The sequence below is a fragment of the Pseudomonas sp. 1 genome (assembly GCF_056626735.1).
In genome coordinates this window covers 1-55,752 of the sequence record NZ_JBWXMQ010000025.1, presented here as the reverse complement: position 1 = coordinate 55,752, position 55,752 = coordinate 1, and the positions used below count along the sequence as shown (strand labels likewise).

Here is a 55,752-nt window from a genome sequence, read left to right as displayed (position 1 = left end):
GGGGCATGCTCGAGGATCAGCTGGAACTCGGTCTCCAGGTGCTCTGCCAGTTGCGACAGACAGATGAAGTCGGTGCCGATGCGGATCAACTTGCCGTGACGTTGCAGCAGCTCGAAGCGCGGCGTAGGCAGCCCGCAGTCACACATGCCGGGGAGCCAGCGACCGCTGTCACCGACGTCGTAGCGCTGAACGTCCTGGCCTTCGCGCTCAATGGAGGTAAACACCAGGCGCCCGGTTTCATTACCGGTCACCGCACGATCCGACTCGAAATCGACGATCTCCAGGTGCTGGATATCGCTCATCAGATGGAACACCCCATCGCCGGTGGCCGGGCAGGCATGGCCGAGCGGTCCGGCGTCGACGCTGCCGTAAATGGCCGAGCGGATCAGCCTGACGCCGCAGCTGCGCATCAGGGCGAGGCTTTGTTCACCGGGATGTTCGCCGCCGAGGAAGACTTTTTCGATCCCGCCATAGGTACGCAGTCGTGCCTGCTCGTTGAGGAACAGACGGTGCAGGGTGCTGGGCATGCCGACCAGTACGGTGACGCGCTGATCGATGATGACCTGCGCGATCTCGCGGTAATCGTCATCGGCCGGAGCCCCCATCGGCAGGTGCGTGGCACCCAGCAGTTCCAGCACCTTGGAGAAACTGAAGAAACCGCCATACAGCCCCCCACTGAAGAACAGGTTCATTACCCGGTCGCAACTCGGGTCGAGCCCCGCCGCGAACAACCCGTCAGCGCTGGCGCGCATCTGTCGATCGAAATCGCGGTAGCTGTAACCGGCCAGCGCCGGGGTGCCGCTGCTGCCACCCGAGCGGAAATACAAGCGGGCCGCCGGATGGATAGGACGGCTGACGAAGGTCTCCTTGCTCATGATCGGCAGATTGGCCACGCGGGGTGGCGCCGGCAGCGGATCGAGCGTGGCGCAGGTCGTCAGTGCCGTCGTCGACAGGCTGACCGACACGCGCCGGCTCAAGCGTTGCAGGGCATACACGCCGTCGTGGGGCTCGCCTTCGTAACCATCGTGAATCGCCTGCACCGGGGTAATCCGTGTGACGCCGGCGGCAATCAGCGTCCGGGCCAGTCCGGCCATTTCGTGATCGGCACACATCAGTCCGGCGCTTTGCAATACGTTTCGCCAAGGCAGTAGCGCCTCGGTGACCCGCGGACGTGGCACAGGCTTGAGCAGCAGACTGCGAAACAGCGGCGAGGGGCCCAGTTGCCGGTCGTGGTTCCAGATGACGCGCCAGTCCGGCGCCTGCCAGACCTGTCCGCTGGCCCCGCCAAAGCTCTGAGCCAGTCGCGCCATCGCGGTTCGGGTGGTGATTTGCGAAGCCTCCTGAATTGAAGGTTGCAAGGCCGGCCAGTGTCGGGATCGACGTTCGAATGCCTCGGCCATGCCATTGCCGATCGAGCGCAAGACGTTCTCGTCGTCACTGTCCACCAGCAGCCATTGCGGACTGGAACAAGCCTGCTGGTCGAGGCGGCAGACTTCATCGGCCACGGCGTCCAGCGCTTGTGGCGAGACCGCTGCCGGTGTCAGGTAGATGAAACTGATGCGGTGGCCCCAGTCGATCCAGCGACATCCAGGCGCGAGTTGCTGGCGGATGGCTTGCAGCGCGGACTCGCCGCCCCACGCCGACACTCCGTTGGCCTGTTGGCACAATTCACCGATCCGGGCCGTGCTGGCCGGAACGACTGCAACATGCCCGGCGATCTGGCCGGTGGCATCGCACTGCGCCAATCCATGCAGCAATTGCGCGGTCATCCCCTGATCGCTGCTGCTGGGCCGCAACCAGTTGACGTTGCCGGCCAGCAGTCCCTCGATCACCGCGCAGAACGCCAGCAACGGCGAGTTGCCGGGAGTGATGTGGACCACCAGGCCCAGCGGACTCCAGCGTTCAAAGCGCGGCTGGCGATAATCGAGGCGACGCAGGCTGGCCGGTTGTGCGCCGAGTTCGCGCTCAAGCTTGCAGCGCAGCGCAGCGGGTTGGCAGAACTCGATCAGTAACTGACGTTGTTCAGCGTCGAGCGGAAAGGGCAGATCCGGGTCTTGCAGGCGTCTGGCAAAGGTAGCCGCCGTGTTAAGGACCGTCGCCGTGTCCAGCGGCGTGACCAGCCGTTGTGGCAAGTCCGGATAAAGCTTTTCCAATGCGAGGTCGAAGGTGTAGTCGTCGTGAAGTTGTCCGTTGATCAGGTACATATCAGTGCTTCCCCAGCAGTTCAGACGCGGCCATGGCGCAGCTTCGGCCGGCGGTGGTGGCCGCCCGGCCATGCAGTTCGAACCAGTCCACTGGCAGCCCGCAGCCGCAACTGTCGCCGGAATGCAGGGTGGCGAGGTCACTCATGACCACCGCGTGCGCCGGACTCGATGAAATGTAAGGCGAGACAAAACTCAGCAAGCCTTGACGGCCATACGGCAGCAGCGAGAAGTCGGCGGGATCACGTACCAAGACCTTCGAATAGACCGGTACGTGGAAGTGGTGGTCAGCGCACTCGAGGTACGGCACTGCATGCTCGACCGCGCCGTAACCGTCACGGCAGCGGGACACCTCGATGCCCAATTGGCGGTGGATCCGCTCGTACAGTTGCCGGCGGGGAATCTCTTGCGCCGCCTGGGTTTTCCAGCCGCCGCCAAACAGCGCCAGCGAACCTTCTGCCAGTTGCAGATCGGCCACCCCGGTGGCCTGCATGCGTTGCAGGGTCTGCCAGAGAAATGCGGGGAAACCGAAGATTCGTACCGGCAAGCCTTCCTCGGCGAAGGACTGCAAGGCGGCGATTACGCCAAAGCTGTCGAATTCATGGCCGTTGCCCGTACGGCGCAGTGCATAGGCCACGCGGTTGACGGGGGCGAAGCGGCACAGGAACTGATCGGTGAAGGACGTTCCCAGGCTGATGCGTCCTTCGGGTTCATAGCTCAGCAGCAGGTAGTTGCACGGCGTGTCCGGGGTGGCCCAGGCATAGTGCCGGAAGATTCGTTCGACCATGTTCTGGGCTGCGCTCAGGCTGCGTTCGTCATATCGCATGCGGCTTTTCTCGCCGCTGGTGCCGGAGGAGGTGAGCTCCCGAGCGTCCGCTGCGGTGGAGCTGAGCAAAGCCTGGCGCTTGAAGTAACTGGCGAAAACCGGCGGGAGTCGCGACCAGTCATCGAGGTGATCCAGATCGCCCACGGTCAGGCCATTGGCGTTCAGCCAGTGTTCGTAGCCGGGTGTGTGCTGGCAGTGAAACCGGCTGATCTCGGCCATGGCCTGGCTGAACAGTCCGTCCGGCACGGAATCCGGGCAATAGGGTTGCGTCAACGCGCAGAGCGCGTCGCTGTGGGGGAGGTGGTTCATCAGGCGTCCTTTTCTTTATGTTGAAGAGGCGGAGTCTGTCGGGGCATGTGGCAGAAACCGGTACAGCAAAGGCAGGCTGAGCAAACCGCCCAGCGCCGCCAGAATGGCGAAGGATTCCAGACGGTTGCCGCCGCCGGTGGCAGCAATCAGCGAGCCACCGACACCCATCACGGCAATCGAAATCATGCCGATCGCAGCGGAGACCAGTCCTTTGCTGTCATCGCTGGAAAACAGAGCCAGCCGGTACAGCGCGGCGTTGCTCATGCCAAGCCCGACGGCATACAGCGCAAGACCGGTCATCAATCCGGCAAGGGAAAGGCCGGTCAGTGCGGTGGCTATCAAGGTCAGCAACCCCAGGCAGAACGGCCAGAGCGCCAGACGAATCAATTGCGGCAGATCCCGCGAACTGAGCAGTCTGTCGAGGATCAGATTGCCGACGATCACCGCCGAGAACACCGGAATTTGCCACAGCGCATATTCGCGGGTCGTCAGGCCCAGCAACTGAACCAGCAACAGCGGCGCGAGACCGATCCAGGCAATCAGCGGCAGGCTCATCAGACCCAGGGTAAGGCAGATGCCGACGAACCGGTGATTGCGCAGCAGCGCCACGTAACGGGTCCTGATCTGGCGGAAGGAGAAGGGGATCGGCGCTTGTTGACCGCCATCGTGGCGGACAACGCCGATCGTCTCCGGCATGCAGGTATACAGTCCGATCCAGGTCAGTGTCGCGATCAGGCCCAGGCCGAGAAACAGCTCGCGCCAGCTCAGCCACTCCAGCAGCAGACTGCCGAGCAGCGGACCGAGCAGGGGCGAAAGCAGGGCGACGTTGCCCAGCAGTGCCATCAGTCGCACGGCATCGGCCTCGCAGAAGACTTCCTGAAGGGCGGGATAACTGACCGCCACGACAAATCCCAGGCCCATGCCTTGCAACAGTCGCAGGGCGTTGAACACTTCGATGCCGGGCGTGGCGACGGCCGCCGCACAGGTCATGCCGAACAGCGCACAACCGGCGAGCAACAGCGGGCGCCGGCCAAACCGGTCGGACAAAGGCCCGATCAGCCATTGCAGGCAGACGCCGCCGATCAGATAGAGATTGAACGCATTGGGAATGTGAGCCGCATCGGCTTCCAGATCCCGGGTGACGGTCAGCATGGCCGGCATGACCATGTCGCTGGCCATGTAGGTCAGCCATTCGAACAGCGTGATGGCGAGACAGAAGCCGAGCGCCTGGAGTGGCGGGAGGGGAATGAGAGTTCGTTGCATGCGCTTTCACGATCGTCGAGAGGTAGCGCAAGAGTAGGGAGGAGCGGGGAATGTCCCTAAGCCATTGGTGTGACGGTATATGACGAGGTTGTGCGTAATGTTACGGAGGGCAGCATTCCTACTTGAGGAGGCGAAGACTCCTATACCGGTAATCGCCGATCCATAAAAAACGCCCACATTCCTGCGGGCAATTCTCCTGACGCTTAAATCCGTTGTTGCATTTGAACGGATGGACGCTGGCATCCTTTCCGCGAGATTGACTTAACGATGGTAGTAATAGCCCGGGCCAGGCGCGTAGTGGCGATGATCGCCATGCCAGCCGCCGTGGGGAAAGATGATGCAGCCGCTCAGGGCGAGCAGTGCAAGGACAGGAATCAGCCAGGTGATTCGACGCAGCATTTCAAAGATCCTCATGGTTGACGCCGCTTGAAGCCAAAGCTCTTCATCGGCTGTAACATGAGACCCCGTTAACGGCGGCGCATCCCCGTCAAACGGTATGCGCATGGCATCAACGCCGATACAAACCCGATACATTCCAACGGTTCAGGAACCTGTAATGACCCATAAGCAACGCTTGATATATTCGATTCTGATCGCTGTCGCCGTACTGCTGATCATGCTCGGCCTGTCCTGGCTGCAAAACGCCGGCAAGCTCAGCGAGCAAACGTTCCAGTACATCGCCATCGGTGTGGCGGTAGTGGTCGTGGTGATCAACGGCGTGATGCGCCGCAAGGTCAAGCCCTGACGGCGTCTGCCGCGTGCATCAATCGCTGTTGAGCACGGCGGCAGCCTGGGGATGGAGGCTGTAGCTCTTGTCGTCGTTGAACGTGATCACGCCTTCGGCGCACAGGCGCTTGAGTACTTCGCGCACGCTGAGAAAGGACAACGGAATGTCCAGATCCAGCAGTTGGCTATGCACGCCACGCACACCCAGGCGACGGTCGTCCTCGGCGGCGACCAGCAAGGTGTCGATGACTTTGAGGCGAATCAGGCTGGTGCGCAGGCCGAAGCTTTTAAGCAGCAAACGGATGCGTTCATTGCCGTGACGCTCGACCCGTTGCCCGAATACGTCGGCGTGCGAACCCATGGGCGCTCCTTTGGGGGTCTGGCTACCTTCCGATGGTAGTGGCGGGTTGTACATGCGATTACTCCTTTCAGAGCCTGATCAGGAAAGGTTTCTTGTGCTCTCTCTAAACAAGACGTTTCAGCTCGACAAATCATGAAGCGAAAAATGTAGAAATTTTGTCGTCGTTTCGTCTTTTCCCCGTGATCACGGCGCCAAACGGGTGTGTGACCGACTAAATTTTTTTCCGCGGCTTCGTTTTCTGAACAGGCTCATTGCGCGTGACGCGTGGGTGATTTCAGAGCGAGCCGGGCCCGACGTGTTCACGGTGGCGGGTGGTTCGCTCTTCGGCATTTCGATCAGGAGCGAGCGTGACTATTTCCAGGCAATTCACCGGACTGACCCTTGCCGGCCTGTTTCTCGGGCTGAGTCTGTCGGCGCAGGCGTTCAGCCCTTCCGCTTCCGGGCAGGCCGGCGCCGATATCCGTCGCACAGGTTATGGCGTACCGCACATCCGCGCGGAAAACGAACGCGGACTCGGTTTCGGCATCGGTTATGCCTATGCGCAGGACAACCTGTGCCTGCTGGCCAACGAGATCGTGACGGTCAACGGCGAGCGGTCACGGTACTTCGGGCCGGAGCAACTGACGGTCGAGGAGCGCGAGAACCGCGTCAGCGATCTGTTCTTCCAATGGCTCAACACACCCCAGGCAGTGAATGCCTTCTGGCAGGCGCAGCCGGTCGAAGTGCGTGATCTGGTGGAAGGTTATGCCGCCGGCTACAACCGTTATCTGGCCGAGCGCCGCCAGCAGGGGCTGCCGCAACAGTGCCAGGGTGAATGGGTGCGCGATATCGCCGCCGAAGACCTCGTGAAGCTGACCCGGCGTCTGCTGGTCGAGGGCGGTGTCGGGCAGTTCGCCGAAGCTTTGGCGGGTGCAACACCGCCGCAGTCCACAGCGCAGATCGAAAACGATGCACGGGCTTACCAACTGGCGGACACGCGGCTGCAACGCTTCGCCCTGGACCGCGGCAGCAACGCCGTGGCGGTGGGCAGCGAGCGCTCGTTCAATGGTCGCGGGATGCTGCTGGCCAACCCGCATTTCCCGTGGGTCGGCGGCATGCGTTTTTATCAGATGCACCTGACCATCCCCGGCAAACTGGATGTGATGGGCGCGGCGCTGCCGGGCTTGCCGATGATCAACATCGGCTTCAACCAGCACCTGGCCTGGACCCACACCGTCGACTCGTCCAAACACTTCACCCTGTATCGCCTGCAACTCGATCCGAAGGACCCGACCCGTTACCTGCTCGATGGCCAATCGTTGCCGCTGAACAAGCGGACGGTGACGGTGCAGGTCAAGCAGGCGGACGGGCAGGTGACGCCGGTATCGCGCGATATCTACAGTTCGCAGTTCGGCCCGATCGTGCAGTGGCCGGGCAGGCTCGACTGGGACAACGAGTACGCCTACAGCCTGCGCGATGCCAACCTCGAAAATGACCGGGTGCTGAAGCAGTGGTACGCCATGAACCGCGCCGGCAATCTCAGGGATCTGCAGGATTCGGTGCACACGATCCAGGGCATCCCGTGGGTCAACACGCTGGCCGTGGATGACAAGGGCCAGACGCTGTACATGAACCTGTCGGTGGTGCCGAACGTCAGTGCCGACAAACTGGCCAAGTGCAGCGACCCGCGCATCGGCCTGCAAATGATCGTGCTCGACGGCTCCAACAGCGCCTGCGCCTGGGACATCGACCCGCAAGCCGCGCAAAAGGGCATTTACGCCTCCAGCCAGTTGCCGCAGCTGTTGCGCAAGGACTTCGTCCAGCACTCCAACGACTCGGCCTGGCTGGCCAACCCGGCGCAACCGCTGACCGGTTTCTCGCCGCTGATCAGTCAGGAAGGGCAGCCTCTGGGCCTGCGCTCGCGCTTTGCGCTGGATCGTCTGGCGACGCTGGACAAGAAAGGCCCGCTGTCGGTGCAGGACCTGCAACACATGGTGATGGACGATCAGGTGTTCCTGGCAACTCAGGTGATGCCGGATCTGTTCAAGTTCTGTGCCTCGCAGTCTGAGGCGGCGTTGAAATCGGTGTGCAGCAGTCTGAAAGCGTGGGACGGGCGGGCGAATCTGGACTCGGGCATCGGCCTGGTGCATTTCCAGAGCATCATGCAAGCGATGCAGGAATCGCCGCAGGCCTGGCGCGTGGCGTTCGATCCGAAGGACGCGCAGCACACACCGCGCGGGCTGGCCGTCGAAAATCCCGACGTGGCCAAGGCGTTGCGCGAGGCCATGCTGGCGTCGGCCGAGTCGGCGACCAAAATGGGTCTGACCGAGAAAACCCGTTGGGGCGACGTGCAGGTGGTCAGCAGTGGTAGCCAGCAAACCCCGATTCACGGTGGCCCGGGCACGCTGGGCATCTACAACGCCATCCAGAGCGTGCCCCGTGAAGACGGCAAGCTGGAAGTGGTCAGTGGCACCAGTTATCTGCAAGTCGTGACGTTCGATGACAAGGGGCCGCATGCCCAGGGCCTGCTCGCGTTCTCGCTGTCCAGCGATCCGGCATCGAAATACGCCCGTGACCAGACCGAGGCGTTCTCGAAGAAACAGTGGAGCGTGTTGCCGTTCACCGAACAGCAGATCAAGGCCGATCCGCAGTATCAGGTACAGACCGTACGCGATGATCTGGAAAAAGCAGGGAAAGTCGCGGCGCAGTAGTCAGCCGTCCGAGGGACTGACACCGTAAAAGCAGAAGGCCGCTCCCTCACGGGAACGGCCTTCAGTTTTTTCGTGGTTGTTGCGGCATCGGATTGATCACCGGGTTGCCTTCCTTGTTGCGGGTCAGGAACACCGGCAACACCTTTGGCATCGAGCTGGCGAAACTGTTCAGCTCCTTGATGTTGTAAATGCCGCCCACCCGGATCGCGCCGGTTGCGCTGTCGGCGAGCATCAAGGGTTTGTCCAGGTAGCGGTTGATCATCGGCAGCGCTTCGTTCAGCGACAGGTTGTCGAGAATCAGTTTGCCGCTGCGCCAGGCCAGAGAAGTGTCATTGGCATAGGTCTGGCTGATTTGCGGCGTGAAGTCGCCGTGCCTGTAGCGGGCCTGCATGGAAGGGCCGAGGCGCAAGCCATCGCCCGACAGTTGAGTATTGCTGGTGACCAGTACGGAACCCTCGATCAGGTTCACCTTCACCTGATCTTCGTACATCCAGACGTTGAAACGGGTGCCGGTGACGCGGATCTTGCCTTCTGCGGCCCTGACGATGAACGGATGGCTCAGGTCATGGCTGACTTCGAAGAAGGCTTCACCCTTTTTCAGGGTGACGCGACGCTCGTCCTTGTAATTGCTGTAGGTCAGCTCGGTGTTGAGGTTCAGCTCGACCTGACTGCCGTCAGCCAGCGTGACATGGCGCACATTATCGGTGGCAGCGAAGTGTTGATAGCTGTCGGGCAGCCAACCCAGATTCCATCCGGTCCAGGCCGCCAGCGGCAGCGCCAGAGCGCAAACGGCGGCGGCTACTGCGTATTGGCGCCACGTCCGGGCCGGCGCAGTCTTCGGTACAACCACCGCAGGCTCGGGGCGCGGCAAATGCTCGGCGACATCCCAGATCTCCAGCATCGCCTCATACTCGAATGCGTGAAGCGGATGTGCATCGCGCCACTGTTCGAACGCCTGCCACTCTTCAGCGGTGCAGTCGACGGCGTGCAGACGCATGCACCAATGCGCGGCGGCATCGGTGATGGCATCGTATTCGGCTTCCGAGAGGGTGTTCTGGGTCATTGACTCTTCCTGATTTCGCGCATTCTAACCTTGAGGGGAAGGCGCCGAGAACAACCGTCATGGCATTTACCCATCAAACGTTGAACTTTTTTCCGCTCAGGCGCCCCAAAAACCAGGACGTCCCATGAACCCTATCCATGAATGGAGTGAAAAAATGATCAAAAGAACCTTGGCCGCTTTCGTCGCCACCGCCAGTCTCCTGAGTGCAGGCGCGGCGCTGGCCGACCGTCCGGGCGCTGGATGGATCACTATCGAAAAGGCTATCGAAATCGTTAAAACCAAGGCCGGTTATGTCGAGGTCTACGAGATCGAGGCCGACAACAACGGCTATTGGAAAGGGGAAGGGCGCAAGGCGGACGGCGTGGTGTACGAGTTCCGTATCGATGGCGCGTCGGGCAATGTCTTGCGTGATCAGAAAGACTGATCCTGAGGCCGTTGCCGGAATGCGCAGGTGATGAGCCTGCGCATTTTTTTTGGATCAAGGGGACGGCACAACCTCCAGCTGCCGGCCGACTTCGCAGATCAGCTGCGCTATCGAATCGGCGTTGTGCAAGATGACACCGACGCGGGCATCTGAAGACTGCCGATCCAGGAACGCATCGCGCGCCTCGCTCATGGTGGCGCTGCCTGTCTGCCTGAAAATCTCCGCCGCCGTGGTCTGTTTCTCCGCAATTCTGTCCAGGTCGATCCAGGCCGCTTGATTCGGGCTCCACTCTGCAAACAGTTGTGCACGGGGCGTGGCCAGTGACAGCGCGGTTCTTCGTTCGTCCTGCAGATGATTGAGCAATCTTTCACCGTCGGGGGTAGCGGAAGATATCAGGTCACAGAAAGGCTCACGCGCCCTGACCGTCGCGATGTCCCACGCATTGCTCAGTTGATGGGCCAACTCATGTATCAGGGTTGCGGCTTGTGCATGGCCGTCAATATCAAAACCAGATGCAGTGACGGGAACATAGTCCCCCAGATCCTGATTGAAAAAATGCTGGGTGAAATGGACTTTGTTCTTCAGGTCGCCATCGAGGACAAACGCAATCACGTCGTGAAACCATCTGGTTGAGCCGACGATGAAGCGGTCAGTGTTGAGCAGGTCGTCTGCCGGATCTACCAGAGCCTTGCAGATGGGCAGGATCGCGGCGTTTATCCTGGACAGGATCTGCGTCGTGACGCGTGGGACATCAAAGAACTCCATGAGAAACCGGTTGACCCGCCCACCGGGCACGACGTTGATGTCCAGAATGGCCAGATTGTGCAGGCAGTTGAATGCGTAATCCCGCGCCACCGCCACTGCATGTCCCAGTATCCGGGCTTTTTCAGGGTATCTTCGACTGATCTCTTCCATGCCGTGCGCTTCGATGTTGAGCATCATGCGGCGCAGGTGCGTGTACTTATTGTGCACGATCATTCTGGAATAGGCCTTGCCGTAATGAACGGTCTGACCCTCGGTGATCCGGACTGTCCGTGAGTCGGTCTTGCGCAGCAATGGGCCGCGAACGTCATCCTTTGCCAATTGCCAGTCCGCTCCGTTTTTGACGACCCGGTATACCTTGCCGTCCACTGCGGCATAGCTACGGTTGTTGGATGTCTTCTGGTACACGCCCTGAGTCGCGCTGTAGGTCAGATCCTTGAGTGCGACGTCCATTGCTTCGAAAGGCTGCAGGAGGGTGCGTTGAGGTGAAGTCGTTTCGATTTCCGACAGATTCGGAGCCACAGGCTTTTCGATCTTCTGCGTGCCGGAGGCGATCGTCTGCTGACCGACATCGGCGCCAACCGCCTGTTCAGCGGGCGTTTCGGACAGCATCCCGACGGTCACCATTTGTTCGGCGCCATCGATAAACGACTTCAGCGCCTTCTTCCAGTGATGATTCTGCAAGGACTCGGCCGAATCCTTGAAGGCATCGTAGGCTTGCCAGAGAAAGCGTCCGCAGGCGAGTTTGCCCGGCAGCACGTCCGCGACCTGTCGGATGCCGTCGCTGAACAGGGCTTTGGCGTTTTCCCAGTCAGACTGCCCGTCGCTGTCGTTCTGCGAGTCGAGCATCTGTTTCAACAGATCGAGATTGTCCTGATACAGACGTTCCAGCAGGTTGCCGGCAATCGGGCGGTAGTCCAGCGTCATTTCGCTGATCTGTCCCAGGGTGCTGGCAAACAGACCGCGGAAAATCGCTCGCTGGGGTTGCGGCAGGCGACGAAGCAGCAGGTTTTGCAGCAAACCCGGCATGTTCAGCGCGCTGATCAGACTTTCTTCATCGGGAAATTCGTGAAAGGCCTGCTCGGTGTAGGGGCTGTAAAGCAGCCGAGGCCCCTTGTGCCCGGTGCCGGGGGCCAACACATACAGTCCGCATGCTTCGACTGCAGCGGCGCCGACTGTCTTTATCAGCGACAGCGGGCACACTATGGCTTGTGCACCGGACACGGCAGCACGGGCGATGGCATCTGGCATGTCCAGGGCCTGGCGGATGTAACTGAATGCCGTTTCTGACAAATGCTGCTGCAGTTTCAGCGCGTGAGCATGCTGCAACAACTGCCAGGGCAATTGACGGAAGAAAGTCTGCTGCCGCGCGAGGCCGGCAGTCGTATTCGTCGCCAGTGCCTGCCTGACCTTTTCGCTGTAGGTGTCAGGAATCTCGAGCGATAGCAGCAGTTGCGTCACTGCACTTTGATCGAGCCCCTTGGGCAACGCGTTGGCGGTTGTCGATGCCACCTTGAAACCGGTGCCTTGGGCGATATTGATGTGATTGAGGGCAAACTCGAGAAGATTGCGGGCCGGTCCGGCCAGGGCCAGGTTCGGCGTTATCCGGATGTGGCGAGGGTTGAGCCCGGTATCCGGGAATCGCCCTTCGAGCAATGACGTCAACGTCTTTTCGACATGGCTGACCAGAGTCGGCACACCGCTCAGGTAATCCTTGTCGTCGACGACGCTCTGGCGCCACTGCTCCAGGAGTTCGACGTGCAGTTTCTGTTCGGCGAGCGACGCCATGCCGAGCCAGGCAGGATAAGTTTGCCGGGAGACGATTGCCCGGGCATGAGCCGTTGCGAGCTTCAGGTTGGTGTGAAAAGTCGACTCACCCAGCGTTGTCAGCGCCTTGTCGCGCTTTGCCGGATCCTTCACGCGGGTGCGCACCTGCTCGCAGCGCCCGAGAAAATGCTCGGTCGCCGATTGCATGCGGTTATGCAGCACGTTGTGTTCGATGAACTGAAAAGGCCCCAGGGTATAACGCTGATGCAGCTGAAACTGTGCAGGCAGAATATTTTCCAGCAGCGACAGGCGTTGCACCTTGTGCAGCAAGCGTTGCTCGAGCTTTTGCCGGGCAATTGCAACGGAGTCGAATACTTCAAGCCCGAGTGCAGGTGTCCACAACACTGCACGACCGGAGTGCTGGACGTCGAGACCGCCACGCTCGGTCATCAGCAGGCAGTGGGCGAGTGGCAGCAGCTTCTGCTGGTCGCCAGACCGTAGGGTGAGCCCATAGGCGTCGGGGCGAAAACCCTGCAGCGCCTGGCGTTGCGCGCGGGTCGGCTGGTCTGGATTGCACACGGCATCGACGATCGCCCGTACCGAGGCTGGCAGTGTGCCGTTCAATGCTCGCAGCCGGGCTTCGCCAGTTACCCCGATAGACCAGGCATGCGCCAGGGTTGCCTTCAGGTTTTCGAGAAACGACCGCTGAGCCTCCTGAGTGGCCATGGGTTGGGTCTTGAGTGTCTGGCGAAGCGGCGCTTCAACGCTGCTGAACGTCTTGATCGCGGCGCGCGCCTTTTCCGCCAGAACCATGGACGGCTGTTGATTGCCTGAAAGTACCGGGTGCGTGCTCCAGCGTCCTGCGCTGTCGAGCTCGAGCAAACGCGCATGAATCATCGAGCGGATGTCCAGGCTCTTATCGAACAGGGCGTGCAGATTCACCGCGCCATCGCTGTGGCGAAACACTTGCAGGGCGTATTCGATGTTTTGCCGCTGCTTGGTGATGATCCATTCGAAGAGGATCTTGAAGACTTCTCCGACGATCCGCTCTCCCGATACCTGCGGCTGGTCGAAACCGAGAAACCGGTTGCGCTCTTCCAGGCTGAGCAGGCCGTAAAGCTCGTCTTCATGGCCCTTGGCAATGAACTTGCTCTGCAACGTCTGTTTCAGGTCGTTGTAATCGGCGAGCACTTGCAGACCCTGCACCGGGGTGTAAAGAAAGGCCTGGCTGGCGCTGATCATCAGCGACCCCGCCAGTTCGACGTAATTGGCTTCGTGCTCCCAAAGACGCACGGTTTCGGTGACGGGGCGCTGCGGGCCTTGTGCATCGTGCGACATCAACTGATGCAGTGCGCTGAACTGAGTTGCATCGAGAATGCCGTTTTCGCGTTTTCTCATCCATTCGCTGAGCGCCTGGTCCTCCAGAACGTTGGCGAAGAACGCGCGTCGCGTCGAACCGTCGGCAGAAGCCGCGTCCCAATAGTGTTCCAGCTGCCGGAAAAGCAGCGCCGGCAACTTTCCGGACGCGCTGGTGACAGCCTCTTCCCATTGCGCCTGATCGCCTGTGGCGGCCGATCTGTCGGGGTGGGAGAACTCTCGCAACGCAGTGGTCGGCCATTGTTGATGCCGGTAATGCAACAGCACTGCATCGCTCAGGCTCATGGAGTCGAGCCAGTGTCTTGTCAGCGCGGTGTCATCGTCCTGGGTGTAGAAACCGACGCGGGTACGGTTTTGCTGCAAGCTGCCGAAATGCGGTTTGAGCAATTCATCAAGGATGTTTTCCAGCAGGTGACTGAGCGTCGGCAGCTTTTCCAGCTCCGCCCGCATGGCCTGTGCATTCAGAATCTGCGCCTGCTGGATGGCCGTGGTGTTTTCATCAAATACATCGCCATCGATGATGCTGAAGGTCACCGTGATGTTGTCGGCATCGAACAGCCGCTTGCGTTGCGGCAAAGACAGGAACGCAAACAGACTGGCCTGGTCATCGGCATTGTTCAGGCGCCGCTCGAGCTGTTGTCTCAATTCGACGCGGTCACGGTATTTTTTCAGGCCGTCGAATACGGTGTAGAGGATCAGGGCGTTATCGACGGGCGTCTCGCCAAGAACGAACGCACCCGGCAACGGCAGAGGTATTTCACTGCCAACATTGAGCAGGATGCGCTCGGCGCGCATCGGCGGGGTCTGCTGGCTGCGCAAACTGCTGGAGGAGAGCCTGGCATGGGCGAGCCATTTGAATTCGGATTCGGACAGACCGTGGGCCTTGCCCAGTTCGGTCCATCGTCCGGGGGCGTCGAAGACTTCGGGGAACAACAACGGCTGAATGAGGGCTGACATGATTGAGTCTCGATGAGGGGCGCATGCTGGCGGGCGCCGGTGGGTCGAGACGCAAGGCTAGGGCGGGTGAAGGCGACGAGGGTGGTAGATAAATATTGCGGGGTTGACAGGCAACCGGCCAGCCGTGGTTAATCCTCAGGCGGGTTGTTTGTTCGCTGTTGTTCCCTCCAATAATTACTCTGGAGCTTCAGATGTCTGCGCCACACGATCATGCGGTCTCGTCCACGGTTTCGCTGGACGAGCTGACTCAATTGCTGGAAACGATTTTCACCCGTCACGGCACCTCGGCCGAAGTCGCCAGAACGCTGGCCGCCAATTGCGCCAACGCCGAGCGGGACGGTGCTCACAGTCACGGCGTATTCCGGATTCCCGGATATGTCTCTACGCTCAACAGCGGCTGGGTCAACGGCAAGGCTGTGCCAAAGGTCGAGGATGTGGCTTCAGGTTTCGTCAGCGTCGATGCCGGCAACGGTTTTGCTCAACCTGCGCTGGCGGCGGCCCGTGCATTGCTGGTTGAAAAGGCCCGCAGTGCCGGGATCGCCCTATTGGCGATCCGCAATTCCCATCACTTTGCCGCGCTGTGGCCGGACGTCGAGCCTTTTGCCGACGAGGGCCTGGTGGCGCTGAGCGTGGTCAACAGCATGACCTGCGTGGTACCCCACGGCGCCGACCGGCCACTGTTCGGCACCAACCCGATTGCCTTTGCCGCTCCACGGGCCGACGGCGCGCCGATCGTCTTCGATCTGGCCACCAGCGCCATCGCCCATGGCGACGTGCAGATCGCCGCGCGCAAGGGCGAGAAACTGCCCGCGGGCATGGGCGTCGACAGCCTCGGTCAGCCGACCTGCGACCCGAAAGCGATTCTGGAAGGCGGCGCATTGCTGCCGTTCGGCGGGCACAAGGGCTCGGCGCTGTCGATGATGGTGGAGTTGCTCGCCGCCGCGCTGACCGGCGGCAATTTTTCGTTCGAATTCGACTGGAAGAACCATCCGGGCGCCAAGACGCCATGGACTGGCCAACTGCTGATCGTGATCGACCCGAGCAAGACCTCCGGGCAAAGCTTCGCCGAACGCAGTCAGGAACTCGTGCGGCAGATGCACGGGGTAGGGCTCAAGCGCTTGCCGGGAGATCGGCGGCATTTGCAGCGGGCCAAGTCATTGGCCAAAGGAATCGAACTGGATCAGCAGACCCTGTCACAGTTGCGAGAACTGGCCGGCGAATGAGTGTTTGCCGGACATGAAAAAGGCGAGCCACCGAGGGCTCGCCTTTTTTGATCGCGCTCAGCGGCGACCGAGCAGCAATCCGACCACCAGACCGAAACCGGCGGAAATCGCCACGGTCTGCCACGGGTGCCCGCCGATGTAACTCTCGGTGGCGTCTACCGCGGGTTTGGTGCGGTCACGCACGTTGGTGACCGAATCCAGGGCCAGCTGCAACTTCTGGGCGATTTGACCGCGCAGGGTCTCCGCTTCTTCGCCGACCAGCGAGGCACTGCTCTTGAGCAGTTTTTCCGACTCTTCGATCAGCGCCTGAAGTTCGCTGAAGGCCTGGTCCTTGATTTGGTCTTCGGCGGCTTGAACGGCGGTTTTCCGGGCCATTGGGTGACTCCTTGCAGGTGAATGGACAGTGAACAATGGAGTGTGGCGTGTCTTGAAAAGTTGCAGCGATTTTCCATTCGGAGCAAAAACCTGCGTCAGAGGTTTCCGCCCAGCGTGTAAGATGTCGCCATTTCATGCAGCAGGTAATTCCCGATGAGTTTCAATCTGGCCGATAAATCCCTCGCAGAGCGCGCTGCGCTGGAAGACGAGAAATCCCGACTGTTCGAACTCTGGCAGAACAATCTGGGCAAAGCCAAGGGCGAAGCCGCGCGGTTGTTCGGCGAGCGCTCCAAGCGCAAGGGCAAATGGGCTGAATTCGTGCGCGCAGAACTGGACGGCATGTCGCCGCCAGAGTTCGCCAACATGGTGCGCAGTGAAGTCAATCGCCTGATGGCGGCCAACAAGTAATCACTCGGCCCCGAAACTGGCGGCAATCGCTTCGCGTACCGTCAGCACCACCGGATCGATCTGGGTGCTGGTGCGCCAGCCCAGTTCGATCGGATAACGCGGCAACGCCAATGGGCAGGGCAGCAACGCCAGCCCGCTCAGCGAGGCAATGGCCTGCGCCGCGTGAGTTGGAATGGTCGCCACGGCATCGCTGCCCTTGAGCAGGTGCGGCAACGCCGCGAAGTGCGTGGTCGAGGCGCAGACCCGGCGACTGCGGCCCAGCGCCGCCAGCCCTTCATCGGTGATCCCGATAAAACCGCCCGACGACACCAGAAGGTGCTCGCGGGTGACGAATTCCTCCAGATCGATCTGCTGCTGGCCCGGCGTCAGACTCGCCGGATCCACCAGGCACGCGTAACCCCCTTCGCCCAGCACCTGACGACTGAGCAGCCGCTCGGCAAACCCGCCGGCGGTGATCGCCAGATCGATGCTGCGCTCCATCAGCGCCCGGGCGACGATCTGGCTGTGGGTCTGGCGGAAGATCAGCCGCAGTCTCGGTGCGCGGCGGGCGATTTCCTCGATCAGACGGCGGCCGTAAGCGATTTCGAAATCGTCGGAGAGGCCCACGGTGACCGAGCGTCCGTCGTAGTGATTGGCGGTCGGATCGACCATTGCCAGGCTTTGCCGGCATTTGTTCAGGGCATCGCTGACGACTGGTTTCAACTGATTGGCCTTGAGGGTTGGCGCCAGACCCCGGCCAGTGCGCACGAACAACTGATCGCCATACACCTCACGCAACCGCCGCAACGCTGCGCTGACCGCTGACTGGGTCACGCCCAGACGTAACGCTGCGCGGCTGGCGCTGGACTCTTCATGTAGCGCTTCGAAAACTTTCAGCAGGTTGAGGTCGACGGTCGCGATATTCATATGGTTCATATCAATCAGCAGTGGATCGGTCTTTATTCATGATCCCGTGGCGCTGGAGAATGAGCAACACCTGAACTTCACGGAGTGACCGCCATGCCCAAATCAATCGTTGCCGCCCTGCAGATCGGCGCCTTGCCCGGTGGCAAGGCTGAAACCCTGGAACAGATCCTGAGCTGGGAAAGCGCAATCATCGAATCCGGCGCCGCGCTGGTGGTGATGCCCGAAGCGTTGCTTGGCGGTTACCCGAAAGGCGAGGGCTTCGGCACCCAGCTGGGTTATCGCTTGCCGGAAGGCCGCGAAGCCTTCGCCCGTTATTTCGCCAACGCCATTGATGTGCCGGGCGCGGAAACCGAAGCGCTGGCCGGGCTGTCGGCGCGCACCGGGGCCAACCTGGTGATCGGCGTGATCGAACGGGCCGGCAGCACCTTGCATTGCACTGCGCTGTATTTCGACCCGCAGGCCGGTCTGGTGGCCAAGCACCGCAAACTGATGCCGACCGGCACCGAACGGCTGATCTGGGGCAAGGGCGACGGTTCGACGCTGCCGGTGCTCGATACACAGGTCGGCAAGCTCGGTGCGGTGATTTGCTGGGAAAACATGATGCCGCTGCTGCGCACGGCGATGTACGCCAAGGGCATCGAGGTCTGGTGTGCGCCGACTGTGGACGAGCGCGAGATGTGGCAGGTCAGCATGCGCCACATTGCCCATGAAGGGCGCTGCTTTGTGGTCAGCGCTTGTCAGGTGCAGGCCTCGCCGAATGAACTGGGCGTAGAAATCGCCAACTGGCCGGGGGATCGACCGCTGATCGCCGGCGGCAGCGTGATCGTCGGGCCGATGGGCGACGTATTGGCCGGGCCGTTACGCGGCGAGGCCGGCTTGCTCACCGCCGAGATCGATACCGATGAACTGGTGCGGGCCCGCTATGACTACGACGTGGTCGGCCACTATGCACGACCGGATGTGTTCGAGCTGAGCGTGGATGAGCGCGCCAAACCCGGTGTTCGCTTCACCGCTTGAGGCGTTGCCGTTGCCACTCCTCACGGGTGATTTCCCAGATTTCCCGTGGGAAGCGGCCGCTGACGAAGTCATCCTCGTCGGTGCGGATCAAGCGCATGCCGGTGCGCTCCGAGAGCTTGCGCGAACCAAGGTTCGGCGCGGCTTTCGGCACGCGCATCAACGGTTGATCGAGGGTTTCGAACCAGTAGCGGGTCACGGCTTCGCTGGCTTCGGTCATCAAACCCTGGCCCTGCCAGGCCGGGGCGAGCCAGAACCCGCGATGGTTGTCCGGCTCGTCCATCAGGCTGATGTTGCCGATCAATTGCTCACGTGCCGACTTGAGACGAATCGTCCAGTGCCACTCTTTGCCCGCCGCAATGGCAGGCAGCGCAATGTCGCGCAGGTAGGTGAGGGCGCCGTCGTCCGGATACGGCCAGGGCACGAAGACGTTCAGATAACGCACCACTTCCCAATGGGGAAATTGCTGCTGGATGGTTTCGGCATCCGCGAGTTCAAGCGGGCGCAGAATCAGCCGTTCGGTGTACAGCGTGGGCGTATCTTGCATAAACCAGCGACTTCCATGTTGTTGACGGTGAGCGCTGCAGGCTACCGCATCTTTACCAGGTTGCGGCACTGGCTCGCGGCAGGCTGAGCTTGCCGCTGTCGACAAAACGCATGGTGCCGAAAACGCCGCCCGCCAGTTTGCCGCGCAGCACGTAAGGCAGGTTGTCGAGGGATTGCGTCTGGCTCAGGCCCAGGGTCTGGCGCAATACCGAGAACGCCGAAATGCTCACCGGGACGCTGACAATGGTTTCGGAAAACCGTGGAATCGAACCGCTCTGATCGCTCACACCCGACGCCAGGGAATGCCCGTTCACGTCAAGATCCAGCGCGATGCCGTTGTAGTCGATGGCGGTTTCATTGGGATTCTGCACCCGCAGCTTGATCGCGAAGCGCACTTCCAGATCCTGGCTCGGCAGCGGTTCGAGGCCGACCACGTTGATGTTCACCGGGTCGCGGTTGGGGAACAGCGCACAGGCGCTGAGGGAGAGCAGAAGCAGGGACAGGATGACGGCATGGATACGGCGCATTGATGCTCTCTCATTGAAAAAGGGCTGAACCGCTGCCGGTATCAGCCCTTTTTCATCGAGCGGACAAGGTCAACGGTTCAAGTGTGCGACAGCGGCCTTTGATGCGGGTTCAGCTTTGGCCGGCAGGTCGGGGTTTTCCATGACCTGAAGGATAGAGGCTTCCGGGTCGAAGTCATCTTCTTCCAGTTCGATGAATTCTTCCGGCAGGAAGATGTTCAGCACGATCGCACACAGCGCGCCAACGGTGATCGGCGATTCGAAGATGTTGCGCAGCGCCTGCGGCAGTTCACGCAGCACTTCCGGCACGGCGGCAATGCCAAGGCCCATGCCGACGGAAATTGCCACAATCAGCATGTTGCGCCGATGCAGGCCGGCTTCGGCGAGGATCTTGATCCCGGCCACGGCCACGGTGCCGAACATCACCAGTTCGGCGCCGCCGAGCACCGGTTTCGGCATCAGTTGCAGCACCGCGCCGATCATCGGGAACAGCCCCAGCACCACCAACAGCCCGGCGATGAAGAACGCCACGTAACGGCTGGCAACGCCGGTGAGCTGAATCACCCCGTTGTTCTGGGCGAAGGTCACCATCGGCATGCTGTTGAACACCGCGGCCATGGCCGAGTTGAGGCCGTCGGCCAGCAGCCCGGACTTGATCCGGCGGATGTACAGCGGGCCTTTGACCGGTTGCCGGGAAATCATCGAGTTGGCAGTCAGGTCACCGGCGGCTTCCAGCGGCGACACCAGGAAAATCACCGCCACCGGCACGAACGCCACCCAGTCGAAGTTGAAACCGTACTTGAACGGCACCGGCACGCTGACCACTGGTACTTCCGGCAGGTTGGCAAAATCCACGGCGCCCATCAGCCACGCCACCACGTAGCCGAGGGTCAGACCGATGACGATCGCACCCAGGCGCAGGAATGGCACGTCGACCCTGTTCAACACCACGATGGTGGCAAGTACCAGCGCCGCCAGGAACACATGGCTGCCCGCGCCCAGATCCGCCGCGCCGAAGCCGCCGGCAATGTCGGTCATCGCCACTTTGATCAGCGACAGGCCCATCAGGGTGATGATGGTGCCGGTCACCACCGGGGTGATCAGCATGCGCAGCTTGCCGATGAACTGGCTCAGTACCACTTCGATGAAGGCAGCGAAGAAGCACACGCCGAAGATCGTCGAGAGGATCTCATCGGTGCCGCCGCCCCGGGCCTTGACCATGAAACCGGCGCTGAGAATCACGCTGATAAAGGAAAAACTCGTGCCTTGCAGGCACAACAGCCCCGAACCGACCGGGCCGAAGCGTTTGGCCTGAACGAAGGTGCCGAGGCCCGAGACAAACAGCGCCATGCTGATCAGGTATGGAATTTCGCTTTGCAGACCGAGGGCGCCGCCCATGATCAGGGTCGGGGTGATGATGCCGACGAAGCTGGCCAGCACATGTTGCAGGGCGGCAAACACCGTTGCGGTGAAGTGCGGACGGTCGTTGAGGCCGTAGATCAGATCGTTGTTGCGCGGGACTTTTTCAGAGACGGTCATGGTGGTTTGCGTGCCGCAATGCGGGGCCGGGTCGGAAAATGGGTGCGCAGGATGCCGCAAGCGAGGGGCGAGGGCAACGCATGATCGTTCCCACGCTCTGCGTGGGAATGCAGCCGGAGACGCTCAGCGTTCCAAAAAATGATCAGGTTCGACCAAAGGCTGACAGCAGGTCTTCTTCAAAAGCCTTCTGCGCATCTCCCGGCACCTGCGCCCGATGCCGGGCCAGATGGAACGCCACGTCAAAGCTCAACTCGCCTTCGCGCACCGGGCGCAACAGGCCTTTGTCCTGCCATTGGCGGGCGTAATGGTTCGGCAGATAACCGACGTGTTTGCCGGACAAAATGAAGGCGAGGGTGCCTTCGACCTGTTCCGAACGCGCCGAACAGACCTTGCCCTGAAACGGCTCGTCACTGCGCAGAAACCGGTAGGGGTGATCGACCCGGTCGCAGGCCTGCAGCGCCGCTTCATCGGGAGCATCGTTGGTGAACAGCGGATGGCCCGGCGCGCAGTACAGATGCTGTGTTTCGCTGAACAGTTCGCGGTAGTCGAACGCGCTCTGCACCTGGGAGAAGTAACCAATGGCCAGGTCCAGCCGCTGTTGCAGCAACAGACGCTCCATTTCGCCGGGCATGGCGCTGATCAGCTCGATGCGCACCGATTCGTCCCGCTCGCGAAAGCGCCGGATCGCCTCGGCCACCCGTTGCAGCACCGAGTGATCGACCGCCTCCGAGAGGCCCAGCCGCACTTCACCGATCAGGCGCCCGGCGACGCCGTTGGATTGATGGCGGAAGGTTTCGATCGAGTCGAACAGGCTGCGAGCGGCAATCAGCAGTTGCTCGCCTTTGGGAGTGAGGCTGAAACCGCCCTTGCCCCGGTTGCACACCCGATAGCCAAGGCGCGTCTCTAGTTTGGCCATTTGCTGGCTGATGCTCGACTGGCTCAGGCCCAGCTCACCCTGCGCGGCGCTGAAACCGTTGGATTCGACCACTCCGAGAAACAGCCGCAGAAGCTGAAGATCGACATCGTGGAGCTGGCCGAGCATCACATTACTCCTGGATAAAGTCAGGTTAACAAACTTGATATTTCTCGAATGTATCCGACGGCGCATCCTGCCACCACTTCCTTCGGTCAGGTGTTCGTCATGGCTCCCGTCTTCAAGCTGTGTTTGCCCGCTTTGTTGCTTACCGTCTCCATCGCTGTCCAGGCGGAAGAAAAAACGCTCAATCTTTACAGTTGGGCCGATTACGTGGCGCCGGAAACCCTGCAGCGCTTCGAAAAGGAAACCGGCATTCACGTGCGCTACGACACTTTCGATACCTCAGAGGTGCTCGAGACCAAACTACTGACCGGCGGCAGCGGTTATGACGTGGTGGTGCCTTCGTCCAGCGTACTGGCCCGTGGTCTCGCGGCGGGAGCGCTCAAGGAAATCCCCCATGAAGGGCTCAAGGGTTACGCCAATCTTGATCCGGATCTGCTGGAAAAACTGGCGGCGGTCGATCCCGGCAACCGCTACGGCGTGCCTTACACCTGGGGCACGCTGGGGCTGGGCATGAACGTCGAGGCGGTCAAACAGCGGCTGCCGGACGCGCCGCTCAACAGCCTTGATCTGCTGTTCAAACCCGAATACGCCAGCAAACTCAAGGATTGCGGGATCGCGATTCTCGACTCGCCGCAGGAGGTGATCGGCCTCGCGCTGCACTACCTCGGTAAAGATCCCTACAGCACCGACAAGACCGATCTGGCCGCCGCCGAAGCCTTGTTGCAGAAGTTGCAGCCTTCTGTTCTGTACGTCGCCACTGGCCGGCAGATCAACGATCTGGCCAACGGTAGTGTCTGCCTGGCGCTGACCTACAACGGTGACGCGAGCATGGCCGCCGATCAGGCCCGCAAGGCCAACAAACCGTTTGAGGTGGCTTACCGGATTCCCAGGGAAGGCACGCTGGTGTGGCAGGACAACCTCGCGATCCCCAAAGACGCGCCGCACCCCGAAGCTGCGCGCACCTTCATCGAGTTCATGTTGCGCCCCGAATCCGTGGCGGCGCTGACCAACACGCTGTTCTTCGCCACCGCCAACCAGGCCGCCACGCCGTTGGTGGATGAAGCGGTGCGCAACGATCCGGACATTTACCCGAAACCCGAAGTGCGCGAGCGGCTGTACGCCGATCGCAGCATGAGCCTCAAGGACATGCGCCAGCGCACACGGCTGTGGACCACTTTCCGCAGCCGCCAATAACACCGTTCATAAAAACAGGAGCACACCGATGGACGTGCCAATGCAAAACGATCAGGCCCTGACCCGTGACAGCCTTTTCGGCACCGCAGCCGAAAGCACCTACGCCGGGATCACCAGTTTCATGCGCCGGCGCTACAGCCGCGACCTGCGCGGCGTTGACGTGGCGGTCAGCGGTGTGCCGTTCGACACCGCCACCAGCAATCGCCCCGGCGCACGGTTCGGGCCGCGCGGGATTCGTGCAGCGTCCACCGGGATTGCCTGGGAACGGCACTGGCCATGGGCGTTCGATCCGTTCGATCATCTGGCGGTGATCGATTACGGCGATTGCGACTTCGATTACGGCTCGCCGCACACCATCCCGGAAAGCATTGAAGCCCACGCCGAACACATTCTGAGCTCCGGCAGCGCCATGCTCACCTTTGGCGGCGATCACTTCATCAGCTATCCGCTGCTCAAGGCCCACGCGCGCAAGCACGGCGCGCTGTCGCTGATCCACTTCGATGCCCACAGCGACACCTGGCCTGACGAGGGCGGCAAACGGGTCGATCACGGCACCATGTTCTGGCACGCAGCGCGGGAAGGGCTGGTGGATCCGGCGCGTTCGGTGCAGATCGGTTTGCGTACCACCAACGACGATCATCAGGGCTTTCAGGTGCTGGACGCGCGGCAGGTGCATCGTCGGGGCTGCGAGGCGATTGTCGAGGCCATTCGCGCGCGGGTCGGAGATAACCCGGTGTACCTGACGTTCGACATCGATTGCCTGGATCCGGCCTTTGCGCCGGGCACCGGTACGCCGGTCTGCGGCGGCCTGAGCACGGTGCAGGCGCTGGAGATTCTGGGCGGCCTGCGCGGGATCAATCTGGTGGGCATGGACGTGGTGGAAGTGGCCCCGGCCTATGATCATGCGGACGTGACGTCGCTGGCGGCGGCAACCCTGGCCATGGAGATGCTTTGCCTGTATGCGGCCAGGCACAAAGTCGACGCGTGATCCCCTTTGAGCCTGGTGAAAGCTCCTGACAATTTCTGACACCAGGCTCTGCTAAGCTCCGGCAAATTTTTGCCCGGAGCCTCACACCGTGTCGCGAACCACTCGATTGTTGACCCTGCTGCAAGTGCTGCGCGGCAAGAAACGTCCGGTGACCGCCGCGACGCTGGCGTCCGAGCTGGAAATCTCCGAACGCACCCTTTATCGCGACATCGCCGAACTGACCGCACTGGGTGCGCCGATCCACGGTGAGGCGGGCATCGGTTACGTGTTGCGCAGCGGTCTGTTTCTGCCACCGCTGATGCTCAACGCTGACGAGACCGAAGCCATCGTGCTGGGCCTGCGTTATGTCGATCAGCGTGGTGACGAGGTACTGAGCAAGGCCGCGGCGGATGCACTGGCGAAAATCGCGGCAGTGCTGGACCCGCAGGCTCAGGAAGCGCTGCGCAATCCGACCGTCATGCCCGGGCCACCGGGTTACGGTTTTCCGCAAAACGCAGTGCCCTTGAACGTTTTCCGCCACGCGATTCGCGATCAGGCCAAGTTGCACATCGATTACGCCGATGCGCAGCAGGTCCAGAGCCAGCGCTTGATCTGGCCGCTGGCGCTGGGCTTTCTCAACGAGGTGCGAATCATCGTCGCGTGGTGTGAGTTGCGCGGCGCCTATCGCACCTTTCGCACCGACCGGATCGCCGCCGCCAGCCTGCAGGGCGAGCGCTATCCGGGGCGTCGCAGCGACCTGTTGCGCACCTGGCAGCGGCAGATGCAACTGGACGAAAACGGCCGTTTCACTCCTGACAAGAATTGACGCAGGGCTGTTCTAGGATGGCGACAGAACCCGAAAAAAGGAGCTGTAATCATGTTCCATCCCACCTCGATACTCGCCCCGGCCATCGTTGAATACATCAACGCCGCCAACGCTCGCGATACGTCCCGGGTCGGCAGTTTTTTTGCCGAGGATGCCCATGTGTTCGACGAAGGCCATCATCAGGTCGGCCCGCAGGCCATTGCCGACTGGATGCAAGACACCGCCCGGCGCTATCAGCCACGGGTCGAAGTGCTCGGTGTGCAGCAGCGCACCGGCAAAGTGCTGGTGCAAGGGCTGATTTCCGGGACCTTTCCCGGCAGCCCGCTGGAGCTGCGCTACACCTTTCGCCTGAACGAGCAGGGCAAAATCGCACGGCTGGATATTTCCGCGTAGCCATCGTGGCATACTGCCGCGCATGACTTTCGACTCTCCCCTGAGCGCCTGGCAATACGCCGTCGACCATAAGGGTTTCATCCAGGATGAAGCCCAGGAACACGCGGTCTGGGCCTTGCAAAAATGCCATGAAGCCCTGCACGCCGGTGCCCGTTCGGTCACCGGCGTTTACCTGTGGGGCCCGGTCGGGCGCGGCAAGACCTGGCTGATGGATCAGTTCTACCAAAGCCTGCGGGTGCCGGCGCGGCGGCAGCACTTTCATCACTTCATGGGCTGGGTCCATCAGCGTTCGTTTCAGTTGACCGGGATCGCCGATCCATTGCGGGCCCTGGCCCGTGAGCTGGCGGCCGAGGTGCGGGTGCTGTGTTTCGATGAGCTGTTCGTCAATGACATCGGTGACGCGATCATTCTCGGGCGGCTGTTTCAGGTGATGTTCGATGAAGGCGTGGTGGTGGTCTGCACCTCCAACCTGCCGCCGGATCAGCTGTATGCCGACGGCTTCAACCGCGACCGCTTTTTGCCGGCGATCACCGCGATCAAGCAGCACATGCAAGTGGTCGCGGTGAATGGTGCCGAAGATCACCGATTGCATCCCGGCGCCATCGAACAGCGCTACTGGGTCGCCACTTCGGGGCAGGAGAGCGCGCTGAGCCAGGTCTTCGACGCCCTGGCCGCCGGGCACACCGTCAGTACCGAACCGGTGCCGGTCGGTTACCGCGCCCTGAACGTGGTGCAGGCCAGCGATTCGGTGCTGTGGTGCCGTTACGCCGAGCTGTGCGAGCAACCGTTCGCCGCCATGGATTTCATCGCGCTGTGCGACACCTACCGGGCTATCCTGTTGAGCGAGGTGCCTAACCTCAGCGCGAAAAAACGCGAAGGGCGGATCGCCCGTGGCACTGAGGACGGCGCGGAACGGGTGGTGGCCGGCGATCGCCAATTGCCGCAGCTGTCGGTGCATGACGACGGCGTGCGCCGCTTTATCGCGCTGGTCGACGAGTGCTACGACCGCAAGGTGCCGCTGTACATCGAGGCCGAAGTGCCGATGGACGCGCTGTACACCGAGGGTTATCTGGAATTCCCGTTCCGCCGGACCCTCAGCCGCTTACAGGAGATGCAGCTGCAACGCTTCGCCGAGACCTGAAAACAAGGAGGGCGCGACATGACTCAGCCACTGTCCCACCATTTGCTGACCATGGCTTATCAGAATGCCTGGGCCAACCATCGACTGGCCAAGGCCTGGAGCCAGCTCGACGACGCCGAGCTGGCAGCGCCACGGGTGAGTTTCTTCCCGAGCATCCGCCTGACCCTCAACCACATCCTCACCTGCGACTGGTTCTACGTCGACGCGCTGGAGCGCGAGTTGCGCGCAGATGAGCCACATCCCGATTGTTACGTGTTCTTCAACACTGACGAGCCCTTCACCGAGGCGCAGGCCTTGCGCCGTGAACAGGCACATGTCGACCGCCGCTTGATCGCCTACTGCGAGCAACAGCGCGATGCCGATCTGGGGCGTCTCGTCACCATCGCTCGCGACACGCCGCAACACGACAGCCGCCTGCGGATGATTTCCCACCTGTTCGAGCATCAGATCCACCACCGTGGGCAGGTCCACGCGATGCTCAGCGGTACGTCGGTAAAACCGCCGCAACTGGACGAGTTTTTCTGTGCCGGTGAGTCAAGTTTGCGAGCCGAGGATTTCGCCGAACTGGGCTGGACCGAAGAACTCATCTGGGGTCACTGAAAACGCCGGGTTGTGGCCGGGGCCTTGCGCAAACCGCCTATGCCAAATTCGGCTTCGCGCCGGGCATGTTCGACCCTGATCACGGGCGCATGCTGTACTGGATCAAGGACCTTCAGGCATAAAAAAGGGCGCCCGGAATGGGCGCCCAAACTGTCGTCTGCGAGGCCAGAGCGGAGCCATCGCAGGTCCATCGGTAAAGTGTTCGCTCAAGGGCGATAGGACTCGGTGACCTGGGCGGTCTGGTCGTCCGGAACCCGAAGCTCGTTGGTCTTCGTGTCAGCCTGCTGGCTTTGTGCGGAGTGAACCGGGAAATTGGCCCAGTAATGTCTCATGCGCTCGGCGCCGCCTTCGGCGAATGCGCTGGCGGATGCGAGGGTGAGTAGAGCAGCAAGGATTGCAGTGGTGGTTTTCATGGTGCCTCCTTCGAAAAATGTCGGAGCCGTTCATCCATGAATCAGGTCCTCGGGCGCAGTGTCGGCCGAGGGCATTAACAAGCGGTTAACGCTTGTTCAGTCTAGGTTTTACAGGGTGTTTCCACTGCGTATCGGACGAACGCTGCACGCGTGAATGACGCGTGCAGGTTGCAAGGGAAGGGCGTCAGAGTTTCCAGTCGAGGCTTAGCGTCACGGTGCGAGGATCGCCCCAGAACACGCCGTTGTAGAAGCCGACGTTGTCGTAATAATTCTTGTCGAACAGGTTGTCGACGTTGAGGGATGCCGACAGGTGTTTGTCGAACTCGTAGCGCGACATCAGCTTGACCACGGTGTACGCCTCCTGACGAATGCGCGCCGGTTCAGTGATGATCCGGCCGTTCGCGCCGCGCCCGATCGGCCGTTTGGAATTGCCGTACACATCGCTCTGCCAGTTCACGGCACCGCCTACGGTCAGGGCGTTCCAGTTACCCGGCAGGCGATAGGTCGTGGACAGGCGGAACAGGTTCAGCGGCTGATTGGTGTTGCTGCGCTGTTTTTCGCCGTTGAGCGAGTGGGTGTAGGTGTAACCGGCGGTCATGTTCCAGCCGTCGAGGACTTCACCGGAGACTTCGGCTTCGAAGCCATTGACCTTGTTGCCCTTGCCGCCTGATTTGTAGAACTGCTCGCCGGTGTCCGGATCGGGCAGCGCGGACTCATCGAGCTCGGCGACGTTGTCCTGCTTGCTCCAGAACACGGCGGTGGAGACGTTCAGGCGTTCTTCCAGCAAGCTGCCTTTGAGCCCCACTTCATAGTTGCTGCCAACCACCGGATCGATGTAATTGCGGCTGGCGTCACGCACGCCCTGTGGTTTGAAAATGTCTGTGTAGCTGACGTACGCGGTGTATTCCGGCGTCAGGTCATACAGCAGGCCGGCGTACGGCGTCCACATGTCGTTGTGTCGCTGGCTGCTGGCATCGACGCCAGTCAGTTGCAGGCTCTGATCGTAGGCGTAGGTCTTGCTCGAGGCCTCCCAGCTGCCGTAGCGACTGCCCAACACCGCGTGCAATTCATCGGTCAGGCTCAGGCGCGTCGCAAGGTAGCCTGCCTTTTGCCGAGTGCTGTCCTTGAAGCTCGGCAGGCTGGTAGTGGTGTCGGGGAATTTGTTGATGCCGCCCATGTATTTCCAGTCGCGCACGCTTTCGTAATCGGATGCGCGCGGGCCATCAACGTTGTACGGGTCGTTCGAGCGGCGCTCGGCTTCGCCGTAGCCGAACATCAATTCGTGTTCACGGCCAAACAGCGAGTAAGGGCCGGCCAGGTTGAGGTCATAGGCGCGCATGCTCTGGTCGCCGATCATGTGGCCGATGGTCGCGGTCATGCCGCTGCGGTCGGGTTCCGGGTAACCGGAGCCGGCATAGTAGACCTTGCCGTCACCGTCGCTCTTGCGGTGGGTGTAGGCCGCCTTCAGATGCCAACCGGCCGCCAGTTGCTGATCGAGGGTGGCGAACGCGGTCTTGTCGCGCAATGGCCAGGAGCTCCATGAGGTCGCCATGTTGGTCGAGCGACCGAGGCCGGCCTTGCTGCCGTCGGCATTCCAGTACGGCGTGGTACCCCACGAGGTGCCTTGCACCTGCTTGTCCTGATAGTCGTAACCGACGGCCAGCACGGTCGAGTCGGTCAGATCCGCTTCGAGGATGCCGTAGCCGACTTCCCGTTGCAGGGCGTACTTGTCGCGAAACGAACCGCTGTCGCGATAGGCCAGCACACTGCGACCGCGCAGGCGTCCGTCAAACGCCAGAGGGCCGCCGACATCGACGTAACTGTAGTAATCGTCATAGCTGCCGCCACTGACGCCGGCCTGAGCCTGCCATTGTGCGGTGGGACGTTTGCGCACCATGTTGATGGTGGCAGACGGGTCGCCTGCGCCGGTCGTCAGGCCGGTCGCGCCGCGAACCACTTCGATACGGTCGTAGATGATGGTGTCGGCATCGCTCTTCATGTAGCTGAAGGTATTGAGCATGCCGTCGATCTGGAAGTTGTTGATCGAGTAGCCGCGGGACGAATAGCTGACCCGATCCGAATCGTTGTGCTGCACCACGATGCCGGTGGTCTGGCTCATGGCTTCGGACAATGTCCCGAGCTTGAAATCATCCATCTGCTGGCGGGTGACCACGGACACCGATTGCGGGGTTTCCTTGATCGACAGGGTCAGCTTGGTCGCGGTGCTCATCGCGCCGGTGGTGTAGGAGCCGGTGTTTTCGGTGTTGCTGCCCAGGCCTTGGGCGGTGACGCTGGTGGAGGCCAGTTCGAGTGTCGTACCGGCGGGCTCCGGCGCCTGTCCGGCGGCGGTTTCAGCCAGCAGGTCCGGGCTCAGTGCCACACTGCACAGACCGAGGGTGAGGGTCATGGAACGGGTGATGGGCGCGAGCATCGCAGCCGACTCCTTGTCTTCGAGGGAAAAATTCCGTTTGCTCAAAGACGAAGGTGAGCGGTGCGATTTAGTGTCAAACGAGAAATATTGTTATTTGAAGATGTTTCATCTGTATGAAGAAAGGGCCGTTTCCGGCCCTTTCTTGATTATTGCTTTACCACCTCTGCGACATTGGCGACGGGTTTTTTCGGCTTCATCAGGCTGAAGTCGATCAGGGCTCGCTGTTCGCGTTCGTAAGGGTTGCCGATCAACAGCGGACGCGGCTTGAAGCTGTCGCTGACCAGGCTCTTGCTGCGATCCAGTTCATCGAAACTCAAACCGGCCAGATCCGCCCAGGTGTGGATCAGGTGCGAGCTGCTGTACGGCCGGCTCAGATCCCCGGCAAAGTTCCAGTCGTGGTTTTCGCGCCATTTTGGCGACGCCCAGGCCATGAACGGAATGGTGTACATCGGCGCCGTCGGCTTGTTTTCGTTGCGGCCCAGGGTGCCGTGGCCCACCGAGTCGAACACGTCTTCACCGTGGTCGGAGAGGTACAGCAGGAAGCCGTTCGGATCGGATTTGGCGTAGTCCTTGATCAGGCTCGAGACCACGAAATCGTTGTACAGCACCGCGTTGTCGTAGCTGTTGTAAGTCGGCACCTGATCGTCACGCACGCCGGCCGGAACGCCGTTGCGATCCTGGAACTTGTCGAAGCTCGGCGGATAACGGTACTGGTAGCTCATGTGCGTACCGAGCAAGTGCACGACGATCAGCTTGCGCGGTGCTGCATCGGCCAGGGCCTTGTTGAACGGCTCGATCACGTCGCCATCGTACTGGGCGGCGTTCTGGTTGCGGTTGTTGTTCAGGTACACCTGCTCGTCGGCCTGTTCGGAGAAGGTCGTGAGCATGGTGTTGCGCTTGGTCATGGTCTGCTGGTTGGTGATCCAGAAGGTTTTGTAGCCGGCCTGTTTCATCATGCTGACCAGCGACGGCGTGGACAGGTACAGATCCGGATTTTCTTCGTCGGCGAAGGTCAGCACCTGTTGCAGCGCCTCGATGGTGTAAGGGCGCGGGGTGATGACATTGTCGAAGATCGACAGCTGATCCTTGAGCTTGTCCAGCTCTGGCGTGGTTTTACGCGGGTAACCGTAGAGGCTCATGCGCTGGCGGTTGGTGGATTCGCCGATCACCAGCACCAGGGTTGCCGGCTGGTTGGCGCCCGAGTCCTTGAGGTTATGCAGCGGCGGGATTTTGCTCGCGCTGTGCAACATGCTCTGCATTTCGCCCAAGGTGTCGAGATAACGGTGATACGCCACTGCCATTTGCCAAGGCACTGCCGGCTCGATACGGGTTTCGAATTTCTCGAATCCGCCGGCGAAGCTGCCGGTGCGCATCGTCTGCTTGACCAGCGGATAACCGATCACGGCTACCAGGATCGCCATGGCGGCCACGAACGCCCGGCCACGGGGCAGGTACACCGGACGCAGTCGGGTCCACAGGAAGTACGCGAACGCGGTGTGTGCGAGGAACGCCGGAATCATCCACCAGGCAAAGTACTGGGTCATGTACTCGCCGGCTTCGGACACGTTCGACTCGAACATGATGAAAATCACGCTCTGCGAGAATTCCTGCTGGTAGATGAAGAAGTAGCCCAGGCTGGCCATCGAACAGGCCCACAGCACGACGCCAATCAGCGCGGCGAGCAGACGGGTGCGCTTGGGGAACAGGAGCATCGGCGCGAGCCATACGGCGCTCATCACGAAGGCCTGGCGGAACCCGGTGAACCCTGAGGTGCCCGTCAGCTGGATCAGCAGTTGGGTGATACCGGAGAAGTACCAGAAAAACACGAACAGCCAGATCAAACCGGCCCAGTCGAAACCTGTCGCAGTCGTATTGCTGCGTTTGAACACCGCCATTCAGCACTCCAGCTCTGTCGTTACATCCAACGCCGGGCGCCACATGAAAACGGCGCATGAAACCGACGAACGGAGGCCATGCGCAGACACGCACGGCCAGAATGCGCGCGAGTATCAACAAGGGTCTGTGAAAACTTTGTTAATTGCCGAAATCGGTGGGGGGAGCAGTATGTCGGGAACAGCTGAGGCCGTTCCCGAATCGGGCAGGGGAGATCAGGCGTGCGGCGAGCGTTGTACGCGTGGCAGGGGCTGTGGCTCGGCGCCCTGGGTCAGCAGGCGCAATTGCGCGAGTTCCTGCTTGAGCTGGTCGCGTTCATCTTTCAACTGACGCAATTCATCGCGACGGATGGTGACGTACAGGGTTTGTGGCGGCATTGCTGTGTGTACTGTGCCCATTGCTCACCTCGCAAATGGCGTGTCTCAACTGCAGATCAGCCCCCGGTCTGGAGCCTTGATCTGCTATCGGCGCCGATTTTGATTTCTTTTGCTCGTGAATGGAACTTTTTTATTTTTCATGGTCGTTGTGTCTTCGGCACGTTTCCCGACGTTATCACTCTGGATCGGGCACAATGCCCGGAAACTTCACACCGACGCTCTGGACTAAGCTCCATGAGTCACGTTGGGCTATAACCTTTGACACACTTTTATTTGTAGTAAGGAGCATCAGCACATGCAACTCGGGATTATTGGACTGGGCCGCATGGGCGGCAATATTGCGCGACGTCTGATGCTCAACGGTCACACCACCGTTGTTTACGACCGCAATACCGCCTTTGTCGACACCCTGGCCGCCGAGGGCTCTACCGGCGTCGCCGATCTGCCTGCACTGGTCGCAGGCTTGGCCAAGCCGCGTGCGGTGTGGGTCATGTTGCCGGCGGGCGCACCGACTGAAGACACCATCGAAACCCTGAGCAATCTGCTCGAAGCGGGCGACACCATTATCGATGGCGGCAACACCAACTATAAGGACGACATCCGTCGGGCCAAGACTCTGGCCGAGAAGGGCCTGCACTACATCGACGTCGGCACCTCCGGCGGCGTCTGGGGCCTGGAACGCGGTTACTGCATGATGATTGGCGGCGATGCCGAGACTGTTAAGCGTCTGGACCCGCTGTTCGCCGCGCTGGCGCCGGGCATGGGCGATATTCCGCGCACCAAGGACCGCAAGTCCGATGACCACCGTGCCGAGCACGGCTACATCCACGCCGGTCCTGCCGGTGCCGGTCACTTCGTGAAGATGATCCACAACGGGATCGAGTACGGCATGATGGCGGCCTTCGCCGAAGGTTTCGACATCCTCAAGACCAAGTCCAGCGAGCTTCTGCCGGAGGATCAGCGTTTCGACCTGAACGTGGCCGACATCGCCGAAGTCTGGCGTCGTGGCAGTGTGGTGTCGTCCTGGTTGCTCGACCTGACTGCGGATGCTCTGGCGGTCGACCCGAAACTCGACGGTTTCTCCGGCTCCGTGGCCGACAGCGGCGAAGGCCAATGGACCATCGAAGCGGCAATGGAACAAAAGGTGCCGGTACCGGTGCTTTCCAACTCGCTGTTCTCGCGCTACCGCTCCCGCGGCCAGGGCACTTTCGGCGACAAGATCCTCTCGGCCCAGCGCTTCGGCTTCGGCGGCCACGTGGAGACTCCGAAGAAATGACCCATACGATCCGCAGAAAATCCAAGGCAGAACCCGCACCACCGACCACGCTGTTTTTGTTCGGTGCCCACGGCGACCTGGTCAAGCGCTTGCTGATGCCGGCGCTGTACAACCTCAGTCGCGACGGCTTGCTTGACGAAAATCTGCGGATCGTCGGCGTTGACCACAACGCCATCACCGATGAAGCCTTCGCGCAAAAGCTCGAAGACTTCATCCGTACCGAAGTGGCAGCCAAGGTCGGCAAGGGCGATCAGATCCTTGATCCAGCCTTGTGGGCCAAGCTCGCCAAAGGCATCAGCTACGTCCAGGGTGACTTCCTGGACGACAGCACCTATTCAGCCCTGGCGGCGAAAATCGCCGAAAGCGGCACCGGCAATGCGGTGTTCTACCTGGCCACCGCGCCACGTTTTTTCAGCGAAGTGGTGCGCCGTCTCGGCAGCGCCGGGTTGCTCGAGGAAAACCCGGAAGCGTTCAGAAGGGTGGTGATCGAAAAACCGTTCGGCTCCGACCTGCAAACCGCCGAGGCGTTGAACGCCTGCCTGCTCAAGGTCATGTCGGAAAAGCAGATCTACCGGATCGATCACTATCTGGGCAAGGAAACCGTGCAGAACATTCTGGTCAGCCGGTTCTCCAACAGCCTGTTCGAAGCGTTCTGGAACAATCACTACATCGACCACGTACAGATCACCGCCGCCGAAACCGTCGGCGTTGAAACCCGTGGCAGTTTTTACGAACACACCGGCGCCCTGCGGGACATGGTGCCCAATCACCTGTTCCAGTTGCTGGCCATGGTGGCGATGGAGCCGCCGGCCGCGTTCGGCGCCGATGCGGTGCGGGGCGAGAAGGCCAAGGTAGTCGGTGCGATCCGGCCCTGGACCACCGAGCAAGCACGGGAAAACTCGGTGCGCGGTCAGTACGGCGCCGGTGAAGTCGCGGGCAAACCGGTGGCCGGTTATCGCGATGAAAAAAACGTCTCCCCTGAAAGCACCACTGAAACCTACGTGGCGCTCAAGGTGATGATCGACAACTGGCGTTGGGTCGGCGTGCCGTTCTACCTGCGCACCGGCAAGCGCATGAGCGTGCGCGATACCGAGATCGTCATCTGCTTCAAACCGGCGCCGTATGCGCAGTTCCGGGATACCGAAGTCGACGAATTGCAGCCGACTTACCTGCGTATCCAGATCCAGCCCAACGAAGGCATGTGGTTCGACCTGCTGGCCAAGCGGCCGGGGCCGGCGCTGAACATGGCCAACATCGAGCTGGGGTTCGCCTACAAGGACTTCTTTGAAATGCAGCCGTCCACCGGCTACGAAACCCTGATCTACGACTGTCTGACCGGTGACCAGACGCTGTTCCAGCGCGCTGACAACATCGAGAACGGCTGGCGCGCGGTGCAGCCGTTCCTCGACGCCTGGCAGCAGGATGCCAGTGTGCAGGGTTATGCCGCCGGCGAAGACGGGCCGAAAGCCGCCGATGATCTGCTGATTCGCGATGGTCGCGTCTGGCATGGTCTGGGATGAGCGAACCGATCCGTTTTCTGTTGAGCGACATGGACGGCACGCTGTTGCTGCCCGATCACAGCCTGAGTCAGCGCACGATTGATGCGGTCCGTTCGCTGCGCGAGGCGGGCGTGCTGTTCAGCCTCGCCACCGGGCGTCCGCCCAAAGCCATGCTGCAACAGATCGAGGCCTTGGGCGTGGACCTGCCGACAGCAGCGTTCAACGGCGGCACGATCGTCAATCCGGACGGCAGCATTCTGGTGGCTCATTTCCTGCCCGCGACGGCAGCGTTGACCGCACTGGCATTGTTCGCCGATCAACCGGATGTCGAAATCTGGGTGTTCAGCGGCGGCGACTGGTTGCTCAAGGATCCTCACGGGCCGATGGTCCCGCGTGAGCAGCACGGGCTCGGATATCCGCCAGTGGTGGTGGAGAGTTTCGAGCCGTATCTGCAGCGTATCGACAAGATCGTGGCAACCAGCAGCGATACGGAACTGCTGATCGAGCTGGAGGCGCGGTTGCTGCCGAAAGTCGAGGGCATGGCACAGGTGTCGCGCTCGCAACCGGTATATCTGGACGTGACGGCGCTGGAGGCCAACAAGGGCTCGGCGCTGGTGACGCTGGCTGAACATCTGGGCGTATCAATGGCGCAGACGGTGGCAATTGGCGACGGCGGCAATGATCCGGCGATGTTCCATGTCGCCGGTTTGGCGATTGCCATGGGGCAGGCCGAGGACGCGGTGAAGCGTCAGGCCGATGTGGTCACCGGGCCGAACACCGAGGACGGGGTGGCGCAGGCGATCGAGAAATACATTTTGCCGCGTTGATCGATGCATAAAAAACGGGAGCCCGATGGCTCCCGTTGTTGTTTTTACAGCCAGTAGCTCACGGCATACCAGCCCAGCAATCCCATCACGATGGTGTAGGGCAATGCCATCCACACCATTCGCCCGTAGGACAACCGCACCAGCGGCGCAATCGCAGACGTCAGCAGAAACAGGAACGCCGCCTGGCCATTGGGTGTGGCCACGCTCGGCAGGTTGGTGCCGGTGTTGATCGCAATCGCCAGTGTCTCGAAATGCTCGCGACTCATGTGTCCGGACAGGAACGCCTGTTTCACCTCGGTGATGTAGATCGTGGCGACGAACACGTTGTCACTGATGGCCGATAACAGGCCGTTGGCGATGAACAGCATCCCCGGCTGCTGATCGGCCGGCAATGTCAGTACCCACTGAATCAACGGCGCGAACAGTTGTTGATCGTGAATCACCGCCACCACGGCGAAGAACACCACAAGCAGCGAAGTGAACGGCATCGCATCCTTGAAGGCATTGCCCAGACGATGCTCGTCGGTAATGCCGCTGAAGGCCGTGATCAGCACAATCACCATCAGGCCGATCAAGCCGACTTCGGCGATATGGAACGCCAGCCCGGCAATCAGGATCAGCGCAGCGCAGCCTTGCACCAGCAGGGCGGCACGTTGGCGCGGGGTGCGTTCGGCATTGTCTTCGGCGGCGTAGTTGGCCAGCACCGCACGTACGTTGTCCGGCAGCAACGTGCCGTAGCCGAACCAGCGCAGTTTTTCCAGCAGCAGGCAGGTCACCAGTCCCGCAACCAGAACCGGCAGCGACACGGGGGCGACCTTCACGAAAAACTCGGCGAAGTGCCAGCCCATTTCGTGGCCGATCAGAAGATTCTGCGGCTCGCCGACCAGGGTGCAGACGCCGCCCAGTGCGGTGCCGACAGCGCCGTGCATCAACAGGCTGCGCAGGAACGCGCGAAACTGTTCCAGGTCATCATGATGCAACTGGGGCAGATGGCGGTCATCGCTGAATTCGCTGTCCTGGCGCGGGTCGTTGCCGGAGGCCACTCGGTGGTAAACCGAATAGAAGCCCACAGCGGCACTGATGATCACCGCGGTCACGGTCAACGCGTCAAGAAACGCCGAAAGAAACGCCGATAAAAAGCAGAACATCAGGGCCAGCAGCGCCTTCGAACGCACGCCGAGCAACAGGCGCGAGAACAGGAACAGCAGCAGGTCTTTCATGAAGTAGATGCCGGCGACCATGAACATAAGCAGCAGAATCACCGGGAAATTGTGCTGCAACTCTTCGTACAGCGCCTGGGGCGTGGTCATTTTCAGCAGCAGCGCTTCGATCAGCAGCAAGCCACCTGGCATCAGCGGGTAGCACTTGAGCGCCATGGCCAGAGTGAAAATGAACTCGATTACCAGCAACCAGCCGGCCGCGACCGGGCCGACGGTCCACAGCACCAGTGCGTTGAGAATCAGAAACCCGACGATGCACGCCTTGTACCAGCGGGGCGAATGCCCGAGAAAGTTGTGCGCGAACGCCTGAGCCATCGAACCGGACATCGGTTGCTCCTTGTTTTAAGAAGCACGCAAGTTGCCGTAAGCGATGGGCAAGATCAAGTGTGAGAAGGTTCGCATCAGTGATTCAGATAACGCGCGACCAGTGCGCGGTAGTTGCCATCCAGTGAATAGCCGCCTACCAGAATGCCGCCGTCAGGCTGTATCGCCAGCGAGGTGGCGGTATCGAGGCTGCGCCCCAGTCGTGTGCGCAACCAGCCATTACCTGATCCGAAACCTCGATCAAGGCTGCCGTTCGCCAGATAGCGGGCGACGATGAAGTCGGCTTCGACCCCGCCGATCGTTGCGCCGACCGCGATGATGCGCCCGTCCGGCATCACCTGCGCGGCACTCCATTGGCAGCCGCTGAAGGCGATTTCCAGCAGGTGCGGCTGACCACCGTTGCAATGCAGGTCGGGGCGGCCGTTGCCATGGACGGACAGCGCCATGCATCGAATCGGATCGCGGCTGCTGCCAAAACAATGCAAATGCTCCGCCGATTCGATGACCTGGGTGACCAGCGCGCTGTGCCCCTGGGCTTTGAAGGCCATGAAACCGTCCACCGCAAAACGCTCATCGAGCCGCCCGTCCGGCAGATAGCGGGTGAGCAGGCCTTCCTGAGGAAAGTCGATGGAGCCGGCCACCACGATTCTGCCGTCTTCTTGCAACAGCAGAGCGCCGAGCCAGGTATTGAGCAGCAAGTGACGAACCATGACGAAACCGCGCCCGTTGAACGACGGATCAAGGTTGCCATCGGGTTTGAGGCGGATCAGCATGCCGACGTGATCGGCGAGCTCGAAGTGATGGTTGGCGATCAGCAGGATATGCCCGTCGGGCTGCACTGCAAAATCGCAGGCTTCGGCGCCTGGAACGCCTGGCGGCAACCAGGCATCGCGGGTGCCCATGGACAGGTCGCCGGGCAGGCGGACAATTTGCTGGCCATTGTCACCGAAGTCCGGGTCAGGCCGACCTTGGGTATCGAACAGGGCCAGGGCAGGCAGAGTGCGATGCTCTGATTCGTAGTGCAGGCCCGCCAGCAGGATTCGTCCGTCGGGCAAGACCTGAACCTTGCTGCCGGTGGCCTCGAAGCCGGCGGCGAACTGGCCGATCACGCTGCCTTGAAAACCAAAGCCCAGATCCGCCGAGCCGTCTTCGAGCAGGCGCGCCAGGCCGAAACGACTGCCTTGTGCAGTAGCTACCTTGGCGGCGACCAGAATTCGGCCTTGCGCATCGAGCGCCACACTCTGAGTCAGGCTGGACATACTTCCGACGAAGTAAACCTGCGCCACACCGTTGCTGGAAAAGTTCTTGTCGAGTTGTCCGGCGTTATTCGCTAGCGTCGGCAGCGCGATGGCTGTCTGGGTTGACATGCATGCTTCTCCTTGCGAGTCGACCGGTTTCCGGGAAGCGGAACGGGTAACTGCATGAGCGAAACATTCAATCCCTGAACACTCGCTAGTACAACTGTAAGAACTAACAGGTGGAGGGTCGCACTGTGCCAGAACAGTGTCTTTTTGAACCAGTCGCAAGCCTGCCAAGTATCGAGGCGCGAAAGTATTAAGGAAAGTTGTACAAAAAGACTGAAGTTGGAAAAGGATCCGCAACTAACAGAAGAGGGCGGATGACTTGAACGTCATCCGCATTGCCCGCCAATATCAGTGTGGCATCGACCAGGATTGCAGCGCATAGCCTTCTTCGCTCAGTTCGGCGCGGGCCTGTTGCAGCAGGTGTTCAAGTTGCGCCGGATCGGAGTAGGCGCTGCTCGGGATCTGGGTGCGACCGATGTGGGAATTGGTCCGGTCGATAACGGTCAGGCTCAGTTCGCCATTGCCGTCTTGTGGGGCCCAGGCGACGCATTGAAAAGGTTCAAATGCGCGGTTGGCAATCAAAAGAGCTTCGTTGATACGGAGCGGGGCGGTCATGGGATCTTCTCTCTATTAGTGCCCAATCAAGTGATCGGCCGTCAGTTGGGCTTACCGTACGGCGAGTTACTTGTACTGATGCACGCAACCCGCTGGCGGGTCACACAGAATCTGAAGAAATTTCGACTTTCTTTCATACACTCAATCTTCAGACAGGTTTTGAAAGCCTGGCGAAAGATTTAAGTCGATAGCTAACTAATAAAGTGGCTTCTTATAACTGGTTCACTTGTACATTTATAAGCAATCGATACAAGACGCCGTCAAATTCTTGCTAACGTAACAGTCAGGCCTGCCAAATGACTGTTTTTACGATCATTTCCTGAAATTTGGCGCCAAGGAACAGTCATGAACGAAGCGCCTGCCTTAAGACGTTTGTTGGTCGTCGACCCCTGCGACGATTGTCACCGATTGTTGCCGGGTTTACGTGCCGTGGGCTGGGACGTCGACAGTTGCAGCCTGGAAAATGCCGCCGACCGAAGCTGCGACGTCGGCTTGTTGCGGTTGCAGCCTTTTCACCTGGAACGTCCCGAAGCCGTCAAGGAGCTGATCAGCCGCAGCGGCACCGAATGGATCGCCGTGCTGAATCAGGAAGTGTTGCGCTTGCAGAACGTCGGCGATTTCGTCTGCGAGTGGTTTTTCGATTTCCACACCTTGCCGTTCGACGTATCACGGGTGCAAGTTACCCTCGGTCGGGCGTTCGGCATGGCGCGTCTGCGCGGTCAGGGCACGATTCACGTCGACCAGCCCGAACATGAGCTGCTGGGCGACAGCAAACCGATCCGCGAGCTGCGCAAACTGTTGAGCAAACTGGCGCCCACCGAGTCGCCAGTGCTGATTCGCGGCGAAAGCGGAACCGGTAAAGAACTCGTCGCCCGCACGCTGCACCGGCAGTCGCAACGCCACAGCAAACCCTTCGTGGCGATCAACTGCGGTGCGATTCCCGAGCACTTGATCCAGTCCGAACTGTTCGGCCATGAGAAAGGCGCTTTCACCGGCGCCCATCAGCGCAAGATCGGCCGGATCGAAGCGGCTAACGGCGGCACGTTGTTTCTCGATGAAATCGGTGATCTGCCGCTGGAGCTGCAAGCCAATCTGCTGCGTTTCCTTCAGGAAAAACACATTGAACGGGTCGGTGGCAGTCAACCGATCCCGGTGGATGTGCGGGTATTGGCGGCGACCCACGTCGACCTCGAAGCCGCGATCGAGAAAAAGCGTTTCCGCGAGGACTTGTACTACCGGCTCAATGTGCTGCAAGTCGTCACCGCACCGTTACGCGAGCGTCACGGCGACCTGTCGATGCTGGCCAACCATTTCTCCCACTTCTACAGTCACGAAACCGGCCGTCGTCCGCGCAGTTTCAGCGAAGACGCGCTGATCGCCATGGGCAAGCACGACTGGCCGGGCAATGTCCGTGAGCTGGCCAACCGCGTGCGTCGGGGTCTGGTGCTGGCCGAAGGGCGACAGATCGAGGCCCGAGACCTGGGGCTGATCAGCCAGCAGTCGATCGCGGCACCGATGGGTACGCTTGAAGATTACAAGATCCGCGCTGAACGCCAGGCGCTGTGCGATGTATTGAACCGGCACAGCGACAATCTCAGCGTTGCCGCCAAAGTGCTGGGGGTTTCCCGGCCGACTTTCTACCGTTTGCTGCACAAGCATCAGATCCGCTAGGGCGCGGCGCTTCCTGAGCCCGGGAAGCTGAAAAGGCCCGCTGCGATGCAAATCGCAGCGGGCCTTTTCATGTGTGGTGATTAGAAGTAGTACGGGAATTTCAGGCTGAAGGAGAAGTCCGGGGCATCGTCCGTCATGCCGATGGACAGGTTGGGCACGATGGTCAGGTTGTCGGTGGCCGCGATGGTCATGCCGACGTTGAAGTAACCGGCGTTGGCGTCGCTGGACACCACCGATTCCCAATCGCCGCCATCCTGTTTCAGCTTGCTCTTGCGTTGCACCAGGTCCGAGACGGAGAACGACATACTCATCTTCTCGTTCAGCGCGAAGGCAACACCTGCGCCAATCTGGAAGCTGTCGCCGATGCGTACCTTACCCGGGGTTTTCTGGTTGACGGTCGAACTGATGTCGTCGAACGATTCCTCGAAGTTATGGGTGTAGGACAGGCTGCCGAACAACACGGCCGGGTCAAACGTCTTGACCAGCGAGATGCCCGGGGTGATCGACCAGACGCCGTTGCCGGTAGGCAGGGTGTCAGGCACGAACAGGTTCGAGTTGGCATCGGTCTGGCGCAGCTTGATCCCGAACGGATCCTTGCCCGTTGGCGCCTTGACCCGCAAGGAAACCACGGCGTCCGGGGTGTTGACCGATTCGTCCAGGAACTTGTAGGCGATGCCGAAGTTGACGTCGCCGATGGTCGGGTCGCGGCTTACGTCCTGTTCGGTGGTGACATTGGAGGCGCCTCCGTTGCCGCCGCCTGACTGATAGGTCGATTCACGGTAGACCACCGGCACGTTCAGGTCGAACTGCCAGCGGTTGTCAAAGTTGTAGCGTCCCGTCAGGTCGAGAGTCCAGGTATCGGCCTTGATCCGGTCGAGGTTGATGTTGCCCAGAAAGATCGAGTCCAGGGCGAGGAAGCCGTTGAGGATCAGTTGGCGGGTGTCGTAGCGTGAATAGGTCACGCCGGTTTCAAAGCTGAACTTGCCGCCGCCAAAGAAGCCGCTGGCTTCGTCGTACAGGTTGGACACACTCTGTGCCGGTTGCGAATCATCGGCCAGCGACTGGCCATAAGATGCGCCACTTCCCCCGGCGGCGCCCCCCGATGCTGCTGCAGCCCCGGTGCCGGCGGCGACCCGGTTGCCTTTCATGTCCGAAGGCGATTTGGCCAGGCGTTTTGGGGGAGGAGAAGCGGGTTGGTCTTCGACCTGGCGGACCCGTTGTTCGAGCACCGCCAGGGCTTTCTGTTGCACTTCGTATCGTTGCTTAAGCTCCAAAAGTTCCTGTTTCAGGGCTTCCACATCTGCGTCGGGTGCTGCTTGCAGCATCGCCGCAGGTAGAAGAGTACTCAAACATACAGCGGCACGCAGTGATACTGATCGATACATGAATAAGCCGTCCCTTTAAGCCCAATGATCGAGACTCAGCGTAGTTCAATATCCGATATTGCGTAGTGCCCTGAGTTGAGTCAGGTTGCAGTCCAGTGCGCCGGCACTCATGCCGTTATTGTTAAGGACAACGTTGAGTTGAGTCAGGTTGTTGACTACGTTTGCGCTACCCAGCAAACGGGTGTTTTGCAGCAGTCCGCCCTGGGCGACCTGTTGCAAGGCTGTACCCTGATTGCCGGAGGCCTGAATGGCCATTTGAATACCGCCGCCTGTGGCCGACACCGCGACGCTGCCGGCGCCGTTGCTGCCGGAAATGGTCTGGCCGGCCATCAAGGCCTGGCCCTGGGCAGGCATCAGTGCAGGTGCCTGACTGGCTTCTTTGACGTTGATCGCAACGTTGTTGTAGGCGGAGTTGCCGTCGCCAGCGGCGCGCACACTCTGCGTCACGCCCTGGCTGGAGTTGAGTCCCGCACCACCCACGATCGAGCCCGTCCCCAGTTCCGGGGTACTGCCATTGCCGTGTTCCTTGATGGTCGAGACGTAGAATTCGGGTTTTACCGAAGCTGCCTGCAATTGCATCGTGGCCGAGGCCCCGATCAGATCTCCACTGGCGTTGCGCCAGGTACTGCTCATGACGACACCGAAGCTGATGATCCGGCCCGGCATGACGTAGCGACCGCGTAGCTCAGCGAGCTCCTGGTCCTTGATTTCAATGGGTTTGAATCCTGCATTGGCATAGCCTGATGCGCTCGCTGCCAGGCAGGCGGCGGCCAGCCAGTATGAGGTTTTCATCTGCTGCTCCCGGGACATCCAGCCCCACTCTTGTAATCGGCGATTAAAAGAAGTCGCTCTGTATGAACCCGAAGTCCATCAATTCAGCATCTTTGACCGGGTTGAAAGCATCCAGCTTGTTTTTGGCCGTCAACGGTACCGGAGGGCTGCGCAAGGCATTGGCCTTGTCATATCCGGGGCCGACGATGGCAAAGACGATGCCGTTCCAACCTTTGACAAAGTCATCATGGGAGTAGCGTTTGTGTCCCAGGACCGGGTCTGCGATGTAAACCCAATCCTTGTCCGCCCGCTGCATCACCACGAAATGCTTGTAGCCGCGAATTTCCATCAGTACCACCACCGGGATCGTGACAGCGTCGAGTTTTTCCCGGGGAATCTTGTAGCCTCTGGCGCGCATGCCGATGCTTTCTATGTAGCGCTTCATGTCCAGCATGGAGAAACCCTGAGTACGGACAAGGTCCTGGTCTGCATTGACCAGCATGCCTTTGATGATGTGCTCCTCATCGACGTCGAGCCAATAAGCCTGGCGCAATACCGTAGCCAGTGCGGCGGCGCCGCAGCTGAAGTCGGTTTTCTGTTCGACGATGTCGGCAAACTTGCGCTCACGAATGCTTTGCACGTTTTTGTAGACAAGCGTGCCGCCGGGCAGGGCAGCAACGGGCATCTGGGCAGCCTGGGTCAGGCCACAGAAGCAAAGCACAGCGAGGAGGGCAGTCTTACGCATGATCGATACGCCTTTGCGGACTGAGGAAAAGCCCCGTTTCCGGGGCTTTCGTTTCGATCGCGATTACATGCAGGCTTTGCAACCTGCGGCGATGGACAGCGAGTTGCTTTGTTGGTTGCCAACACCAGCGGCGTTGTTGTAACCAGCGTTACCCGAGAAGTTGTTACCAACATTGGAGATGGAAGCGTTGTTGGTCACAGGGTTTTTCCAGCCATCAGGGGTCATCACTTGTTGAGTGGTCACACCTGCCAGGCCAAAGACGCCCACTGCTTCGAATTTGGCTTTTTGATCTTTGTCGCCGCCATGGCCTCTGTCGTTATTGCCATATCCGCCATGACCGTGATCGTCGCCTTCGATATTTGCAGTGCCCTTCGCGTAGAACGCGCCAGCCCCGGCGAAAGTGCCGGTGAGGGTATCTTTTTTGTAGGTTTGAGTGCCGTTGTTGGCTACGGTCAGGCCAGTGGAGGTCTGGTTCGCAGCAGCAGCGGCGTTAGCTACACGACCACCCGATACAGCAATTGCCAGGTTGTTTTTCTGTTGGTTGAAGTTGCCGGCACTGTTGTTCACGCCAATGTTGCCGGAACCGCCGTTACCCACGTTATTGAGATTGGCGTTGTTTGTGGTGGAGTAGTTCGCAACGGCGTTGTTAGTGTTGACTTGAGTTGCGCTGGAGACCGACACCGCAGAGCCGAAGATGAAACTTTCGTCGGCAGTTGCCAGAGCGGCGGCATTGTCTTGCTGGTTGCCATCGCCGGCGGTGTTGTTCATGCCAACGTTGCCGTTGGTGCCATTGGCCGAGTTGTTGACGTTGGCATCATTTTTGGTGCCTTGGTTGCCGACCAGGTTGCCAGAGCTGCTTTGCGTGTCGAGCACTGCCGCCCCGGCGCCAGCGCCGATTTGCAGCAGTTGTTCCAGGGTTGGGCCTTTTGGTTCATGGTTGCCATGCCCGTTACCATGACCGTGATTATCATCACGACCGCCTGCCTGTGCTGCGATTGCCATCACTGCTGCGAGTGCGAAAACCAGTGGTTTGAGGGCCATTGTAGGTTTCATGGTGTTTCTCCGTCGTGCTTATTAGTTGGTTAAGTGTTGGTACTTTCTAATTGCACTGCTTCTTGTTTGGGTCAGTCAGCGACCCGGATGCTCAGGGTGTTAGCCATTCGGTTCCCCACCCCGGCACTCTGGTTCACCTGGATTACCCCCCGGCTGCCGGTGAAGGCCTGATCACTTGTCGTGACCTGGCGACTGCCGGGTGAGTTGCCAGTTGCTCCTGAGCTCGGTAACAACGCCACGTTCTGTTGGGAAAGGGCGCTATCGTCAACGCTCTGCGGGGCAGCACTGATGCTGACGCGCGTAACGTTGGCCATTTGGTTGTTGGCCCCGGCGCCCTGGTTCACGCCCAGGATTCCGTTGCCATTGCTGAAAGAGTTGCCGCCAATGGTGGCGCTGGCATTGCCAGTGCGCTCGGCGGGTGTATTGATGTGCTGGATGACGCTGGTGGTCGCACTTGCATGGGTGCCAATGGCGATGGCTTTGGTATTGGTCTGTTGCATCTGGTCGCCGGCCGCCTGGTTGACGTTGTAGTTGCCGCGATATTGCATGCCGGTTTCCTGAATGTTCGCGTTGTTCACGGAACCGGGGTCGGCCATGACGCTGGTGCAGCCGAGAAGGGCGAGCAGGAGCAGAGAACGATTCATTTATTGGCCTCCAGCCATGCGGGTCAGCGGAGCAAGACCGGAACTCATTGCACGGTTGACGGTGTTGGAGATCGAGCCACCGGCGCCGCCGCCGTGACCACCTCCCATTCCAGGCAAACCATTCGGATTGGTCACGGTGTTCATGCCCGGAATGTTCGAGGTCGGGGTGGTGATGCTGCCGCGAATTGAAGAGCCGCTGGCTACACTGGCAAATTCACCGTCGTTGAGTTCGGTGCTGGTCATCGCTTGACTGATTCGGGCCGATGGGTTGGCATTGACGGTGGTCGGGTAGGGATCTTTGCCGCCGCTGCGGCCGATCGGGACCGGCTGGACGTCACGGTTGAGCACGATCACGCCATTGCCGTCGGCCTGAACGTTGAAACTGAGAAAAGCGCTGGCGGCTGATCCGATCAGCAGAAGGCAGGTAAAGGCTTTTTTGATGTTCCCCACGGCGGCAATTCCTTCTTCAGTGGGCTGAGCCTGTTCAGCGTTGTGAAGGAGAGAGCGAAAGCTGTGCCGCTTTTTAGATGTCTTTGGATTTCAAAGGGTTGTGTGGATTGGACGCAGGGTTGATACACAATCTGTTTCATCGCTGAAACAAGTCACTGGGTTCGCAACCCCTTAAAGTCATTGCAATGCTCTGGAACAAGGGTTTGCGCGCAGGTGTTTCATCTGCGTAACAAGTCGCATGACAAAGTGATGAAGGGCGCTGAGACGGGCACTTTGCACCCGCAGGAGTGTTTCAGGAACGGACACTTTTGCCCCAAAACAGGGGGAAGGAACGGGGCATTCGCCCCGAAACCTGGGTCAGTCCGCGAGCAGTGAGCGCACCGCGTCGAAGGCTTGCTGCTGGCGTTCGGCCCAGTTGCCCTGAATGATCTGCAAAGGTTGATGATGGGTTTGCAGCCAGATCCGGGTGGCCTCATAGAACGCGAGCCGTTCATTCAAGTCGGGCTGGCAGCGCTGACCATCGTCCGTCCACTCGATCTGCTCGGGGGAGAGCAGCAAGTGCAGGTCGTAGTGACGCGCCAGCAACTCGGTTTGCAGCCAGGGCGGGCAGTCGCCGAACAGGGTCTGGCTCCACAGGATGTTGCTCAACAGATGCGTATCCAGAATCAGCAATCGCGGCTGCTGCGCCCGTGCCGCGTCTTCCCATTGCAACTGGCCGCGAGCAATTTCCGGGATGTCGGCGAGGCAGGTATCGCGAGGGTTCTGCTCGATGAACCAGCGCACATATTCGTCCACCCGCAAACCGCCGAACTGCTGTTGGATGCCGGCCGCCAGCCAGCTCTTGCCCGTGGACTCGGGGCCGGTCAGGACAATCACTTTCATCGTTGCAACGCCGGATCGGCACGCCATTCGCGCCAGCCTTGCACCGCAATTACGGTGAACAGGGCATACAGCGCCGCCGTGAGGTACAGCCCTTTAGAGAGAAACAGCGCGACGAAGATCACATCCAGCACGAACCACAAAGCCCAGCATTGCAGACGCTTGTGGGCCATCCAGAATTGCGCGACCAGGCTGAAACCGGTCAGCGCCGCGTCGAGCCACGGTTGTGCCGCGTCCGTCCAGTGAGCCATGGCCGCGCCCAGCAGCAGACTGCCCGCTGCGCCAATGGCCAGCCCTTGCGCAATCGAGCGGGTGTCGAGCCGGCTGACCTCGCGTCCGTCGTGCATCGTCCCGGCCCGCGTCCATTGCCACCAGCCATAGAGTTGCAGCCCGGCATACACCACCTGCAGCAGCATGTCCGAATACAGCTTTACCTCGAAGAATACCCAGGTGTAGAGCAACACCATGACCAGCCCGATCGGCCAGCACCACGGATTCTGTTTGACCGTGAGCCACACGGCGATTACACCGAGAGCGGCGGCAAACAGTTCGAGCCCGGACATGCAGGATCCTTGGGGGGAATAAAAGAGGGAGCGGATTGTACCGAAAAACAGGTGGGAAACGAGTTCCCACCTGAAAGGGCGTCAGACGCGAAACTGACGCAGCAAGCCGTTCAACTGTTCGCTGAGCTCGCCCAGGCGAACGCTCGCCACACTCGACTGCTCTGCCGCCAGCGCGGTGCTGTGGGACAGCCCCGCGGCCTGGGTGACGTTCTGATTGATGTCTTCGACCACATGCGCCTGCTGCAGCGTTGCGCTGGCAATCGAGGCGTTCAGGCCATTGAGGTTGCGCAGGGCCTGGCCGATGGCATTCAGGCTGGCACTGGCCAGGCCGGCCTGCTCGATGGTCAGTTGCGAAGCCTTGCTGCTGTCGCCGATCACCTTCACCGCGGCTTCGGAATGATTTTGCAGGCGTTCGATCATCGTCTGGATTTCCGCCGTGGACTTCTGCGTGCGTTGCGCCAGCAAACGCACTTCGTCAGCCACCACTGCAAATCCGCGACCCTGTTCGCCGGCGCGTGCTGCTTCAATCGCGGCGTTGAGAGCGAGCAGGTTGGTCTGCTCGGCAATCGAGCGGATCACCTCCAGCACGCTGCCAATCTGCGTGCTCTCGGTCGCCAGCGTGCGGATCACTTCGACGGCCTGATCGATGGTGCCGGACAGCTTGTCAATCTGCTGAAGGCTGCTGTCGATGTTGACCTGGCCTTGTTGGGCCTGGGCTTCTGCGTCACGCATTTCGCTGGCGGCGTGTTCGGCGTTCTTCGCCACGTCCTGCACGCCGTAGGTCACTTCGTTGACGGCGGTGGCCACCAGCTCCATCTGCTGCGACTGCTGCTGGCTGCGTTGCCGGGCCTGTGCCGCATCGTTGCCCAGCTCACTGGACGATTGGCCCAATGCGCTGGCGGATACCTGCAAGTCACCGATCACCCGGCGCAGCTTGGCGGTGAAAGCATTGAAGTGATGGGCCAGTTGAGTGACCTCGTCCTGACCCTGGGTGTCGAGGCTGCGAGTCAGATCGCTTTCGCCGCTGGCAATGTTGGCCATGGCGTTCACGGTTTCCTGTAACGGACGGACGATGCTGCGGGCAATCAGGATCACCAGAAGTGCCATGATCGCCGCAATGACCAGACCGACAACCGACGCCTTGAACACCTGGCCCTGGAACTCGGCCTGCACGTCGTCGACGTACACGCCCGAACCGATGACCCAGCCCCACGGCTCGAACAGTTTCACGTAAGAGGTTTTGGCCACCGGTTCACTGGCACCCGGCTTGGGCCAACGATAGTCGACCATGCCGGCGCCTTTGGCCTTGGCGATGGCGACCATTTCGTTGAACACCGCAAAACCGTCCGGGTCGCGGATCGCCGAGAGGTTCTGGCCTTCAAACTTGGGATTGGTCGGGTGCATGACCATCACGGGCGTAAGGTCATTGATCCAGAAGTAATCGTTCTGGTCATAGCGCAGGCCACGAATGGCCGTCAGCGCCTGTTTTTGCGCGACATCACGCGTCAGGGTGCCTGCCGCTTCGAGGCCCTGGTAGTACGTCAGCAAACCGCTGGCGGTCTGCACCACATGTTGGGTTTTCTGGGCCTTGGCGTGATACAGGTCATCATGGATCTGCTTGAGCATCAAAACGCCCAACGTCAGCAGCATGACGACTGCCACGATCAAGATGAGCCACAAGCGTCGGCTGATCGACACACTGCGCAAGCTGTTCATAACGCTGTCACTCCGGATTCTTTTTCTTGTAATAAACCACCGCCAGCATCCAACCACGTTTCGGTGACCGGGCATACGCGACCCAAGTCGTATAACGCGGCAGCGCTATTACGGCTTGTCTGTTAGGATTTCGGCGCCGCGCGTAAAAACCTGAATCCAAATTGATTTTTCACGGAATTTTGACTGTTTCGTGTGGATCCTGTGCGTGCGGAATCGGTACAGCTTTGACCAGCTACGCTGAACGCAGTGAACGTAAAAAATACTATCGGGGCATGCCGCCTGGCATCGCTCTTTGGGGGATTGATGGATCTTTGGACGGCCTTGCAGGCATTGATACTTGGAGTTGTAGAGGGGCTGACGGAGTTTTTGCCCATATCCAGTACCGGACACCAGATCATTGTTGCCGACTTGCTCGATTTCGGAGGCGAGCGGGCCATGGCGTTCAACATCATCATCCAGCTCGGCGCGATTCTCGCGGTGGTCTGGGAATTCCGGCGCAAGATCCTCGACGTGGTCATCGGTTTGCCGACTCAGCCAAGTGCTCGGCGCTTCACCGCCAATCTGCTGATTGCCTTCCTGCCCGCCGTGGTGCTGGGCGTGATCTTCGCCGACCTGATTCACCATTACCTGTTCAACCCGATCACCGTGGCTGCCGCGCTGGTGGTGGGCGGGATCGTGATGTTGTGGGCCGAGCAGCGTCAGCATGAAGTGCACGCCGAAACGGTCGACGAGATTCGCTGGACGGATGCACTCAAGATTGGCTTCGCCCAGTGTCTGGCGATGATCCCCGGTACTTCGCGTTCCGGCTCGACCATCATCGGCGGCCTGTTGTTCGGCCTGTCGCGCAAGGCGGCCACCGAGTTCTCGTTCTTCCTGGCGATGCCGACCATGGTCGGTGCGGCGGTGTATTCGGGCTACAAGTACCGCGACCTGTTCGTACCGGCAGACTTCCCGGTGTTTGCCATCGGCTTCGTCACGGCGTTCATCTTCGCCATGATCGCGGTGCGCGGTCTGCTCAAGTTCATCGGCAGCCACAGTTACGCGGCCTTCGCCTGGTATCGGATCGCCTTCGGTCTGGTGATTCTGGCGACCTGGCAATTTGGATGGATCGACTGGTCGGCCGCCCAGCCATGAGTGATTCCCGCGCACGCCGCCCGGATCGCGGGTCTTCCGGTGGCAATATCCAGCATTTGAAACTGAAACTGTTGGTGCTGCTGATCGTCTGCGCGTTGCCGTTGTCCGGCGCGCTGTCGATGTGGCTGCGCGGGATTTCCCTGGTACCGCTGACGGCTTACGGGCTGGTCAGCGTGCTGGCTTTTTTCCTGTACTGGGCGGACAAGCGCAAGGCCCGCGGCGACGCCTGGCGTACGCCGGAAAACATCCTCCATGCGGTGGAACTGGCCGGCGGTTGGCCGGGTGCGCTGATCGCTCAACAGGTCTTGCGGCACAAGACGCGCAAGGTGTCGTTTCAGATCCTGTTCTGGATGATCGTGGCGTTGCATCAGGTGTTCTGGATCGATCAGTTGTTCCTCGGTTCGAACCTCCTGGCGCTGTTCTAGAGCACCAGCCCGACCTGAGCGCGCTTGGGCAGCTTGCTCACCACCAGTTGATGGGAGCGCTGCAACAGCCCTCGCAGTTCCTCGGCGCCCAGCGGGTAGGGCGGGTGCATGATGATCCATTGCGCCCGGGCCAGATACGGCGCCGGATGAATCCCCGGCCGGTCGCAATGACCGAGAAACAGATCCTTGTCGACCTTGAATGCCAGCGAATCACCGCGCAGGCCCTGCAGGGCAAACATCTTGTTGCCGGCAATCGAAAACACCCGCACGCCACCCCATTTGTAGTCTTCCCGCGCGCCGGGCAAGGCCAGACAAAATTCTGCGACGTCCGTTTCGCTCATCTTTCCTTGTTTCATAACAGCCGTTCTCCACAGGCGTTGAACGATTCGACCAGATGATCGATCCACGCGCGCACCGCCGGCATCACCCCGCGCCGATGCGGATACACCGCTTGCAGCCAGCCGCCGGGCAATGACCAGTCCGGCAGCAATTGCACCAGCGTGCCGCTATCCAGCTCCGCTTCGCAATACATCATCGGCAGCAGGGTGAAACCCTGTCCGGCCAGCACGCACGCCTTGCGCACGATGAAATCGTCGATGCCCAGCCGGGCTTCCAGTGCCAGGTCGCAACTCTTGCCGTGCTGATCGAGCAGGCGCACATGCACCATGCGATCCGCCTCCAGGGCGCCCAGCACCGGCAGGCTCTTCAGGTCCTGCGGATGATTGATTTCCACTCCCTGTATAAAGGAAGGGCTCGCCACCACCACCATTTGTGCCTGACGCAGCCGGCGGGTCACCAGCATCGGTTCTTCATCGCCGTGTTCGCGCACACGCAGGGCTACGTCAATGCCTTCGGTGATGAGGTCGACCCGGCGATTGAGCAGGGTCACTTCCAGTTGCACCTGGGGATATTTGCCAAGGAAATTGCTGATCACCACCGGCAGCATTTCATGGGCCAGCCCGGTCGGACTCGAAACCCGCAGGCGACCGCGAGGCTCGCTGGACATGCTGGCCACTGTTTCATCGGCCATTTCCGCTTCCAGCAGCATCGCCTGACAGTGACGCAGATATCGCTCGCCGACCGCCGTCAGCTTCAGTTGGCGAGTGGTGCGTTGCAGCAGACGCGCGCCGAGGCGCTCTTCCAGCTCGGCGATACGCCGCGAGAGGCGTGACTTGGGGATGCCGAGCAAGCGGCCAGCGGCGGCGAATCCGCCGGCCTCCACCACTTTGGCGAAATAGTAGAGATCGTTGAGGTCTTGCATGGGGGAAATCCGACTGTTCTATCAGTGGGACAAACTATCGCATTGTTGCCGTCTAATCAGCTATTGGTTTCATCGGTAGGATTGCCACCATTCCGTCGCCACCGGCGATTCATTCCAGGAGATTCCACATGAAACTGCTGCACATCGATTCGAGCATTCTGGGCGACAACTCCGCTTCCCGTCAGCTGAGCAGCCAAGTGACTCAAGCCTGGCAAGCCGCCGAGCCAAGCGCTGTCGTGACCTACCGCGACCTGGCCGCCGACGCTATCAGCCACTTCTCGTCGACCACCCTGGTTGCTGCCGGCACCACCGCTGAACTGCGCAACGCCGCACAACAGCACGAAGCCGAACTGAGCGCCACCACCCTGGCCGAGTTCATCGCCGCCGACGCCATCGTCGTGGCTGCACCGATGTACAACTTCACCGTGCCGACCCAACTCAAAGCCTGGATCGACCGCATCGCCGTTGCCGGCCAGACTTTCCGTTACACCGAAGCCGGCCCTGAAGGTCTGTGCGGCGGCAAGAAAGTGGTGATCGTGTCCACCGCTGGCGGTATCCACGCCGGTCAGGCTTCGGGCGTGGCGCACGAAGACTACCTGAAACTGGTGTTCGGCTTCCTCGGCATCACCGACATCGAAGTCGTGCGTGCCGAAGGCCTGGCCTACGGCGAAGAAGTGCGTAACAACGCGATGACTGCCGCTCAAGCGAAGATCAGCGAGCAACTGTTCGCCGCCGCGTAAGGCTTGCGTAAAGAACAGCTCCTGTTCAGGCAAACCCTCAAAAACTCTGTATTCTGGTTTCGCAAGACCAGATACGGAGTTTATTGTTTCTGACTGTTACATAATCTGGCCCGGGTTATGCAGTCCGATGATCAACGTCTGAGTGCAACGCCGCGCCGGATCACCGAACCTCGGAATCTCCGGCGTCGAACTCCACGGATCTTTCGATTGAGTAACAACAGGGTGGGGCATCCCATGATGCGTCTTTGTGCAGCGTTACTGATTTGCCTGCTCGGCAGCCTGAATTCAGTGCACGCTGCGCCCGGGCAGCACCCGCGCTGGAGCGTCGGGTATCACGAGATGACGTTCCTCGATCCGCTCGACCTGCAACCGATGCGCGCCATCGCGTTCTATCCCTCCAGCGACCGCGAACATCTGAGTCTGCTTGAAGGCTATTCGGTCGAGGCCGGCGAAGACACCAAAGTCGCCATCGGTCGTTTCCCGATGCTGATGTTGTCCCACGGCAACACCGGCACGCCGCTGGCGCTGCACGATCTGGCCACGTCACTGGCCCGCAAGGGTTTTGTGGTGGTGGCGGTGATTCACCCCGGCGACAACTCCAAGGATCACAGCCGACTCGGCACACTCAGCAACCTTTATGGTCGGCCGATCCAGATTTCCGAAGCCATTACCGCCACGCTGGGCGACCGCATGCTCGCGCCGTATGTCAACGCCGAACAGGTTGGCGTGATCGGCTATTCGGCGGGCGGCGAAACGGCGTTGATTCTGTCCGGTGCACAGCCTGATCTGGATCGTCTGCGCCGTTACTGCCAGGAGCGCCCGGACGACCGCGACGCCTGCAACACTCAAGGTGAGTTGATTGTCGACCGCGACGATCTGCAACCGGTGGCCGATCCGCGCGTGCATGCATTGCTGCTGATGGCGCCGCTGAGTCTCAAGTTTGGTCGTCACACTCTGGCCGATGTGCATGTGCCAGTGCTGCTGTACAGCGGGGACGGTGACAAACTGGTGGCCTTCGACAAAAACGCCGCGGCCCTGGCGCGCAAGCTGCCGACTGCACCGGATTTCAAACTGTTGGCCGGGGCGGGGCACTTCGTGTTCATGGCGCCGTGCACCGAAGAGCAGATCCTCGCCATGCCGGCGTTGTGCACCGATGCCGATGGTGTGGACCGCGAAGACATCCACCGCAACCTGATTTCCGAGGCCGGGCGGTTCTTCTCCCATGCCTTGGGCAGGCCGACCCGCGCGGGAATGCAGACGGCGGATCAGTGAGCGCTCACGCCATGGCCCGGCGCTTGAGCAGCAAGGTCAATCCCAGTCCGGTCACGGACAGCACGGCCGCACTGAAGAAAATCCACGAATAGCCCAGATTCAGCGCCACCGCGCCCATCAACGGCCCGGCAATCGCCAGCGCCAGATCGAAAAACACGGCATAGGCACTCAGCCCTGCGCCGCGACTGGAGTTGGGCACTTGCTTGATTGCTTCGACGCCCAGCGCCGGGTACACCAGCGACAGGCCGAAACCGGCCAGACCGGCACCGATCAAGGCATACGCAGTCGAAGGCGCCAGCCACAGCATGACCAGGCCGACGGTTTCGATGGTCATGCAGGCAATCGCCGAGGTGAATCCGCCGAAACGCCCGATGGCTGAAATGAATAGCAGGCGCGACAGAATGAAACACACACCGAACACAGTCAGGCAGTACGCCGCGCCGGTCCAGCCGCGATTGAGGTAATACAGAGTAATGAAGGTGGTCAGCGTGCCGTACCCAATCGACGCCAGGCTCAGACTGGCACCGAACGGCGCAATCCGCCCGAATACCGCCCAGAACGGCAGTCTTTCACCGCGCACCACCGGCACCGACGGCTTGTTGCGGATCAACAGCAAGGCGCCGGCCGCGAGCAACGACAAGGCGATGCCGAGGCTCTCGAAACCATAGTCGGCGACCATCACTACGCCCAGCGGCGCGCCGATGGCAATCGCACCGTAAGAGGCGATGCCGTTCCACGAAATGGAGCGCGCGGTGTGTTCGGCACCGACCTGGCCCATGCACCAACTGATGGTGCCAACGCCGATCAGGCCCTGGGCGATCCCCAGCAGCAGACGACCGACGATCAGGATCGACAGGCTCAACAGCGGCAAGCTCTGCAACAGCGTCGAAACCAGCGTCAGCACACCGCTGAGCACAATCCCCGACAAGCCATACACAATCGCCCGCTTGGTGCCGACGGTGTCCGACATGCGCCCGGCCATCGGCCGGCTGAGCAGGGTGGCCAGGTATTGCGAACCGATTACCAGCCCCGCAACGACTGCACTGAAACCCAGTTGTTCGTGGACATAACCGGGCAGCACCGCAATCGGCAAACCGATGCAGAGGAAGGCGATAAAGGTATAGAAAACGATAGAGACGATCTGCAGGGTGATCGCCATGGAGCTTTGCGGAGGCTTTTGCTGCGCAGACATGAGGGCTCGTTCGCGGGCGGCGGTGGGAGAGTTCGCATCATGGCTTGGCGCTGAAATAAAAGAAAGCAGGCTAACGATCGTTTCCACGCACCACGCACCACGCACCACGCACTAACGTCCTCACGTTGATCGTTCCCACGCTCCGCGTGGGAATGCAGCCGGGACGCTCCGCGTCCCTTCCAGAGCTGGAACGCGGAGCGTCCCTTGAGGCATTCCCACGCAAAGCATGGGAACGATCAGGAATGAGCAAA

52 protein-coding genes and 1 pseudogene (1 of these 53 only partly in view) are annotated in these 55,752 nt (G+C 60.6%); 21 read left to right on the top strand and 32 right to left on the bottom strand.

Annotated elements, in window-relative coordinates:
* The 4 genes from AC1MDC_RS26885 to AC1MDC_RS26870 all read right to left on the bottom strand — a co-directional run.
* Positions 1-2,204 carry the 5' portion of an aldehyde dehydrogenase family protein gene (locus tag AC1MDC_RS26885; protein WP_480394060.1) on the bottom strand. It extends 247 nt beyond the left edge of the window, so 2,204 of the gene's 2,451 nt are visible here — the first part of the coding sequence; its start codon is at positions 2,202-2,204; the stop codon falls past the left edge of the window.
* A gap of 1 nt (position 2,205) precedes the next feature.
* The gene (locus AC1MDC_RS26880) at positions 2,206-3,336 is read right to left on the bottom strand and encodes a LuxE/PaaK family acyltransferase (protein ID WP_480394059.1); all 1,131 of its coding nucleotides are present in this window, start codon (positions 3,334-3,336) and stop codon (positions 2,206-2,208) included.
* 15 nt (positions 3,337-3,351) lie between these two features.
* Positions 3,352-4,599, bottom strand: a complete 1,248-nt coding sequence (locus AC1MDC_RS26875; protein WP_480394058.1) for an MFS transporter — start codon at positions 4,597-4,599, stop codon at positions 3,352-3,354.
* Between the two features lie 261 nt (positions 4,600-4,860).
* Positions 4,861-4,998 carry a hypothetical protein gene (locus AC1MDC_RS26870; RefSeq protein WP_176247735.1) on the bottom strand — a complete coding sequence of 46 codons (138 nt, stop codon included), beginning with the start codon at positions 4,996-4,998 and terminating at the stop codon, positions 4,861-4,863.
* Positions 4,999-5,155: 157 nt separating this feature from the next.
* On the opposite strand from AC1MDC_RS26870, the gene AC1MDC_RS26865 reads away from it, so the two are divergent.
* The gene (locus AC1MDC_RS26865; RefSeq protein ID WP_007957552.1) at positions 5,156-5,344 is read left to right on the top strand and encodes a hypothetical protein; all 189 of its coding nucleotides are present in this window, start codon (positions 5,156-5,158) and stop codon (positions 5,342-5,344) included.
* Between the two features lie 18 nt (positions 5,345-5,362).
* On the opposite strand, the gene AC1MDC_RS26860 is transcribed toward AC1MDC_RS26865, so the two are convergent.
* Positions 5,363-5,740, bottom strand: a complete 378-nt coding sequence (locus AC1MDC_RS26860; protein ID WP_085703067.1) for a fe2+ zn2+ uptake regulation protein — start codon at positions 5,738-5,740, stop codon at positions 5,363-5,365.
* A gap of 293 nt (positions 5,741-6,033) precedes the next feature.
* Here AC1MDC_RS26860 and pvdQ point away from each other — a divergent pair, with 293 nt between their 5' ends.
* Complete coding sequence (pvdQ, locus tag AC1MDC_RS26855) at positions 6,034-8,376, top strand: bifunctional acylase PvdQ (RefSeq protein ID WP_480394057.1); 2,343 nt, start codon at positions 6,034-6,036, stop codon at positions 8,374-8,376.
* A 61-nt stretch (positions 8,377-8,437) separates the two neighbouring features.
* Here pvdQ and AC1MDC_RS26850 read toward each other — a convergent pair whose 3' ends face one another.
* Positions 8,438-9,439, bottom strand: coding sequence for a FecR family protein (locus AC1MDC_RS26850; protein ID WP_480394056.1), 1,002 nt, complete (start codon positions 9,437-9,439; stop codon positions 8,438-8,440).
* A 154-nt stretch (positions 9,440-9,593) separates the two neighbouring features.
* On the opposite strand from AC1MDC_RS26850, the gene AC1MDC_RS26845 reads away from it, so the two are divergent.
* Complete coding sequence (locus AC1MDC_RS26845; protein WP_007957544.1) at positions 9,594-9,863, top strand: PepSY domain-containing protein; 270 nt, start codon at positions 9,594-9,596, stop codon at positions 9,861-9,863.
* Positions 9,864-9,917: 54 nt separating this feature from the next.
* Here the strand turns inward: AC1MDC_RS26845 and AC1MDC_RS26840 are convergent, their stop codons facing one another.
* Complete coding sequence (locus AC1MDC_RS26840) at positions 9,918-14,726, bottom strand: dermonecrotic toxin domain-containing protein (protein WP_480394055.1); 4,809 nt, start codon at positions 14,724-14,726, stop codon at positions 9,918-9,920.
* A 191-nt stretch (positions 14,727-14,917) separates the two neighbouring features.
* On the opposite strand from AC1MDC_RS26840, the gene AC1MDC_RS26835 reads away from it, so the two are divergent.
* On the top strand, positions 14,918-15,949 hold the full coding sequence (locus AC1MDC_RS26835) for an Ldh family oxidoreductase (RefSeq protein ID WP_085703063.1): 1,032 nt from the start codon (positions 14,918-14,920) through the stop codon (positions 15,947-15,949).
* Between the two features lie 57 nt (positions 15,950-16,006).
* On the opposite strand, the gene AC1MDC_RS26830 is transcribed toward AC1MDC_RS26835, so the two are convergent.
* The gene (locus AC1MDC_RS26830; RefSeq protein ID WP_085696402.1) at positions 16,007-16,324 is read right to left on the bottom strand and encodes an ElaB/YgaM/YqjD family protein; all 318 of its coding nucleotides are present in this window, start codon (positions 16,322-16,324) and stop codon (positions 16,007-16,009) included.
* A 153-nt stretch (positions 16,325-16,477) separates the two neighbouring features.
* Here AC1MDC_RS26830 and AC1MDC_RS26825 point away from each other — a divergent pair, with 153 nt between their 5' ends.
* On the top strand, positions 16,478-16,732 hold the full coding sequence (locus AC1MDC_RS26825) for a hypothetical protein (RefSeq protein WP_007957535.1): 255 nt from the start codon (positions 16,478-16,480) through the stop codon (positions 16,730-16,732).
* Here the strand turns inward: AC1MDC_RS26825 and AC1MDC_RS26820 are convergent, their stop codons facing one another.
* Complete coding sequence (locus AC1MDC_RS26820; RefSeq protein WP_480394054.1) at positions 16,733-17,647, bottom strand: LysR family transcriptional regulator; 915 nt, start codon at positions 17,645-17,647, stop codon at positions 16,733-16,735.
* An 84-nt stretch (positions 17,648-17,731) separates the two neighbouring features.
* Here AC1MDC_RS26820 and AC1MDC_RS26815 point away from each other — a divergent pair, with 84 nt between their 5' ends.
* Entirely contained in the window at positions 17,732-18,655 is a 924-nt protein-coding gene (locus AC1MDC_RS26815) for a carbon-nitrogen hydrolase family protein (protein WP_227235480.1), read from the top strand.
* Here AC1MDC_RS26815 and AC1MDC_RS26810 read toward each other — a convergent pair.
* From AC1MDC_RS26810 to AC1MDC_RS26795, 4 genes are all read right to left on the bottom strand, one after another.
* Positions 18,645-19,199 (bottom strand): GNAT family N-acetyltransferase, encoded by a 555-nt coding sequence (locus tag AC1MDC_RS26810; protein WP_480394053.1) that lies wholly within the window; start codon positions 19,197-19,199, stop codon positions 18,645-18,647. The genes AC1MDC_RS26815 and AC1MDC_RS26810 overlap by 11 nt on opposite strands.
* Before the next feature lie 52 nt (positions 19,200-19,251).
* Positions 19,252-19,725, bottom strand: coding sequence for an LEA/WHy family protein (locus AC1MDC_RS26805; RefSeq protein ID WP_085696396.1), 474 nt, complete (start codon positions 19,723-19,725; stop codon positions 19,252-19,254).
* A gap of 69 nt (positions 19,726-19,794) precedes the next feature.
* Entirely contained in the window at positions 19,795-21,261 is a 1,467-nt protein-coding gene (locus tag AC1MDC_RS26800) for a nucleobase:cation symporter-2 family protein (RefSeq protein ID WP_085696394.1), read from the bottom strand.
* 142 nt (positions 21,262-21,403) lie between these two features.
* Complete coding sequence (locus AC1MDC_RS26795; RefSeq protein ID WP_480394052.1) at positions 21,404-22,303, bottom strand: LysR family transcriptional regulator; 900 nt, start codon at positions 22,301-22,303, stop codon at positions 21,404-21,406.
* A gap of 99 nt (positions 22,304-22,402) precedes the next feature.
* Between AC1MDC_RS26795 and AC1MDC_RS26790 the strand changes: the two genes are divergently transcribed.
* From AC1MDC_RS26790 to AC1MDC_RS26760, 7 genes and pseudogenes are all read left to right on the top strand, one after another.
* The gene (locus AC1MDC_RS26790; RefSeq protein WP_085703086.1) at positions 22,403-23,494 is read left to right on the top strand and encodes a polyamine ABC transporter substrate-binding protein; all 1,092 of its coding nucleotides are present in this window, start codon (positions 22,403-22,405) and stop codon (positions 23,492-23,494) included.
* 28 nt (positions 23,495-23,522) lie between these two features.
* Positions 23,523-24,482, top strand: coding sequence for an agmatinase (gene speB / locus AC1MDC_RS26785; protein ID WP_227235483.1), 960 nt, complete (start codon positions 23,523-23,525; stop codon positions 24,480-24,482).
* Between the two features lie 88 nt (positions 24,483-24,570).
* Positions 24,571-25,287: a helix-turn-helix transcriptional regulator gene (locus AC1MDC_RS26780; RefSeq protein ID WP_085683779.1), complete on the top strand. Its 717-nt coding sequence runs from the start codon at positions 24,571-24,573 to the stop codon at positions 25,285-25,287.
* A 51-nt stretch (positions 25,288-25,338) separates the two neighbouring features.
* Positions 25,339-25,680: a nuclear transport factor 2 family protein gene (locus tag AC1MDC_RS26775; protein ID WP_085696381.1), complete on the top strand. Its 342-nt coding sequence runs from the start codon at positions 25,339-25,341 to the stop codon at positions 25,678-25,680.
* 22 nt (positions 25,681-25,702) lie between these two features.
* On the top strand, positions 25,703-26,821 hold the full coding sequence (zapE, locus tag AC1MDC_RS26770) for a cell division protein ZapE (protein ID WP_227235484.1): 1,119 nt from the start codon (positions 25,703-25,705) through the stop codon (positions 26,819-26,821).
* An 18-nt stretch (positions 26,822-26,839) separates the two neighbouring features.
* Positions 26,840-27,421, top strand: coding sequence for a DinB family protein (locus AC1MDC_RS26765; RefSeq protein WP_085703056.1), 582 nt, complete (start codon positions 26,840-26,842; stop codon positions 27,419-27,421).
* Between the two features lie 26 nt (positions 27,422-27,447).
* Positions 27,448-27,543 (top strand): annotated as a pseudogene (locus AC1MDC_RS26760) (GNAT family N-acetyltransferase); the annotation flags it as partial.
* 84 nt (positions 27,544-27,627) lie between these two features.
* On the opposite strand, the gene AC1MDC_RS26755 reads toward AC1MDC_RS26760, so the two are convergent.
* The 4 genes from AC1MDC_RS26755 to AC1MDC_RS26740 form a co-directional block, all read right to left on the bottom strand.
* Positions 27,628-27,834 carry a hypothetical protein gene (locus tag AC1MDC_RS26755; RefSeq protein ID WP_085696375.1) on the bottom strand — a complete coding sequence of 69 codons (207 nt, stop codon included), beginning with the start codon at positions 27,832-27,834 and terminating at the stop codon, positions 27,628-27,630.
* A gap of 184 nt (positions 27,835-28,018) precedes the next feature.
* Positions 28,019-30,265 (bottom strand): TonB-dependent siderophore receptor, encoded by a 2,247-nt coding sequence (locus tag AC1MDC_RS26750; RefSeq protein ID WP_480394051.1) that lies wholly within the window; start codon positions 30,263-30,265, stop codon positions 28,019-28,021.
* 146 nt (positions 30,266-30,411) lie between these two features.
* Positions 30,412-32,160 (bottom strand): phosphoethanolamine transferase CptA, encoded by a 1,749-nt coding sequence (locus AC1MDC_RS26745; RefSeq protein ID WP_085703054.1) that lies wholly within the window; start codon positions 32,158-32,160, stop codon positions 30,412-30,414.
* 213 nt (positions 32,161-32,373) lie between these two features.
* Positions 32,374-32,556 (bottom strand): DUF6026 family protein, encoded by a 183-nt coding sequence (locus AC1MDC_RS26740; RefSeq protein ID WP_007957508.1) that lies wholly within the window; start codon positions 32,554-32,556, stop codon positions 32,374-32,376.
* Positions 32,557-32,830: 274 nt separating this feature from the next.
* On the opposite strand from AC1MDC_RS26740, the gene gnd reads away from it, so the two are divergent.
* The 3 genes from gnd to AC1MDC_RS26725 are packed head-to-tail and all read left to right on the top strand — an operon-like array spanning position 32,831 to position 36,137.
* Positions 32,831-33,811 (top strand): phosphogluconate dehydrogenase (NAD(+)-dependent, decarboxylating), encoded by a 981-nt coding sequence (gene gnd, locus AC1MDC_RS26735; RefSeq protein WP_085696368.1) that lies wholly within the window; start codon positions 32,831-32,833, stop codon positions 33,809-33,811.
* Entirely contained in the window at positions 33,808-35,331 is a 1,524-nt protein-coding gene (zwf, locus tag AC1MDC_RS26730) for a glucose-6-phosphate dehydrogenase (protein ID WP_480394050.1), read from the top strand. The genes gnd and zwf overlap by 4 nt, the downstream gene beginning before the upstream one ends.
* Positions 35,328-36,137, top strand: coding sequence for a Cof-type HAD-IIB family hydrolase (locus AC1MDC_RS26725; RefSeq protein WP_085696364.1), 810 nt, complete (start codon positions 35,328-35,330; stop codon positions 36,135-36,137). Before zwf ends, AC1MDC_RS26725 begins: the two co-directional genes overlap by 4 nt.
* Positions 36,138-36,181: 44 nt before the next feature.
* Here the strand turns inward: AC1MDC_RS26725 and nhaB are convergent, their stop codons facing one another.
* The 3 genes from nhaB to AC1MDC_RS26710 form a co-directional block, all read right to left on the bottom strand.
* Positions 36,182-37,684: a sodium/proton antiporter NhaB gene (gene nhaB / locus AC1MDC_RS26720; RefSeq protein WP_085696362.1), complete on the bottom strand. Its 1,503-nt coding sequence runs from the start codon at positions 37,682-37,684 to the stop codon at positions 36,182-36,184.
* Positions 37,685-37,758: 74 nt separating this feature from the next.
* On the bottom strand, positions 37,759-39,048 hold the full coding sequence (locus AC1MDC_RS26715) for an NHL repeat-containing protein (RefSeq protein ID WP_085696360.1): 1,290 nt from the start codon (positions 39,046-39,048) through the stop codon (positions 37,759-37,761).
* 285 nt (positions 39,049-39,333) lie between these two features.
* Positions 39,334-39,600 (bottom strand): hypothetical protein, encoded by a 267-nt coding sequence (locus tag AC1MDC_RS26710; RefSeq protein ID WP_011334006.1) that lies wholly within the window; start codon positions 39,598-39,600, stop codon positions 39,334-39,336.
* Positions 39,601-39,945: 345 nt separating this feature from the next.
* Between AC1MDC_RS26710 and AC1MDC_RS26705 the strand changes: the two genes are divergently transcribed.
* Positions 39,946-41,271 (top strand): sigma-54 dependent transcriptional regulator, encoded by a 1,326-nt coding sequence (locus AC1MDC_RS26705; protein ID WP_085696359.1) that lies wholly within the window; start codon positions 39,946-39,948, stop codon positions 41,269-41,271.
* Between the two features lie 80 nt (positions 41,272-41,351).
* Here the strand turns inward: AC1MDC_RS26705 and AC1MDC_RS26700 are convergent, their stop codons facing one another.
* The 9 genes from AC1MDC_RS26700 to AC1MDC_RS26660 all read right to left on the bottom strand — a co-directional run bounded on the left by AC1MDC_RS26700 (position 41,352) and on the right by AC1MDC_RS26660 (position 49,477).
* On the bottom strand, positions 41,352-42,656 hold the full coding sequence (locus AC1MDC_RS26700; protein ID WP_085696358.1) for a transporter: 1,305 nt from the start codon (positions 42,654-42,656) through the stop codon (positions 41,352-41,354).
* 45 nt (positions 42,657-42,701) lie between these two features.
* On the bottom strand, positions 42,702-43,448 hold the full coding sequence (locus AC1MDC_RS26695; RefSeq protein ID WP_480394049.1) for a hypothetical protein: 747 nt from the start codon (positions 43,446-43,448) through the stop codon (positions 42,702-42,704).
* Positions 43,449-43,491: 43 nt separating this feature from the next.
* Positions 43,492-44,172 (bottom strand): C39 family peptidase, encoded by a 681-nt coding sequence (locus AC1MDC_RS26690; protein ID WP_085696355.1) that lies wholly within the window; start codon positions 44,170-44,172, stop codon positions 43,492-43,494.
* A gap of 63 nt (positions 44,173-44,235) precedes the next feature.
* Positions 44,236-45,225, bottom strand: a complete 990-nt coding sequence (locus tag AC1MDC_RS26685; RefSeq protein ID WP_085703050.1) for a heme utilization protein — start codon at positions 45,223-45,225, stop codon at positions 44,236-44,238.
* A 71-nt stretch (positions 45,226-45,296) separates the two neighbouring features.
* On the bottom strand, positions 45,297-45,869 hold the full coding sequence (locus AC1MDC_RS26680; RefSeq protein WP_480394048.1) for an adhesin: 573 nt from the start codon (positions 45,867-45,869) through the stop codon (positions 45,297-45,299).
* A complete protein-coding gene (locus AC1MDC_RS26675; protein WP_227235489.1) occupies positions 45,870-46,319 on the bottom strand; it encodes a hypothetical protein in 450 nt (149 codons plus the stop codon).
* Positions 46,320-46,676: 357 nt separating this feature from the next.
* Positions 46,677-47,201, bottom strand: a complete 525-nt coding sequence (locus tag AC1MDC_RS26670) for an AAA family ATPase (RefSeq protein WP_085696346.1) — start codon at positions 47,199-47,201, stop codon at positions 46,677-46,679.
* A complete protein-coding gene (gene pnuC, locus AC1MDC_RS26665) occupies positions 47,198-47,761 on the bottom strand; it encodes a nicotinamide riboside transporter PnuC (RefSeq protein ID WP_480394047.1) in 564 nt (187 codons plus the stop codon). Before pnuC ends, AC1MDC_RS26670 begins: the two co-directional genes overlap by 4 nt.
* An 81-nt stretch (positions 47,762-47,842) precedes the next feature.
* Entirely contained in the window at positions 47,843-49,477 is a 1,635-nt protein-coding gene (locus tag AC1MDC_RS26660) for a methyl-accepting chemotaxis protein (RefSeq protein WP_480394046.1), read from the bottom strand.
* A gap of 303 nt (positions 49,478-49,780) precedes the next feature.
* On the opposite strand from AC1MDC_RS26660, the gene AC1MDC_RS26655 reads away from it, so the two are divergent.
* Positions 49,781-50,611 (top strand): undecaprenyl-diphosphate phosphatase, encoded by an 831-nt coding sequence (locus AC1MDC_RS26655; RefSeq protein ID WP_085703045.1) that lies wholly within the window; start codon positions 49,781-49,783, stop codon positions 50,609-50,611.
* On the top strand, positions 50,608-51,036 hold the full coding sequence (locus AC1MDC_RS26650) for a DUF1294 domain-containing protein (protein WP_480394045.1): 429 nt from the start codon (positions 50,608-50,610) through the stop codon (positions 51,034-51,036). The genes AC1MDC_RS26655 and AC1MDC_RS26650 overlap by 4 nt, the downstream gene beginning before the upstream one ends.
* On the opposite strand, the gene AC1MDC_RS26645 is transcribed toward AC1MDC_RS26650, so the two are convergent.
* Positions 51,033-51,392: an MmcQ/YjbR family DNA-binding protein gene (locus tag AC1MDC_RS26645; protein WP_085696337.1), complete on the bottom strand. Its 360-nt coding sequence runs from the start codon at positions 51,390-51,392 to the stop codon at positions 51,033-51,035. The two genes, AC1MDC_RS26650 and AC1MDC_RS26645, sit on opposite strands and share 4 nt — an antisense overlap.
* On the bottom strand, positions 51,389-52,297 hold the full coding sequence (locus tag AC1MDC_RS26640) for a LysR substrate-binding domain-containing protein (RefSeq protein ID WP_480394044.1): 909 nt from the start codon (positions 52,295-52,297) through the stop codon (positions 51,389-51,391). Before AC1MDC_RS26640 ends, AC1MDC_RS26645 begins: the two co-directional genes overlap by 4 nt.
* A gap of 128 nt (positions 52,298-52,425) precedes the next feature.
* Here AC1MDC_RS26640 and AC1MDC_RS26635 point away from each other — a divergent pair, with 128 nt between their 5' ends.
* Both AC1MDC_RS26635 and AC1MDC_RS26630 read left to right on the top strand, forming a co-directional pair.
* Entirely contained in the window at positions 52,426-53,037 is a 612-nt protein-coding gene (locus AC1MDC_RS26635; protein WP_085603899.1) for an FMN-dependent NADH-azoreductase, read from the top strand.
* Positions 53,038-53,271: 234 nt separating this feature from the next.
* Entirely contained in the window at positions 53,272-54,309 is a 1,038-nt protein-coding gene (locus AC1MDC_RS26630; RefSeq protein ID WP_085696333.1) for an alpha/beta hydrolase family protein, read from the top strand.
* 4 nt (positions 54,310-54,313) lie between these two features.
* On the opposite strand, the gene AC1MDC_RS26625 is transcribed toward AC1MDC_RS26630, so the two are convergent.
* Positions 54,314-55,501, bottom strand: coding sequence for an MFS transporter (locus AC1MDC_RS26625; RefSeq protein ID WP_480394043.1), 1,188 nt, complete (start codon positions 55,499-55,501; stop codon positions 54,314-54,316).
* Between the last annotated feature and the right edge of the window lie 251 nt (positions 55,502-55,752).

What these genes read in the sequence shown, in the direction of transcription:
- AC1MDC_RS26880 (WP_480394059.1), bottom strand. Translation starts at nt 3,336, where the DNA reads ATGAACCACCTCCCCCACAGCGACGCGCTCTGCGCGTTGACGCAACCC.
- AC1MDC_RS26875 (WP_480394058.1), bottom strand. Translation starts at nt 4,599, where the DNA reads ATGCAACGAACTCTCATTCCCCTCCCGCCACTCCAGGCGCTCGGCTTC.
- AC1MDC_RS26870 (WP_176247735.1), bottom strand. Translation starts at nt 4,998, where the DNA reads ATGCTGCGTCGAATCACCTGGCTGATTCCTGTCCTTGCACTGCTCGCC.
- AC1MDC_RS26865 (WP_007957552.1), top strand. Translation starts at nt 5,156, where the DNA reads ATGACCCATAAGCAACGCTTGATATATTCGATTCTGATCGCTGTCGCC.
- AC1MDC_RS26860 (WP_085703067.1), bottom strand. Translation starts at nt 5,740, where the DNA reads ATGTACAACCCGCCACTACCATCGGAAGGTAGCCAGACCCCCAAAGGA.
- AC1MDC_RS26850 (WP_480394056.1), bottom strand. Translation starts at nt 9,439, where the DNA reads ATGACCCAGAACACCCTCTCGGAAGCCGAATACGATGCCATCACCGAT.
- AC1MDC_RS26845 (WP_007957544.1), top strand. Translation starts at nt 9,594, where the DNA reads ATGATCAAAAGAACCTTGGCCGCTTTCGTCGCCACCGCCAGTCTCCTG.
- AC1MDC_RS26840 (WP_480394055.1), bottom strand. Translation starts at nt 14,726, where the DNA reads ATGTCAGCCCTCATTCAGCCGTTGTTGTTCCCCGAAGTCTTCGACGCC.
- AC1MDC_RS26835 (WP_085703063.1), top strand. Translation starts at nt 14,918, where the DNA reads ATGTCTGCGCCACACGATCATGCGGTCTCGTCCACGGTTTCGCTGGAC.
- AC1MDC_RS26830 (WP_085696402.1), bottom strand. Translation starts at nt 16,324, where the DNA reads ATGGCCCGGAAAACCGCCGTTCAAGCCGCCGAAGACCAAATCAAGGAC.
- AC1MDC_RS26825 (WP_007957535.1), top strand. Translation starts at nt 16,478, where the DNA reads ATGAGTTTCAATCTGGCCGATAAATCCCTCGCAGAGCGCGCTGCGCTG.
- AC1MDC_RS26820 (WP_480394054.1), bottom strand. Translation starts at nt 17,647, where the DNA reads ATGAACCATATGAATATCGCGACCGTCGACCTCAACCTGCTGAAAGTT.
- AC1MDC_RS26815 (WP_227235480.1), top strand. Translation starts at nt 17,732, where the DNA reads ATGCCCAAATCAATCGTTGCCGCCCTGCAGATCGGCGCCTTGCCCGGT.
- AC1MDC_RS26810 (WP_480394053.1), bottom strand. Translation starts at nt 19,199, where the DNA reads ATGCAAGATACGCCCACGCTGTACACCGAACGGCTGATTCTGCGCCCG.
- AC1MDC_RS26805 (WP_085696396.1), bottom strand. Translation starts at nt 19,725, where the DNA reads ATGCGCCGTATCCATGCCGTCATCCTGTCCCTGCTTCTGCTCTCCCTC.
- AC1MDC_RS26800 (WP_085696394.1), bottom strand. Translation starts at nt 21,261, where the DNA reads ATGACCGTCTCTGAAAAAGTCCCGCGCAACAACGATCTGATCTACGGC.
- AC1MDC_RS26795 (WP_480394052.1), bottom strand. Translation starts at nt 22,303, where the DNA reads ATGCTCGGCCAGCTCCACGATGTCGATCTTCAGCTTCTGCGGCTGTTT.
- AC1MDC_RS26790 (WP_085703086.1), top strand. Translation starts at nt 22,403, where the DNA reads ATGGCTCCCGTCTTCAAGCTGTGTTTGCCCGCTTTGTTGCTTACCGTC.
- speB (WP_227235483.1), top strand. Translation starts at nt 23,523, where the DNA reads ATGGACGTGCCAATGCAAAACGATCAGGCCCTGACCCGTGACAGCCTT.
- AC1MDC_RS26775 (WP_085696381.1), top strand. Translation starts at nt 25,339, where the DNA reads ATGTTCCATCCCACCTCGATACTCGCCCCGGCCATCGTTGAATACATC.
- zapE (WP_227235484.1), top strand. Translation starts at nt 25,703, where the DNA reads ATGACTTTCGACTCTCCCCTGAGCGCCTGGCAATACGCCGTCGACCAT.
- AC1MDC_RS26765 (WP_085703056.1), top strand. Translation starts at nt 26,840, where the DNA reads ATGACTCAGCCACTGTCCCACCATTTGCTGACCATGGCTTATCAGAAT.
- AC1MDC_RS26755 (WP_085696375.1), bottom strand. Translation starts at nt 27,834, where the DNA reads ATGAAAACCACCACTGCAATCCTTGCTGCTCTACTCACCCTCGCATCC.
- AC1MDC_RS26750 (WP_480394051.1), bottom strand. Translation starts at nt 30,265, where the DNA reads ATGCTCGCGCCCATCACCCGTTCCATGACCCTCACCCTCGGTCTGTGC.
- AC1MDC_RS26745 (WP_085703054.1), bottom strand. Translation starts at nt 32,160, where the DNA reads ATGGCGGTGTTCAAACGCAGCAATACGACTGCGACAGGTTTCGACTGG.
- AC1MDC_RS26740 (WP_007957508.1), bottom strand. Translation starts at nt 32,556, where the DNA reads ATGGGCACAGTACACACAGCAATGCCGCCACAAACCCTGTACGTCACC.
- gnd (WP_085696368.1), top strand. Translation starts at nt 32,831, where the DNA reads ATGCAACTCGGGATTATTGGACTGGGCCGCATGGGCGGCAATATTGCG.
- zwf (WP_480394050.1), top strand. Translation starts at nt 33,808, where the DNA reads ATGACCCATACGATCCGCAGAAAATCCAAGGCAGAACCCGCACCACCG.
- AC1MDC_RS26725 (WP_085696364.1), top strand. Translation starts at nt 35,328, where the DNA reads ATGAGCGAACCGATCCGTTTTCTGTTGAGCGACATGGACGGCACGCTG.
- nhaB (WP_085696362.1), bottom strand. Translation starts at nt 37,684, where the DNA reads ATGTCCGGTTCGATGGCTCAGGCGTTCGCGCACAACTTTCTCGGGCAT.
- AC1MDC_RS26715 (WP_085696360.1), bottom strand. Translation starts at nt 39,048, where the DNA reads ATGTCAACCCAGACAGCCATCGCGCTGCCGACGCTAGCGAATAACGCC.
- AC1MDC_RS26710 (WP_011334006.1), bottom strand. Translation starts at nt 39,600, where the DNA reads ATGACCGCCCCGCTCCGTATCAACGAAGCTCTTTTGATTGCCAACCGC.
- AC1MDC_RS26705 (WP_085696359.1), top strand. Translation starts at nt 39,946, where the DNA reads ATGAACGAAGCGCCTGCCTTAAGACGTTTGTTGGTCGTCGACCCCTGC.
- AC1MDC_RS26700 (WP_085696358.1), bottom strand. Translation starts at nt 42,656, where the DNA reads ATGTATCGATCAGTATCACTGCGTGCCGCTGTATGTTTGAGTACTCTT.
- AC1MDC_RS26695 (WP_480394049.1), bottom strand. Translation starts at nt 43,448, where the DNA reads ATGAAAACCTCATACTGGCTGGCCGCCGCCTGCCTGGCAGCGAGCGCA.
- AC1MDC_RS26690 (WP_085696355.1), bottom strand. Translation starts at nt 44,172, where the DNA reads ATGCGTAAGACTGCCCTCCTCGCTGTGCTTTGCTTCTGTGGCCTGACC.
- AC1MDC_RS26685 (WP_085703050.1), bottom strand. Translation starts at nt 45,225, where the DNA reads ATGAAACCTACAATGGCCCTCAAACCACTGGTTTTCGCACTCGCAGCA.
- AC1MDC_RS26680 (WP_480394048.1), bottom strand. Translation starts at nt 45,869, where the DNA reads ATGAATCGTTCTCTGCTCCTGCTCGCCCTTCTCGGCTGCACCAGCGTC.
- AC1MDC_RS26670 (WP_085696346.1), bottom strand. Translation starts at nt 47,201, where the DNA reads ATGAAAGTGATTGTCCTGACCGGCCCCGAGTCCACGGGCAAGAGCTGG.
- pnuC (WP_480394047.1), bottom strand. Translation starts at nt 47,761, where the DNA reads ATGTCCGGGCTCGAACTGTTTGCCGCCGCTCTCGGTGTAATCGCCGTG.
- AC1MDC_RS26660 (WP_480394046.1), bottom strand. Translation starts at nt 49,477, where the DNA reads ATGAACAGCTTGCGCAGTGTGTCGATCAGCCGACGCTTGTGGCTCATC.
- AC1MDC_RS26655 (WP_085703045.1), top strand. Translation starts at nt 49,781, where the DNA reads ATGGATCTTTGGACGGCCTTGCAGGCATTGATACTTGGAGTTGTAGAG.
- AC1MDC_RS26650 (WP_480394045.1), top strand. Translation starts at nt 50,608, where the DNA reads ATGAGTGATTCCCGCGCACGCCGCCCGGATCGCGGGTCTTCCGGTGGC.
- AC1MDC_RS26645 (WP_085696337.1), bottom strand. Translation starts at nt 51,392, where the DNA reads ATGAAACAAGGAAAGATGAGCGAAACGGACGTCGCAGAATTTTGTCTG.
- AC1MDC_RS26640 (WP_480394044.1), bottom strand. Translation starts at nt 52,297, where the DNA reads ATGCAAGACCTCAACGATCTCTACTATTTCGCCAAAGTGGTGGAGGCC.
- AC1MDC_RS26635 (WP_085603899.1), top strand. Translation starts at nt 52,426, where the DNA reads ATGAAACTGCTGCACATCGATTCGAGCATTCTGGGCGACAACTCCGCT.
- AC1MDC_RS26630 (WP_085696333.1), top strand. Translation starts at nt 53,272, where the DNA reads ATGATGCGTCTTTGTGCAGCGTTACTGATTTGCCTGCTCGGCAGCCTG.
- AC1MDC_RS26625 (WP_480394043.1), bottom strand. Translation starts at nt 55,501, where the DNA reads ATGTCTGCGCAGCAAAAGCCTCCGCAAAGCTCCATGGCGATCACCCTG.